Source organism: Yinghuangia seranimata (genome assembly GCF_029953285.1).
In the GTDB taxonomy this organism is placed as follows: domain Bacteria; phylum Actinomycetota; class Actinomycetes; order Streptomycetales; family Streptomycetaceae; genus Yinghuangia; species Yinghuangia seranimata.
In genome coordinates this window covers 55,966-113,636 of record NZ_JASAOI010000028.1, presented here as the reverse complement: position 1 = coordinate 113,636, position 57,671 = coordinate 55,966, and the positions used below count along the sequence as shown (strand labels likewise).

Annotated in this window: 56 protein-coding genes (1 of these 56 running past the window's edge); 16 read left to right on the top strand and 40 right to left on the bottom strand. The window is 70.4% G+C overall.

What is annotated here, in order from left to right; translation table 11 throughout:
- Positions 1–576 carry the end of a GH12 family glycosyl hydrolase domain-containing protein gene (locus QI554_RS18875; protein WP_281471230.1) on the top strand. The gene continues 621 nt to the left of window position 1, outside the view, so only the last 576 of its 1,197 coding nucleotides appear in the window; its start codon lies off the left edge, out of view; the stop codon is at positions 574–576.
- A gap of 73 nt (positions 577–649) precedes the next feature.
- Here the strand turns inward: QI554_RS18875 and QI554_RS18870 are convergent, their stop codons facing one another.
- Complete coding sequence (locus QI554_RS18870) at positions 650–1,246, bottom strand: TetR/AcrR family transcriptional regulator (protein ID WP_281471229.1); 597 nt, start codon at positions 1,244–1,246, stop codon at positions 650–652.
- Positions 1,247–1,373: 127 nt separating this feature from the next.
- Between QI554_RS18870 and QI554_RS18865 the strand changes: the two genes are divergently transcribed.
- Positions 1,374–2,894 (top strand): APC family permease, encoded by a 1,521-nt coding sequence (locus tag QI554_RS18865; protein ID WP_281471227.1) that lies wholly within the window; start codon positions 1,374–1,376, stop codon positions 2,892–2,894.
- Between the two features lie 8 nt (positions 2,895–2,902).
- Complete coding sequence (locus QI554_RS18860; protein WP_281471226.1) at positions 2,903–3,760, top strand: carbon-nitrogen hydrolase family protein; 858 nt, start codon at positions 2,903–2,905, stop codon at positions 3,758–3,760.
- On the opposite strand, the gene QI554_RS18855 is transcribed toward QI554_RS18860, so the two are convergent.
- From QI554_RS18855 to QI554_RS18800, 12 genes are all read right to left on the bottom strand, one after another.
- A complete protein-coding gene (locus QI554_RS18855) occupies positions 3,744–4,163 on the bottom strand; it encodes a hypothetical protein (protein WP_281471225.1) in 420 nt (139 codons plus the stop codon). The two genes, QI554_RS18860 and QI554_RS18855, sit on opposite strands and share 17 nt — an antisense overlap.
- Positions 4,164–4,487: 324 nt before the next feature.
- The gene (locus tag QI554_RS18850) at positions 4,488–5,141 is read right to left on the bottom strand and encodes a carbonic anhydrase (protein ID WP_281471224.1); all 654 of its coding nucleotides are present in this window, start codon (positions 5,139–5,141) and stop codon (positions 4,488–4,490) included.
- A 196-nt stretch (positions 5,142–5,337) separates the two neighbouring features.
- Positions 5,338–6,318: a serine/threonine dehydratase gene (locus QI554_RS18845; RefSeq protein WP_281471223.1), complete on the bottom strand. Its 981-nt coding sequence runs from the start codon at positions 6,316–6,318 to the stop codon at positions 5,338–5,340.
- A gap of 29 nt (positions 6,319–6,347) precedes the next feature.
- Positions 6,348–7,340 (bottom strand): hypothetical protein, encoded by a 993-nt coding sequence (locus QI554_RS18840; protein ID WP_281471222.1) that lies wholly within the window; start codon positions 7,338–7,340, stop codon positions 6,348–6,350.
- 51 nt (positions 7,341–7,391) lie between these two features.
- The gene (locus QI554_RS18835; protein WP_281471221.1) at positions 7,392–8,792 is read right to left on the bottom strand and encodes a hypothetical protein; all 1,401 of its coding nucleotides are present in this window, start codon (positions 8,790–8,792) and stop codon (positions 7,392–7,394) included.
- Positions 8,793–8,862: 70 nt separating this feature from the next.
- On the bottom strand, positions 8,863–9,408 hold the full coding sequence (locus QI554_RS18830; protein ID WP_281471220.1) for a hypothetical protein: 546 nt from the start codon (positions 9,406–9,408) through the stop codon (positions 8,863–8,865).
- Between the two features lie 6 nt (positions 9,409–9,414).
- Positions 9,415–9,825 carry a hypothetical protein gene (locus QI554_RS18825; protein ID WP_281471219.1) on the bottom strand — a complete coding sequence of 137 codons (411 nt, stop codon included), beginning with the start codon at positions 9,823–9,825 and terminating at the stop codon, positions 9,415–9,417.
- Positions 9,826–10,053: 228 nt separating this feature from the next.
- Positions 10,054–11,574, bottom strand: a complete 1,521-nt coding sequence (locus QI554_RS18820) for an aldehyde dehydrogenase family protein (protein WP_281471218.1) — start codon at positions 11,572–11,574, stop codon at positions 10,054–10,056.
- Positions 11,571–13,217, bottom strand: a complete 1,647-nt coding sequence (locus QI554_RS18815) for an acyl-CoA synthetase (protein WP_281471217.1) — start codon at positions 13,215–13,217, stop codon at positions 11,571–11,573. The genes QI554_RS18820 and QI554_RS18815 overlap by 4 nt, the downstream gene beginning before the upstream one ends.
- Positions 13,218–13,408: 191 nt before the next feature.
- Entirely contained in the window at positions 13,409–13,801 is a 393-nt protein-coding gene (locus QI554_RS18810) for an SCO5389 family protein (protein ID WP_281471216.1), read from the bottom strand.
- A 138-nt stretch (positions 13,802–13,939) separates the two neighbouring features.
- The gene (locus tag QI554_RS18805; protein WP_281471215.1) at positions 13,940–15,064 is read right to left on the bottom strand and encodes a hypothetical protein; all 1,125 of its coding nucleotides are present in this window, start codon (positions 15,062–15,064) and stop codon (positions 13,940–13,942) included.
- A complete protein-coding gene (locus tag QI554_RS18800; protein WP_281471214.1) occupies positions 15,061–16,269 on the bottom strand; it encodes a hypothetical protein in 1,209 nt (402 codons plus the stop codon). The genes QI554_RS18805 and QI554_RS18800 overlap by 4 nt, the downstream gene beginning before the upstream one ends.
- Before the next feature lie 191 nt (positions 16,270–16,460).
- Between QI554_RS18800 and QI554_RS18795 the strand changes: the two genes are divergently transcribed.
- From QI554_RS18795 to nucS, 4 genes are all read left to right on the top strand, one after another.
- Entirely contained in the window at positions 16,461–16,799 is a 339-nt protein-coding gene (locus tag QI554_RS18795) for a type VII secretion target (RefSeq protein ID WP_281471213.1), read from the top strand.
- A gap of 2 nt (positions 16,800–16,801) precedes the next feature.
- A complete protein-coding gene (locus QI554_RS18790; RefSeq protein ID WP_281471212.1) occupies positions 16,802–18,502 on the top strand; it encodes an alpha/beta hydrolase in 1,701 nt (566 codons plus the stop codon).
- Between the two features lie 119 nt (positions 18,503–18,621).
- Positions 18,622–19,071, top strand: a complete 450-nt coding sequence (locus QI554_RS18785) for a hypothetical protein (RefSeq protein WP_281471211.1) — start codon at positions 18,622–18,624, stop codon at positions 19,069–19,071.
- Positions 19,072–19,122: 51 nt separating this feature from the next.
- On the top strand, positions 19,123–19,782 hold the full coding sequence (nucS, locus tag QI554_RS18780; protein WP_281471210.1) for an endonuclease NucS: 660 nt from the start codon (positions 19,123–19,125) through the stop codon (positions 19,780–19,782).
- A 63-nt stretch (positions 19,783–19,845) separates the two neighbouring features.
- Here the strand turns inward: nucS and QI554_RS18775 are convergent, their stop codons facing one another.
- Genes QI554_RS18775 through QI554_RS18765 form a run of 3 tightly spaced genes read right to left on the bottom strand, consistent with a single transcriptional unit; the run spans position 19,846 to position 23,184 of the window.
- Positions 19,846–21,219: a S8 family serine peptidase gene (locus QI554_RS18775; RefSeq protein ID WP_281471209.1), complete on the bottom strand. Its 1,374-nt coding sequence runs from the start codon at positions 21,217–21,219 to the stop codon at positions 19,846–19,848.
- 11 nt (positions 21,220–21,230) lie between these two features.
- A complete protein-coding gene (locus QI554_RS18770) occupies positions 21,231–22,730 on the bottom strand; it encodes a WXG100 family type VII secretion target (RefSeq protein ID WP_281471208.1) in 1,500 nt (499 codons plus the stop codon).
- Between the two features lie 25 nt (positions 22,731–22,755).
- Entirely contained in the window at positions 22,756–23,184 is a 429-nt protein-coding gene (locus QI554_RS18765; RefSeq protein WP_281471207.1) for a hypothetical protein, read from the bottom strand.
- Between the two features lie 195 nt (positions 23,185–23,379).
- Between QI554_RS18765 and QI554_RS18760 the strand changes: the two genes are divergently transcribed.
- From QI554_RS18760 to QI554_RS18745, 4 genes are all read left to right on the top strand, one after another.
- Positions 23,380–23,982: a hypothetical protein gene (locus QI554_RS18760; protein WP_281471206.1), complete on the top strand. Its 603-nt coding sequence runs from the start codon at positions 23,380–23,382 to the stop codon at positions 23,980–23,982.
- A 357-nt stretch (positions 23,983–24,339) separates the two neighbouring features.
- On the top strand, positions 24,340–24,582 hold the full coding sequence (locus QI554_RS18755) for a hypothetical protein (protein WP_281471205.1): 243 nt from the start codon (positions 24,340–24,342) through the stop codon (positions 24,580–24,582).
- A complete protein-coding gene (locus QI554_RS18750) occupies positions 24,579–25,211 on the top strand; it encodes a hypothetical protein (RefSeq protein WP_281471204.1) in 633 nt (210 codons plus the stop codon). The genes QI554_RS18755 and QI554_RS18750 overlap by 4 nt, the downstream gene beginning before the upstream one ends.
- 56 nt (positions 25,212–25,267) lie before the next feature.
- Positions 25,268–25,822, top strand: a complete 555-nt coding sequence (locus tag QI554_RS18745; RefSeq protein WP_281471203.1) for a hypothetical protein — start codon at positions 25,268–25,270, stop codon at positions 25,820–25,822.
- A gap of 6 nt (positions 25,823–25,828) precedes the next feature.
- Here QI554_RS18745 and QI554_RS18740 read toward each other — a convergent pair whose 3' ends face one another.
- On the bottom strand, positions 25,829–28,342 hold the full coding sequence (locus QI554_RS18740) for a hypothetical protein (protein ID WP_281471202.1): 2,514 nt from the start codon (positions 28,340–28,342) through the stop codon (positions 25,829–25,831).
- 435 nt (positions 28,343–28,777) lie between these two features.
- Here QI554_RS18740 and QI554_RS18735 point away from each other — a divergent pair, with 435 nt between their 5' ends.
- Positions 28,778–31,870, top strand: coding sequence for a LamG-like jellyroll fold domain-containing protein (locus tag QI554_RS18735; RefSeq protein WP_281471201.1), 3,093 nt, complete (start codon positions 28,778–28,780; stop codon positions 31,868–31,870).
- An 81-nt stretch (positions 31,871–31,951) separates the two neighbouring features.
- Here the strand turns inward: QI554_RS18735 and QI554_RS18730 are convergent, their stop codons facing one another.
- The gene (locus QI554_RS18730; RefSeq protein WP_425528010.1) at positions 31,952–33,931 is read right to left on the bottom strand and encodes a protein meaA; all 1,980 of its coding nucleotides are present in this window, start codon (positions 33,929–33,931) and stop codon (positions 31,952–31,954) included.
- Positions 33,932–34,332: 401 nt separating this feature from the next.
- Between QI554_RS18730 and QI554_RS18725 the strand changes: the two genes are divergently transcribed.
- Positions 34,333–34,911 carry a SigE family RNA polymerase sigma factor gene (locus QI554_RS18725; RefSeq protein WP_281471199.1) on the top strand — a complete coding sequence of 193 codons (579 nt, stop codon included), beginning with the start codon at positions 34,333–34,335 and terminating at the stop codon, positions 34,909–34,911.
- Positions 34,908–35,888, top strand: coding sequence for a hypothetical protein (locus QI554_RS18720; RefSeq protein WP_281471198.1), 981 nt, complete (start codon positions 34,908–34,910; stop codon positions 35,886–35,888). Before QI554_RS18725 ends, QI554_RS18720 begins: the two co-directional genes overlap by 4 nt.
- Before the next feature lie 53 nt (positions 35,889–35,941).
- Here QI554_RS18720 and QI554_RS18715 read toward each other — a convergent pair whose 3' ends face one another.
- Together QI554_RS18715 and QI554_RS18710 are read right to left on the bottom strand one after the other, a co-directional pair.
- On the bottom strand, positions 35,942–36,247 hold the full coding sequence (locus QI554_RS18715) for an STAS domain-containing protein (protein ID WP_281471197.1): 306 nt from the start codon (positions 36,245–36,247) through the stop codon (positions 35,942–35,944).
- Positions 36,248–36,466: 219 nt separating this feature from the next.
- Positions 36,467–37,318, bottom strand: a complete 852-nt coding sequence (locus QI554_RS18710) for a 3-hydroxyacyl-CoA dehydrogenase family protein (protein WP_281471196.1) — start codon at positions 37,316–37,318, stop codon at positions 36,467–36,469.
- Positions 37,319–37,440: 122 nt separating this feature from the next.
- Here QI554_RS18710 and QI554_RS18705 point away from each other — a divergent pair, with 122 nt between their 5' ends.
- Positions 37,441–37,758, top strand: a complete 318-nt coding sequence (locus QI554_RS18705) for a hypothetical protein (RefSeq protein ID WP_281471195.1) — start codon at positions 37,441–37,443, stop codon at positions 37,756–37,758.
- Positions 37,759–37,816: 58 nt separating this feature from the next.
- On the opposite strand, the gene murA is transcribed toward QI554_RS18705, so the two are convergent.
- Complete coding sequence (murA, locus tag QI554_RS18700) at positions 37,817–39,091, bottom strand: UDP-N-acetylglucosamine 1-carboxyvinyltransferase (protein WP_281471194.1); 1,275 nt, start codon at positions 39,089–39,091, stop codon at positions 37,817–37,819.
- 136 nt (positions 39,092–39,227) lie between these two features.
- Here murA and QI554_RS18695 point away from each other — a divergent pair, with 136 nt between their 5' ends.
- On the top strand, positions 39,228–39,800 hold the full coding sequence (locus QI554_RS18695) for a cob(I)yrinic acid a,c-diamide adenosyltransferase (protein WP_281471193.1): 573 nt from the start codon (positions 39,228–39,230) through the stop codon (positions 39,798–39,800).
- 29 nt (positions 39,801–39,829) lie between these two features.
- Here QI554_RS18695 and QI554_RS18690 read toward each other — a convergent pair whose 3' ends face one another.
- From QI554_RS18690 to rho, 19 genes are all read right to left on the bottom strand, one after another.
- Positions 39,830–40,408, bottom strand: coding sequence for a DUF2550 domain-containing protein (locus QI554_RS18690; protein WP_281471191.1), 579 nt, complete (start codon positions 40,406–40,408; stop codon positions 39,830–39,832).
- A gap of 60 nt (positions 40,409–40,468) precedes the next feature.
- A complete protein-coding gene (locus QI554_RS18685) occupies positions 40,469–40,843 on the bottom strand; it encodes a F0F1 ATP synthase subunit epsilon (protein ID WP_281471190.1) in 375 nt (124 codons plus the stop codon).
- Between the two features lie 191 nt (positions 40,844–41,034).
- Entirely contained in the window at positions 41,035–42,477 is a 1,443-nt protein-coding gene (gene atpD / locus QI554_RS18680; protein ID WP_425528009.1) for a F0F1 ATP synthase subunit beta, read from the bottom strand.
- Positions 42,474–43,382 (bottom strand): F0F1 ATP synthase subunit gamma, encoded by a 909-nt coding sequence (locus tag QI554_RS18675; RefSeq protein WP_281471188.1) that lies wholly within the window; start codon positions 43,380–43,382, stop codon positions 42,474–42,476. The genes atpD and QI554_RS18675 overlap by 4 nt, the downstream gene beginning before the upstream one ends.
- A gap of 19 nt (positions 43,383–43,401) precedes the next feature.
- Complete coding sequence (gene atpA, locus QI554_RS18670; RefSeq protein WP_281471187.1) at positions 43,402–45,045, bottom strand: F0F1 ATP synthase subunit alpha; 1,644 nt, start codon at positions 45,043–45,045, stop codon at positions 43,402–43,404.
- Positions 45,046–45,153: 108 nt separating this feature from the next.
- Entirely contained in the window at positions 45,154–45,969 is an 816-nt protein-coding gene (locus QI554_RS18665) for a F0F1 ATP synthase subunit delta (protein WP_281471186.1), read from the bottom strand.
- Complete coding sequence (locus QI554_RS18660) at positions 45,969–46,520, bottom strand: F0F1 ATP synthase subunit B (RefSeq protein ID WP_281471185.1); 552 nt, start codon at positions 46,518–46,520, stop codon at positions 45,969–45,971. The genes QI554_RS18665 and QI554_RS18660 overlap by 1 nt, the downstream gene beginning before the upstream one ends.
- 29 nt (positions 46,521–46,549) lie before the next feature.
- Positions 46,550–46,774: an ATP synthase F0 subunit C gene (atpE, locus tag QI554_RS18655; protein WP_281471184.1), complete on the bottom strand. Its 225-nt coding sequence runs from the start codon at positions 46,772–46,774 to the stop codon at positions 46,550–46,552.
- 75 nt (positions 46,775–46,849) lie between these two features.
- On the bottom strand, positions 46,850–47,659 hold the full coding sequence (gene atpB / locus QI554_RS18650; protein WP_281471183.1) for a F0F1 ATP synthase subunit A: 810 nt from the start codon (positions 47,657–47,659) through the stop codon (positions 46,850–46,852).
- A gap of 87 nt (positions 47,660–47,746) precedes the next feature.
- A complete protein-coding gene (locus QI554_RS18645; protein ID WP_281471181.1) occupies positions 47,747–47,992 on the bottom strand; it encodes an AtpZ/AtpI family protein in 246 nt (81 codons plus the stop codon).
- A 97-nt stretch (positions 47,993–48,089) separates the two neighbouring features.
- Positions 48,090–48,494: a Cg1360 family ATP-synthase-associated protein gene (locus tag QI554_RS18640; protein WP_281471180.1), complete on the bottom strand. Its 405-nt coding sequence runs from the start codon at positions 48,492–48,494 to the stop codon at positions 48,090–48,092.
- A gap of 189 nt (positions 48,495–48,683) precedes the next feature.
- The gene (locus QI554_RS18635; RefSeq protein ID WP_281471179.1) at positions 48,684–49,982 is read right to left on the bottom strand and encodes an MraY family glycosyltransferase; all 1,299 of its coding nucleotides are present in this window, start codon (positions 49,980–49,982) and stop codon (positions 48,684–48,686) included.
- A 356-nt stretch (positions 49,983–50,338) separates the two neighbouring features.
- Complete coding sequence (locus QI554_RS18630) at positions 50,339–51,610, bottom strand: serine hydroxymethyltransferase (RefSeq protein WP_281471178.1); 1,272 nt, start codon at positions 51,608–51,610, stop codon at positions 50,339–50,341.
- A 69-nt stretch (positions 51,611–51,679) separates the two neighbouring features.
- On the bottom strand, positions 51,680–52,312 hold the full coding sequence (locus QI554_RS18625; RefSeq protein WP_281471177.1) for an arsenate reductase/protein-tyrosine-phosphatase family protein: 633 nt from the start codon (positions 52,310–52,312) through the stop codon (positions 51,680–51,682).
- A complete protein-coding gene (locus QI554_RS18620; protein ID WP_281471176.1) occupies positions 52,309–52,956 on the bottom strand; it encodes an L-threonylcarbamoyladenylate synthase in 648 nt (215 codons plus the stop codon). The genes QI554_RS18625 and QI554_RS18620 overlap by 4 nt, the downstream gene beginning before the upstream one ends.
- 48 nt (positions 52,957–53,004) lie before the next feature.
- Positions 53,005–53,850 (bottom strand): peptide chain release factor N(5)-glutamine methyltransferase, encoded by an 846-nt coding sequence (gene prmC, locus QI554_RS18615; RefSeq protein ID WP_281471175.1) that lies wholly within the window; start codon positions 53,848–53,850, stop codon positions 53,005–53,007.
- Between the two features lie 103 nt (positions 53,851–53,953).
- Positions 53,954–55,024, bottom strand: coding sequence for a peptide chain release factor 1 (gene prfA / locus QI554_RS18610; protein ID WP_281471174.1), 1,071 nt, complete (start codon positions 55,022–55,024; stop codon positions 53,954–53,956).
- Positions 55,025–55,183: 159 nt separating this feature from the next.
- On the bottom strand, positions 55,184–55,408 hold the full coding sequence (gene rpmE / locus QI554_RS18605; RefSeq protein ID WP_281471173.1) for a 50S ribosomal protein L31: 225 nt from the start codon (positions 55,406–55,408) through the stop codon (positions 55,184–55,186).
- A 171-nt stretch (positions 55,409–55,579) separates the two neighbouring features.
- On the bottom strand, positions 55,580–57,649 hold the full coding sequence (gene rho / locus QI554_RS18600) for a transcription termination factor Rho (protein ID WP_281471172.1): 2,070 nt from the start codon (positions 57,647–57,649) through the stop codon (positions 55,580–55,582).
- Positions 57,650–57,671 lie beyond the last annotated feature (22 nt).

Below are 57,671 nucleotides of genomic sequence, written 5' to 3'. Positions count from 1 at the left end.
CAGGACCCCGCGGCGAGCGTCACGAACCTCGACCTTCGCTCGTTCGTCCGCGACGCCGTCACGCGAGGCGCGGTCTCCCCGTCCTCGTACCTGATCGCGGTCGAGGCCGGGTTCGAGATCTGGAACGGCGGCCAGGGCCTGACCACGAACTCCTTCTCGTCCACGTCCGCGTCCGGGTATCCCGTCGGCCAGGTCCGGGCGGGTGCGCCTGGTGTGTGCGCGACCAACTCCAACGGCAACGCCCTCACTCCCGGGAACCCCGTCACCGTCGAAGCCTGCGGCTCCGCAGCCGCCCAGCGGTGGACGGCGTCGATCGACGGCACGATCCGGCACGGGGGCATGTGCGTGGGGACGTCCGGCGCGTCGGTCGTGCTCGACACCTGCAACGGCACGCCGTGGCAGGTGTGGCTCCCGTCCGGCAGCGGCGGTCTGTGGAACGCCGGCTCGGGGCTGTGCCTGCGCGACCCGTCCGAGGCCGGTGTGCCGGGGACCGGGCTGGACCTGGTCAACTGTGACGGGTCCCGGCAGTCGCAGGTCTGGACGCTGCCGTCGACGGTGTCCGCGAACCAGGCGTGAGCCCGGCGCGGCTTCGACCTGGCTCCGGCGCGGCCTTGACGCAGCCCCGTCGCGGCCCGGGCCCGCCCCCGCGTCAGGACAGCCGGTGCCCCGTCACCGCCGCCGCGAACGCCTGTACCGCCGCGATGACTTCGGCCCGGCTCCTCCGGCCCGCCAGGATCTCCATCTGGTAGCCGTCCTCCATCGCCACGAAGCTCGTCGCGAGCATCCGCGGCGGGTCGGTCAGCGTGAACACGCCCTGGGCCTGACCCAGGATCAGCACGCCGTAGTAGACCGACGCCTGGCGTTCCATCAGCGCGCTGTCGAGCGCCGCGGCCTTGGGGTCCCGGAGACTTCGCGGCCAGAACTCGTACAGCAGGCGCGGCAGCCGGTCGTCGGGCCCGGTGGCGATGCCTGAGTCGATGCAGATCCGGAGGCGTTCCGCGGCGTCGTCGACTCCGTCGACCGCGGCCTCCCGCGCGCTGCAGAACCGCTCGATGGCCTGCTGGAACGTCTCGTACATGAGCGTGTCGAGGTCGTCGTAGTAGTACAGGACCGCGGCCGGGGTGACGCCGGCCTCCTCGGCGACGTCCCGCAGCCGGAGGCCCTCCAGCCCGCGGTTGAGCAGCGCCCGCTGCGCGGCCTCGCCGAGCTGGGCCCGCCGCCCGTCCTGGTCCTTGCGCCGTGCCACCGCGTCCCCCGACCTCTCCCTCGACTGTCTGAACGAGACCTTAACGATACAACGGCAGCTCTTGACGCCTTCACGCGCAGTTTCTTAAATGCTCGTTTAACGAAACTGATCGACCTGAGGAGGCGCCGTGACCACCGGTTCGGTACGCACCGATCCCCCGCCCTCGCCGGACGGGCCCGCCGCCACGCCGTCCGACAAGGGCCTGCGCGGCGGATCCGTCGGCCTCGCGGCGTCCGTGGCGCTCGGGCTGTCGTCGGTCGCGCCGGCGTACAGCATCGCCGTCACGCTCGGCTTCGTGACCCTCGTCGCGGGCCACTTCGCGCCCGCCGCGCTGCTCCTCGGCTTCGTGCCGATCCTGCTGACGGCGTTCGCGTTCCGGGAGCTGAACCGGGACATGCCGGACTGCGGCACCACCTTCGTCTGGAACACGCGGGCGTTCGGACCGTTCACGGGGTGGCTGTCCGGCGGGTGGGTCGTGCAGTGCGCGACGGTCATCGCGATGACGGCGCTCGCACAGGTCGGCTCGGCGTACCTGCTCGACCTCGTCGGGCTCGGCGGCCTCGCGGACGACCGGGTCGCGGTCACCGTCACCGCCGTGCTGGTGCTGGCCGCCGTGACCGCCGTCGCGTACCGCGGGGTGCAGCTCGCCGCCGTCGTGCAGTACGTGCTGCTCGGCCTCCAGCTCGTCGCGCTCGTCGGCTTCGGCGTGGCCGCGTTCGCCAAGGACGGCGCCGCGAGCCCGTCGCTGTCCTGGCTGAACCCGTTCGGCTTCGACGGGCTCGGCGGCTTCGCCGAGGCGGTGCTGCTCTGCCTGTACATCTACTGGGGCTGGGACGCGCTGATCACGGTCAACGAGGAGACCACCGACCGCTCCCGCATCCCCGGGCAGGCCGCGGTCATCTCGACGCTCGTGCTGCTCGCGACCTACCTGTTCACCGCCTTCGCGGCGATCTCGTTCGCCGGCACCGGCACCGACGGGCTCGGCCTCGGCAGCGAGGACAACGCCGCCGACGTGCTCGCCGCGCTCGGGCCGCCGGTCGCGGGGGACGCGTTCGCCAAGCTCGTGCAGCTCGCGGTGTGCGTGTCGGCGGTCTCGGCGCTGCTGACCTGCGTCGTCGGCAGCTCGCGGGCCACCCTGTCGATGTCCGTGCACGGGGCGCTGCCGCGGCGGTTCTCGCGCGTCCACCCGCGGTTCCGGACGCCCACCTTCGGGACCGTGTTCTTCGGCGCCGCCGCGGCCGTCACGCTCGCCGCGCTGACCTTCCTGTCCGCGGACTTCCTCGGGGACGCCATCCTGTCGATCGGGCTGCTGATCGCGTTCTACTACGGCGTGACCGGGCTCGCGTGCGTGTGGCACTTCCGGCACGACCTGCGGCGGTCGGCACGGGACCTGCTGCTCAAGGGAGTTCTGCCGCTGCTGGGCGCGCTGATGATGCTGGGGGCGTTCGCCCGCAGCGCGTACGACATGCTCGACCCGGCGTACGGGCAGACGTCCGTCGGCGGCGTCGGCGGGGTGTTCCTGCTCGGCGTCGGGTCGATCCTCGCGGGCGCGGTCGCCATGGCCGCCGCACGTGCCCGCTTCCCCCGCTTCTTCCGCGACGGCCGTGCGTCGGTCGCCGCCGTCATCGTCACCGACCCGGAGAACTGAGCACCGCCATGCGTACTCTCGCCATCGCCGCGATCCAGACCACGCCCGTCGCGCACGACCTCGACGCGACGTGGGACCGGTTCGCCCGTCAGGTCCGTTCCGTACGAGCGACGTTCCCGCACGTTCAACTCGTCGTCGTACCCGAGCTGATGCTCGCCGCCGAGGCGCCGCTGCTCGACGCGCGCGCCGACTGGATGACGGAGGCGGCCGTCCCGATCCCGGGGCCGCTGACCGACCGCATCGGCGAACTCGCCCGCGAGACGGGGCTGTGGCTCGTGCCGGGCAGCCTGTACGAGCGCGCCGACGACGGCAACGTCTACAACACCGCCATCGCGGTCTCGCCCGACGGCGAGATAGCGGCGCGGTACCGCAAGGTGTTTCCCTGGCAGCCGTACGAAACCACCACGCCTGGCAGTGAGTTCGTGGTCTTCGACATCCCGGGCGTCGGGCGTGCCGGGCTGGCGATCTGCTACGACGGGTCGTTCCCCGAGACGGTCCGGCAACTCGCCTGGCTCGGCGCCGAGGTGGTGATCCAGCCGACGCTGACCACCACCCGCGACCGCGAGATGGAGCTGGTGTGCGCGCGGGCCAACGCGTGGACCAACCAGGTCTACGTGGTGAACCTCAACGCCGCCGACCCGGCCGGCGTCGGACAGAGCGCGATCGTCGACCCGGAAGGCATCGTCCGCCAGCAGGCGGGACCGGGCGAGGAGATCCTCGTGGACGTCCTCGACCTCGACACGGTCACCCGTGTCCGCGAGTTCGGCTCGGCGGGCATCAACCGGCCTTGGGCGCAGCTCGCTTCGTACGGCGCCGACATCAAGCTGCCCATGTACGGCGGCGGGGGATTCACCCCGCGACCTTGACGGGACGCCGCGCGGCGAACCGCGCCAGGACGAGCAGCGGCACGGACAGGAAGTAGATGAAGGCCCCGAGCAGGAACGCGAGGAAGCCGTACAGCGACAGGAAGATCGCGAGCGCCGTGGTGCCGTCGCGGAACTCGCCGAGGTCCTTGGTGACCAATGGGTGCACGAGGGCGCAGAGCGGCAGCGCGGTGGCCACGAGGAAGACGAGGTAGCCGGAACGGAAGTCGGAGGCGGTCCCCCAGGCGCACCACATGACCAGCGCACATGGAACGGCGAACGCCATCCAGGCCAGCAGCCGGGCGGGCCGGTTGACCTGGGACGGCGGCCCGGCGACGCGCGAGGACGCGGGGCGGAGGCTTGGGGTTGGTACGGATGCAGAGGTGTCGTCGGTAGGTGCAGGCATGGCTCTCCCCTTGAGCAGCTGCTTTGAGCAAACGCTTTGAGCAGTTGCTCAAATTGAAGCACACGCCGGCAGCGGCGCTGCGGGGGCGGCGTCTCGGGGCGGCGTCTCGGGGCGGCGTCTCGGGGCGGCGTCTCGGGGCGGCGTCTCGGGGCGGGTGCGGCCTGCCACCGTCGGAAACGAAAAGCCACCGCGCACCGCCGACTTGGCGGTCCTCGCGCGCGGCGGCTCCGCGACAGGGCCCCGGAACGGCGACGCCGCCCGCACCTTCCCCTTCCGGGGCGGTGCGGGCGGCGTCGTGGTGTCTGTGGTGGCGCCTTCGGGGCGTCAGACCGCCGGGCTCGCGGCCGGGGCCAGGGCGTCCTCCGGGAGGCCGCGCGAGGTGACGATGCGGGCGGTGCCCTCCGCCAGCTGGTACGACAGGCCGACGACCGCGGCGCGGCCCTCGTCGATCAGGTCGGCGAGGACCCGCGAGCGCTCGACCATGCGGTCGACGGTCAGGCGGACGTGCTCGTCGATGATGTCGCGGTCGGCATCGAGGCCGGCCGCACGGGCGGACAGGATGCTCGGCGTCACCCGCTCGACCACGTCGCGCACGTAGCCGGACGTCGGCAGGCCCTCGTCGACCGCCGTCTTGGCCGCCGCCACCGCGCCGCACGAGTCGTGGCCGAGCACGACCACCAGGCGGCAGCCCAGCACGCCCGCGCCGTACTCGACACTGCCGAGCACCTCGGGGCCGAGCACGTGGCCCGCCGTACGGACCACGAAGAGGTCGCCCAGGCCCTGGTCGAAGATGATCTCGGCGGCCAGGCGGGAGTCGGAGCAGCCCAGCAGCACCGCGAACGGCGTCTGCGCGGGCGCCTGCTCCGCACGGCGCGCCGCGTCCTGGTTGGGGTGCTCGGGCCCACCGGCGACAAAGCGCCGGTTGCCTTCGAGGAGCTTCGCGAAGGCTTTGGCCGGGGTGGGTGCGGTGTGCGGCATATATCGGAGGGTACGAGGGGGCGGATCATCGCGCACGGGCAGCCCTGTGTGGGATGGCCCACGCGTGAAGGGCACGGTGGGCTGAAATACACCGTTTCTGGCGATCTCAGGAGGCCGATCTTTCCCCCATACGCGCCTACGCGCCCACTCTCGCGTCCGTGCGCCCCTTTACACCCCTCTATGCCCCCTACGCCGCCTACGCGCCGTGCGCGAGATCACCGGGGTTCGTGTCGGCCCCGTCCACGAGATCACCGGGGTCCGTGTTGGCCCCGCACAGCACCACCGCGACCCGCTCCCCCGGCTCGGGCACATAGGCGCCCGTCTCCAGCGCGGCGAGGGCCGCCCCGGCGGCGTGCTCGACGGCCAGGCGCCGGTCGTCCCACAGCCGGCGCCGGGCCCGCACGATCGCCGCATCGTCCACCAGCACCGAGACGACATCACCACTCCGCGCCCACTCCAACGCGGCCTCACTCACCCGGCGCGCCCCCAGCGAGTCCGCGGCCACCGACTCAACCACCACGTCAACCACCCGGCCCGCCTCGACCGCGGCGTTGAGCGCCCGACACGACACCGGCTCGACGGCGACCGTCCGCACCCCGTACCGCCGCGCCGCAGCCGCCACACCAGCGAACAGTCCCCCGCCCCCGACCGCCACAACAACCGTGTCCAGATCCGGCACCGCGGCGGCGATCTCCTCCAGCAGAGTCCCGGCCCCGGCCGCGATCAGCGGGTTGTCGTACGCATGCGACTCGAGCGCCCCGGTCTCCCCCGCATACGCGTGCGCGGCCACCACGGCCTCGGCGTACTCCCGGCCCACCTGACGCACATCCGCACCCAGATCATGCAGCCGCGCCACCTTCACCCGCGGAGCGGTCTCCGGCAGAAACACCGTCGCCGGCACCCCATGCCGCTTCGCCGCCCACGCACACGCCAACCCGGCGTTCCCACCCGACGCGATCACGACCCCGGCCTCGGGCATCGTCCCGCGCTCAATATGCGCCGCCGTGAAATTCGCCGCCCCGCGCGCCTTGAACGACCCTGTGTACTGCAGGAATTCCAACGCCAGCCAAACCTCGCCGCCCCCGAACCCCCCACCCTCAACCCCCGCCACAGCCACCGGCCGCACAACCCCCACCACCCGCCGCGCGGCCTCGACCACATCCCCATGAGTCAACATGCCGCCGACCCTACGCCGGACCTTCGCGGTCACACGAGCGCGCAGCCCTCCCGCTCCGCGACGGCTTGGGCGTATGCCGCAAAGATCTGCTCCTCGGCACCCCAGAGCTCCCGACCTTCCACGGACAGGAACATTGGGACCCCTGAGCAGGAACCGAAGTAGAGACGACTCGATGAGGGAAAACGACTGGCCTTGTGCATGCCTTCGACCGTGACGCTCTCGCGGCGCCAGTCCGCTTCGAGCCGGGCCGGCTCCCCCTTGACCACCCAAAGCCGAAGGCGCGCCGTGTCATCCGGGTCCCCCGGCGATCGGATCAGGCACTCCTCCCACGCCGGATCACGGCCCGTCCATTGAAAGTCCGTCGGCACCGTCGGCTGGACGCCGGGACGCGACGCAGGCAATCCGCAGATTTCCCCGCTCGCCGGTGTCGGCGTCTTCCGCGCCTGGGCGCCGACAGTCGGTACGGGCAAAGGCGCCGCGGAGCATTTCGCCATGCGGTACACGCCGTTGGCCATGTCAACAAGCAGCGCGGCGACCCGCGCCCTGTTGTCCGGACGACCGGGGAAGTACTTGTAGAACTGGTCCGTTCCCTTGGCGGCGGGCTTCTGATCCCGGACGACCAACCGCGCGAACTTCTCCGGTCCTCCGACTGTGCACGCCGGCAGCCGCACCCAGGCGAACAGATCAGAGCCGATACCGACCAGACCGGCACCGAGCGGCTGCACCGGGCTCAGCTGAGCCTCAAGTCCCGCGGCGTCATCCGTCGCTTTGATGTCGGAGTAGCGTGTACGAACTTGGAATTCGAGCGTTGCATCGACCTGCCGGAGGTCAGGCAGCGAAATCTCACATGTGACCTCGGCCGCCGGGTCGCCGACGAGATCTGATTGTCGACCGTGTGGATAGTCGCCGGCAGGGACCATGCTCTTGAACCGCTCGTCCGGAACCAAGCCGCTGCAGTACGACTTCGCCTGCTCATCGCTCCCCCGCGTCCATACCAGCAATCCCGCGACGACGCCCAGCACGACAACCAGTGCGCCTGCCCATGCACCACGTCTACGTATCGCACCCACCGCCTACCGCTTTCGGATGATCGACGCATAGCCGTCACCGACGCTCGTGTTCGGTCCGCCGCCGTATTCCGGGTGGTACTCGCTCCAGACGTTGACCAGATCCTCCCCGCGGGCGATGCCTGTGGTGTAGATCCTGTCGACCTGGGCGTCGACGACGTCCTGGGAGTCCGGCTTGTTGACCTGCAGAACCTCGCTCACGAACCCGCTGACGCTGGTGCCGAACGCACCGATAGCCACACCCCCGATCGGATTACGCGAGACCACATATGCGGTAGCGGTGGACACGGCCGCATTGCCCCAACGCTCGTAGCGGGTGTACTTGTCGCCCTGGGTTTCGTCACGCTCCTTCGCCGCGTCGCGGACGTCCTGAGCGACCGACTCGTCCAGTACGCCGACGGCTTCGCCGAATTTGTGCGCGAAGGTATTCACCTGACTCATCACAACCGGATCCGCGGGGTTCTTAGGCTGCCCCACGGTGATGCGGTCGAGCGTGATCTTGGCGAACCCTTCTTCCGCCTCCTTCAGCAGTGCGATTCGCCCAGGGCTGTCTGCCAGGTCACCCAGGACACTCTTCAACTCGGATCTGGGGATGTTCGCCACAGTCCCCGGGTCGGGGAGCCCCAGGGTGTTCTTCTGGGCGGATTCCTGCGTCAACCCGAGATGCATCGACTCGACGTTGCCCGCCAGGATCTGCGTGACGCTGCCCTTCAGGACATCAGCAACACCCTTGTCCGCCAGCACCGACACGGTGTTCTCGAGGACGCTGACCGTGTGCTCGTCCGTACGGCCGACGCTACCGGCGACCAGCGCCTGGCCGAGCGCATCCATGTGGGACGAACTTCCCTGGCCGTGCGGGGGCTTGGGAAGGCGCCCGTCGACCAGGTACTCGATCCGGTCCTTGCCGGTGTCTCCCTCGAAGAAATGCGCTGCCGCGTCCGGGCTGTTCTTCAAGGCCACCATCAAGCCGGCGATGCCGTCCTTGGCGGGATTGTCACTACCCAGCGCGTTGGTGTGGGTAGTCCGGTCCAGGTCGATCATGTCGCCGCCGACATCGTTGAGGAACTTGGCGTCGTACTCGCCGTTCCGCAGCAGCTGGCTGAACGTTCCGTTTTGGCCACCGCGTCCGGCCTGTTTGAGATCGTTCATCCACCCTTGGTTGTTCGCAAGAGCCGGACTCGCCGATGCCAAGGTGCTTCCGAGGAGGTCGATGAGCGCCTGGTCACGTGGCTGTCGGCCGATCTGCAGACCGGGGATGCCTGTCTCGGGTTCGAGCTCCTTCGTGATCGAGAGGAGCTTCGTGGGGCAGATCGCCGTCATGACGCTCTCGGCGAAGAGGTCGTTGCCCTCGTTCGCCTTGAGCAGCGCTTCCAGTTCGGCGCGTTCGGCCGGGCTGAGGTTCGGCATCCGCTTCAGCAGGTCCGTCGTGCGCGGGGCGTCCTTGAACGGGTCCGCCGACGGAGTCGCGTTGAACCGTTCATCGCTGCCGCCGACGTCCCGGGTGAGCGCCTGAGCCGCGCTCTGATCCGCGGCCGCGGCACGTGTCCTGGGACAGACGTCTGGCCGTGGCTTCCCTGGTCTGCTGGGTGTGCTCCCACGCCGCGTCGTTCATCGCCTCGCCGGCGGGCGACGGCGGCCATGAGACGTTGATCCCGCCCTGCATCCACTGGCCGATGCTCGGCTCCTGTTCCCAGGTCATGCCCTCGGCCGAGACAGCGTTCAGAGCGTTCTGCAGGTCTCGCTGGGCCGCCGTGAAATCCGAGTGTGCGGTGCGCAGTTGACCCGCGATCGCGGCCGCCTCGACGGCTGCTGCCTCCAGTTGGGTCTGTGCCAGACCGAGACGCTCGTGCGCCTCCGTGCTGGCCTCTCCCTGCCAGAACGCCTGCAGTGCGTCAGTCACCGACGCGCGGAATTCATCCCGCATGACGACGAAGGACTGCGTCATCCTCTCGAAGGCCGCCGCGGTGGCATCGAGGTCCATCAGCTTTGCGTTGATCACGGCAGCGACAGACAGATCCGACATCGGCGATCAGCCTCCGGCCTGCTTGATCTGCTTCTTGACGCGCTCTTCGGCCTGCCTGTAGTTGCGGGCAACCTGCTCCAGGTTGGAGAAGCCCTGCATCAGCGCTTTGAAGAGGCTGTCGACCTGGTGCTCCCAGGTCTCTCCGAGGTATCCCAGCGCACGCGCCGTTTCCCAGCCGTCGATCCCTTTGGCCGCGGCGGTGATCTGGTCCCGGGAACCGTTCGTGTTCCGTTTCAGCGACTCGGCGGTCGAGTCAACCGCCTTGGCAGCGGTGTCCAGTTGATCCGGTGTCACCTTCACGGCGCCCGCGCCGCCCGGAGCCGTCGCGCTCAGCAATCGGGACGGCGACGCCTCCGCCGCACCGTTTGCGTACAACGACGGGTTGAGCGCGCGGTGAATACGTTCCATCTCGTCCATGAGCCCCCGCTCCCGCGCATCCCCCGATGCGCGGCTCCCACGCGCCGCGTGGGAGCCCGCACGCTAGTCGGTTGAGCGAGAAGACCGCAAGAAATCAGGACCATCGGAACAGACCATTCCGATACCGGTCATGATTGGCTCGGGCCTGCGGACGGCTGAGGGAGGCCTTGCGGCCGGGCTCCACCCCGGTTCGGGGCCGGACCCGGGAGTTCGGGCCCGGCCTGGGGGTTACTTGCGGCCGAACTTGGTGGCTACGTAGCGGTCGAGGAACTTCATGGTGGATTGGCTGCGGTTGAAGGTGGTGGGGTCGAGGGGGGCGTTGAAGCGTTTGCGGGTGACGGATTGGGCGCGGGTGAACTCCTTGAGGCCGTCGGCGCCGTGGGTGCGGCCGAAGCCGCTTTCGCCTACGCCGCCGAAGGGGAGGGCGGGGATGCCGGCGTAGGCGATGACGGCGTTGACGGAGACCATGCCGGTGCGGAGGCGGCGGGCGATGTCGATGCCTCGGCGGGCGCCGCCGGCGTAGACGGAGGCGGCGAGGCCGTAGGGGGTGGCGTTGGCGAGGGCGACGGCCTCGTCGACGTCGGCGACGGTGCGGACGGTCACGGTCGGGCCGAAGGTCTCCTCGCAGACGGCCGCGCTGTCCTCGGGGGCGTCGACGAGGACGATCGGGTCGATGAACGGCTCCTTGATGGAGTCGACGCCGCCGACGACCGCTGTGGCGCCCTTGGCGACGGCGTCCTCGACGTGGCGGCGGACGACGTCGACCTGGGACGGCATGGTCATCGGGCCGTAGACGCGGTCGGGGTGCGCGGAGCCGGTCTTCAGTTTGGCTGCTGCCGACTTCAGTTCGGTGAGGAAGGCGGTCTCGAGGCCTTTGACTACGTAGACGCGTTCGATGCCGACGCACGTCTGGCCCGAGTTGGCCATCGCGCCCCACAGCGTCCCGTCGACCGCCGCTTTGATGTCCGCGCCGTCGGCGACGATCAGGGCGTCCTTGCCGCCGCACTCCATCAGCACCGGCGTGAGGTTCTCAGCGCACGCCGCCATCACCTTGCGGCCGGTGCGGGCCGAGCCCGTGAAGGCGATCTTGTCGACGCCGGACGCGCACAGGGCCGCCCCCGTCGCGCCGAGGCCGGTGACGACCTCGAAGACGCCGGACGTGGCGTCCGGGTTGGCGCGGGCGAACGCGTCGGCGAGCCAGACCCCGACGCCCGGGGTGTACTCGCTGGGCTTGAACACGACGGCGTTGCCCGCCGCGAGCGCGTACCCGATCGAGCCCATCGGGGTGAACATCGGGTAGTTCCAAGGCCCGACGACGCCGACGACACCGAGCGGGACGTACTCGACGCTGGCCGCCTGGTTCGCCATCGCCATGCCGCTGGACACCCGGCGGCGGCGCAGCACCCGCCCCGCGTGCCCGGCCGCCCACGTCAACTGCTCGAGGGAGAGCAGGACTTCGAGAAACGCGTCGTCGCGCGGCTTGCCGTTCTCCTCGTGCATCAGCCGGCACAGCGCCTCGCGTTCGCGTGCGATGACGCCCGCCCACGCGCCGAGCCGCCGCTTGCGCTCGCCGGGCGACAGCGCCGACCACCACGCCGCGCCGACCCGGGCGCGCGCGACCGCCTCGCCGACCTCCTCGGCGGTGTGGACCGGGTAGCGGGCGATCTCCTCGCCGGTCGCCGGGTTGAGCGACGCGAACGTCTCGCGCGCCGTGCTGCCGGCCGCGGGGCTTTCGACGGATGCGGTCATGGGGTGCTCCCCTCCTTCGGGGCGGCATGGGCGTCTGACTGCGCGTCGGCGTCGGCGTCTGCGTCTGCGTCTGCGTCTGCGTCTGCGTCGGGGACGGGGGTGGTGTCGGCGGCGTCGCGTACGCGTTCGCGCAGGATGTTCTTGGCGACCTTCCCGGCCGCCGTGAGCGGGAGTTCGGTGACGAACTCGACCGAACGCGGGCACTTGTACCCCGCGATGAGCGTGTGTGCGTGGTCCCGGATCTGCTGCGCCGTCAGCTCGACGCCCTGGTGCGGCACGACGATGGCGTGGACCCGCTCGCCCCACTGCTCGTCGGGTACGCCGATCACCGCGCAGGTCGCGACGCCCGGGTGTGCGCCGACCGCGTTCTCCACCTCGGCCGAGTACACGTTCTCGGCACCGGTCACGATCATGTCCTTGAGCCGGTCGACGACGGTGACGAAGCCGTCGTCGTCCATGAACCCGAGGTCGCCCGTGTGCATGTAGCCGCCGCGCAGGGCCGCCGCGCTCTCCTCGGGCCGGTTCCAGTAGCCGAGCATCATGTTGTCGCCGCACGCGACGATCTCGCCGACGCCGCCGCGCGGCAGTTCGTTGTCGTCCGGCCCGACGATCCGCACGTGGGTGTGCGGCAGCGGACGCCCGGCCGAGCGCAGCCGCTCCGGGTGAGCGTGGTCCTCGGGCATCAACAGGGTTGCCAGCGGCGACAGTTCAGTCTGGCCGTACGCCTGGCACAGCTGCGTCCCGGGCAGCGCGGCGAGCGTGCGCTGCAACAGCGCGTCGCTGATCGGCGAGGCGCCGTAGGTGAGGAACCGCAGCGACGAGGTGTCGTACTTCTCGAAGTCCGGGTGGTCCAGCACCATCTGAATCATCGTCGGGACGAGGAACAGCTCCGTCGCCCGCTGCTCCTGCACCGCTTCCAGGACCGCCCTCGGCTCGAAGAACGGGAGAACGACGGAGCGGAGGCCCATCATCGTCGTCATCAGCCACGTGCCGAAGCCCGCGATGTGGAACATCGGCGCCGCGTACACCGCGCACGCGTCCTCGCCCTCTCGCAGCGAGCCGGTCGCGACCAGGCCGCCGAGCGCGGACGTGAGCAGGTTGGTGTGGCTGAGCATGACGCCCTTGGGGAAGCCCGTCGTGCCGCCGGTGTAGAAGATGCCGGCCAGGTCGGAGCCGGTGCGGCCCGCGTCGGGGACCGGCGCCGCGGCGGCGAGCAGGTCGTCGTACCCGAGCATGTCGCCGGGCGTCGGGCCGGCGCCGAAGTGCACGACGGTGAGCGGGTGTTCGCCGAGCTCGCGCAGTTTGGGCACCATCGCGGCGAACACATCGTCCACGAAAAGGATTTCGGTCTGCGAGTCGTCGAGCGAGTACGCGATCTCCTGCGGACTCCACCTGATGTTGACCGGGTTGACGACGCCGCCCGCCCAGATCGTGCCCGCGAGCACCTCCAGGTAGCGCACCGAGTTGAGCGACAGGACCGCGACGCGGGCGCCGTCACCGGCGCCGATCTCCCGGAGAGCGCCTGCCGCGTGGGCGGTCCGCTCGTAGAACTCCCCGTACGTGACCGTGATCGCGCCCTCGACGAGCGCGGTCCGGCCGGGGTCTTGCTGTGCCATGCGGTGCAGAGGCTGAGTGATACCCATGGGCTCCCCTGGAGAGGTGGAAGAGGTGCCGTACGCAGGTGCTCAGTGCAGGGGGCGCGGCCGCCGGCCACGCGGTTCTCTAACGCTCGCTCAGCACAGCAAACCGCAGGCCGGACCTGGTGGCAACAGGCCCGGCCCGGGTTGTTGAACGTGGTTCAGCGGGATGGCGCGGGGGTCGGCGTTCGCCCCGGTCAGCAGTCCCGCAGTACGGGCGACTGGTTCAGCAACTGCCCGCGCACCGACGTGAACGCCGCGTGCCGCGCCGACCCGCGCGCCCCCTTCGGGAACACCGCGACCCGATGGCAGTTCTGGAACGCCAGCGTCACCCCGTGGTGGCGCTCCAACGCCCCCCGGATCGCGTCACTGGCCAGCGCCCGCAGCAACTGCCCGCGCGCCTGCTCGTCCGGCGGCGGCACCTGGTTGTCCGCGAACTCCCCGCCGTCGACCTCCAGCCGCGCCACCAACTCGGCGACCAGCTCCCACGCGTAGGGCAGCGACGCGCGTATGCACTCGACGAATTCCGCTTCATCCACCTCGCCGGCCTCGGCCTGCGCAAGCAGCTCCGGCGGCACATCCAGCGACATGACGGACTCCTCTCCCAACTGGCTTGAGCAGTACGGGAACTGACTCACGGTATGCCAGCGTGTGCGGGAAGTACCAGGCCTGTGCCCGGACGCTGGAGATCCGCGGTCCAGAGATCTGCGGTCCCGGAGATCCTCGGTCTAGAGATCCGCGGTGCAGTGCTCGCGCGCGGTGTAGTCGGCGACGAAGGCGCGGAAGGCCCTCTCGGTCTCGGCGCTCCGGTCCGTGTAGGTGCGGAATCCGTTCTTGAGGGAGAAGAGCACCGGGGCACCGCCACAGGTCCCGGTGACCCACGCCGAGTCGCTCTGCAGGCGGCCGCTGTCCGGACCGGTGCCGAGCGGGCTGCCGTACGGGTCCTTCACGTAACGGACGAGATCGCCGCGCAGCACCGTAAATCGGGCGCTGTCGAGTGTGTTGGTGCCGCCGGCGTAGATGGTGCAGGTGTACAGCACGCCTCCGCCGGGGCCTTCCGCGTACGAGGTGGGCGGATCCCCGCCGGTCGACGGCAGCGCCTGCGCCGGGACACCGCAGACCGGGCCCGACGGCAGCGGCTTGCGGGTGTCCGCCCAGACCCGCCACGTAAACGTGAAGAGGTCCTCGCCGTTGCCGAGCGGCTGGCCACCCACCTGCGGAGCCGGTTTCGGTGCCGGCGGAACGACGGCGTCCGGAAGACGCGGACCGCCGCAGCCGGCTCGCTCTCCGATGACGCGCGCGGCGCGTACCAGCGCCTTCGCCAACAGCGTCCGCTGGAAGCCACCGCTGTTGTGCCCACTCCCGGGAGTCGCCTGAAGGGATACGAACAACGGTGCTCCATCCGCGATTTGCGGGCACGGCAACACGAGCCATGCGGCGCTCCGGGCCGTCACTCCCTGGATCCCGGGACCGACCGGCGCGGCGCCGACCCACATCGCCGACGTCACGTCGCGCACGACGCCCGCGGCCCTCGGCAGAACGTAGGCGGACAGCACCAACGCACCGACGCTGCACTCGACTTCGGGCGACCCCGGGCGCCGCTCACGCCGCATGAACGGATGAACGGTACGCGCGGATCCGACACCCTCTACGTCGTCGGTGCGGATCAAGCCGTCGCACACGGTGTCCGGCACGCTCGCCTCCGCGACGAGATCGCGCGTCCACAGGGCCGCGGCGGCGACCAGCGACAGCGTGCAGACGACGATGAGGAAGCGCGTCGCGGGGCCGTGGCGCAGCCAGACGCGGTTCAGGCCCCGGCGCCACCGCGTGGCCGTCGCGGGCTGCTCGGTCACGGGCGCTCACCCCCCTCGGACAGGACGACGCACCCGTTCCGGCGCACATTGAGGTCGATGAACGCGTCGAACTGGCGCCGCAGTTCGGCGCGGCGTTCGGCGACCTCGGGGCCGTTCGGTGCGCCGTTGTCAATGTTCGAGACGAGACCCGACAGCCAGGTGACCCGCTCAGTGCCGCACCGGGCTTCGGCGCGGAACTCCTGTATGCGGGTGGTCCCGTAGCTGTTGAGAGGCTGCGTCACGCCTGTGGACGATGCCCCCAAGCCGACCAGCGGGCCTCGATACGTGCTGATCACGTGCGAGCCCCAGCCCTTGCCGTACGTGAAGACCCTCCGGAGGCCGCATTGCTGCATGCCTGCCCCGGGCGGACCCCAGACCTTCCCGGCATCGGAGCCGGCGGCGGTGGCGGACACAGGAGGCAGCGCCGGGAGCACCTCTCCGCAGATCGCGTCCGGTGCGAGGCCCTTGCGTTCGAACGCGGGCGGCTCGGCGGGCACGACCGGGTCAGGAGCGCCGGCCGCGCTCGGACACCCCGCCCGCGCCGCGACGTTGCGGAGCGCGTGCGCGGCCAACCGGGCGAGCTCGACCCGCTCGTCGTCCTGGAAATCGCCCGCAAGCCGGTTGACCGGCGCCCCGTACCCGTCGACCAACGCCGCCCGAGCGAAGAGCCCCTGGTCACTTCCCAGTTCGGGACACGACACAGCAACCCACGCAGCGCTCTCCGCGGCAAGGCCGGCCTGGTAGCCGCCAGGCACTGTGCCGGGCGTCGGATCCGTATCCAACATCGTCGTCGCCGGATCGACGTCGGCGACGGGGCGCACCTCGACCCGGAGCAGATAGGCCCCGTCGATGTCGCACCGGAACCCGCGGTCGTCGGCACTGGGCAGATGCTCGGCTCGCACGACCACCTCCTTGGCGGCCCGCATGGCCACCAGGACGGACACGTCCGCAGGCTCCACGCCACCACCGCACAGCTGCTGCGGAACGCGCGCGGGAGAGACGGTGTCCACACGTATCCGCTCGTGATCGCGGTCATGCGTGGCGTCCCAGCTCCACCAGGGCAACGCCACGGCGGCGGCGAAGACGAGCAGCCAGAGCAGGCATCCGCCAAGTGACTCCTCGGCGGGAGCGGGCAACGGAGCGGCAGCAGGCGCGGCGGTGGACGCGGACCCGCCGTCGCCGTCCGTCGGCTCGAGACCTCCCAACCGGCACCTCCCCCGTGTCCGTGGCCGGGAAGCCTAGCGCACAACCGAACGGACGTATGGGTGTGCGGTGTTGCGGATTCACGCCCTCCAGATGTGAACAGTCCGAGAATGCCGAAACGCGCCATCCGAACGGATGTTATGTTCCGGTTGCATCGGGTTCGACGATCGCCGCTATTACGGGGGATAGCGTCATGGGGGAACCGAACATCCACGTCAACACACCCGTCTTGCGCGAGTCCGCCGGCAACGCCCATGCCGTGGCTGAGGCCCTTACCTATCCGACCGACAACATGGCTTCGGCAAGCCAGGAAGTCGGGGGCGCGCTCGCAGGGTTCGCCATCGCGGGTGCGCTGGCTGGCATCGCCGACCACTGGGCCAACCAGATCCGCTTCATCAGCACCGGCTACCGCGGCGCCGGAGACAATCTCGACGGCACCGCCAAGGCCCACGAGGACGCCGACGCGAGGGCACGGCAGTTGCTGGAAGACGCGAAGCCGGTCCCGTCAGGCGACGGGCGGGGCTGGTACTAGCGATGGTGAACGTCTACCAACTCCGGGACGCCAGACTGCTGGTGCTCGGCGACGCCGTCCACAAGTGGCACCTGCTGGTCACGGCACTGGACACCGCCGAGGCGGACGCCGCCAAGGGCGTTGCCGCCAAACTCCGGGCGTCGGCCTGGCTGGGGCAGGACGCCGACGCCGCGTACCGCAACCTCGACCGCCTCGACGACGACCTGCGCCTGGCCGCCGCCGAGGCCCGGCTGGTCTTCACCGCACTCGAACGGGCGTCCAGCACACTCGACCAGTGCCAACGAGACCTGCGACCGCTGCTGGACCAGGCCGCCGGGAAGTTCTTCGTGACGGAGAACGGCGACGTGTTGTTCGAGCAAATGCGTTCATCGCCAGGGGCGTTGCCGGAGGACGTCAACGCCGTCGTGGCCGAGAACCACGCTATGGCCGACGGGGCCGCGCGGTTGCAGGCGTCCATCAGCGCGATCATGAAGCGCGCCAACGACGCAGACAACAGCCTCGCGGGCGCACTCGCCAAACTCGACGTCGCGGCGCGAAACGACACGACCTTGGCGAGCTGGCAGGACCTGGCCGCGGACACGACGGCCGTCGCGGGTCCGGCAGGCGTCGATCTCGCCGCCATCCCGAAGAACAATCCGCAGGCGGCGGCCGCGTGGTGGAACGGGCTGACCGACACACAGAGGCAGCAGTACCTGGCCCTGGCGCCGCAGGAGATCGGACACACGAACGGCCTGCCCTCCGACGTTCGCGACCGCGCCAACAGGATCGCGCTGAAGGAGGCCAAGGTGCAGGCGCAGAAGGAACTAGACGACGCGCAGGCGAAATTCGACAAGTACAAGAGCTCCAAGACCTGGGAGAGGTGGGCGCACGAGCTTCAGGACGCCAAGCACCGGATGGAGGGCATCACGTCCTTGGAAAGCAAGCTCGACTCGCAAGAGGACATCAAGGGCCACGAAGGCACCTACATACCACCGGCATTCCTCCTCGACTTCAGCCCCGAGACGTACCACGAGGACGGCACGGCCGTGGTCGCCATCGGCAACCCCGACACGTCGCAGCACACCGCCGTCTACGTTCCCGGTACAGGCGTCAACCTGCCGAAAATCGACGAGAGCATCGACAGGACGCGTGACCTGTGGATGGACACTCAGAAGTTCGCGGGTCCCGATGCCGTCTCGACCGTCATGTGGCTCGGCCACGACATGCCCGACAACGTCGTACAGTCCGCACCTCGAGGCTCGGTGGACGGCGTCGCCCCACCACTGCGGCAGTTCGTCGACGGCGTCAACGCGTCGCACCAGGGCCCTCCCGCCCACACCACGGTCATCGGCCACAGCATCGGATCCACCGCCGTCGGCGTCGCCTCCCAGGGCCATCCGCTCCCGGTGCAGGACATCGTCGCGGTCGGCAGCCCGGGGATGCACGTGGACGACGCTTCCGGACTGGGCATGCCGCCAGGACACGTCTGGTCGGCACTCGCGGACGGCGACGACCTGGTGTCCAGCTTGGGTCGGATGACGCACGGCGGGCACGGCGCCGACCTCATTCCCTCCGACACGTCGTTCGGCGCCAACCGCTTCCGAACCGACGGCGCGCACGGGCATTTCGAGTACATGGACGAAAACGAATCCCGGATGAACATCGCCAAGATCGTCACGCAGCACTACTCCAGCGTCAGTCTCAAGTGGGGAACACCTCCGTGAGAGCGCGCTTCCGCGCGGTCGCGGCGATCACCGCAGCGGTGTGTCTCGCGGCACTCCTCACAGCCGGGTGCGACACGCGCCGGAGCGGCGGAACCCCGGACACCTGGAAAGGCAGGAAATTGGAGGTTCTCGGCTACGAGGAAGCGAGGAACCGGCTGGCCGGGTTGTCGGCAAGGCTGTTCGACGCGGCGCAGATGAACGGCGGCAAGGAAGGCTTCTGGGCGTTCGCCAAGAGCGACTGCGACGACAGCAACGGAGACGCGATCCCCGGGCTGTACAAACTGCGGCACATCTGGAACTGGGACGACGTCGCCCCCGACCGGCTCAATCCGGCCGTCGAACGCATCAGAGAGCTGCTCGGCGGCTGGCCCGGATGGGACGTCTCGAACTTCAGATACACGACGGACACCCACTCGGCCATACTCACCGCATACGGGCCCGACAACACGTTCTGGGTCGACGTCGAGGTGGTGCCGGACTACAAGCGCGTCACCTTCACCGTGGCGCTGCCCTGTGCCAGGTTCCCCGCAGAGGAGCTCAGGCCCAGCCCGGGAAGCACCGTCACGTGAGTCCCGGACGGTGGGGCAGGCGTTGTCAGTGGGGCGGTTAGGCTGGTCCCCATGCGTCTCGTCATCGCCCGCTGCACCGTCGACTACGCGGGACGGCTCTCCGCCCACCTGCCCTCCGCCCAGCGCCTGATCATGGTCAAGGCCGACGGAAGCGTGTCCATCCACGCCGACGACCGTGCGTACAAGCCGCTCAACTGGATGAGCCCGCCGTGCTCCCTCAAGGAGGAGGGCGACGTCTGGACGGTCGTCAACAAGGCCGGCGAGAAGCTGATCATCTCCATCGAGGAGACACTGCACGACTCGTCCCACGAGCTCGGCGTCGACCCCGGCCTGGTCAAGGACGGCGTCGAGGCGCACCTGCAGGAGCTGCTCGCCGACCGGATCACCACGCTCGGTGACGGCTGGACCCTCGTCCGACGCGAGTACCCGACGGCCATCGGCCCCGTCGACATCCTGTGCCGCGACTCCGACGGCGGCACCGTCGCCGTCGAGATCAAGCGGCGCGGCGAGATCGACGGCGTCGAACAGCTCACCCGCTACCTCGAGCTCCTCAACCGCGACCCGCTGCTGGCCCCGGTCAAGGGCATCTTCGCGGCGCAGGAGATCAAGCCGCAGGCGAAGGTGCTGGCGACCGACCGCGGCATCGGCTGCGTCGTCCTGGACTACGACGCGCTGCGGGGCGTCGAGGACGACAAGCTGAAGCTGTTCTAGACGAGACCGCGACCGCGCGAATCGACGACGCCGCCCCGGGAAGGGGGCGGCGTCGTCGTCGTTTCAGCGCCGGAACTGATCGGGGAACCCGGGCGGCGGAGGACCCTGCAGCGGCGGGACGGGGCCAGCACCGTTGGCGTACGGGGGCGGCTGGGGGGTGCCGTACGGCTGTTGCTGCGGGTACGGCCCCTGTGGCTGATACGGCGCGGCCGGGTACGCGGACGGCGGCCCCGACCCGGCCCCGGGCCCACTCGGCGGACCCTGCCGACGGCGCCGCGACCGGACGAACAGGCCTACGACGACAGCGAGTACGAGCACACCACCGACGGCGACGCCGATGATGAGGGTGGTGTTGGAGCCGTCGCCCTTCTTGTCAGCGGGGGCAGCGGCCGGCGGCGGGCTCCCCGCGGGTGCGGGCGCCGCCGACTGCTGCGGGGCGCCTGACGGCGCGGCGGCGGCCCTGGGCTGGTCACCGCGCTTGCCGACGAGCGGGTTCACGTCGGCGGGACCGGGGTCGCCGGTCCATTGGAGGGCCTTGCGGGGGGAGACGTTGCCGTAGCCGAGCGCGTTGTTCGGGACAGCACCTTGCGGTTTGTTCGCGGAGTCGATGAGGACTTTGATGACCTGGTTGGCGGTCCAGTCTCGATGCGCGGACCATACGAGGGCTGCGACGCCTGCGGTGAGGGAGGTCGCGTCGGACGTTCCCGAGCTCTTGCAGTAGCCGGTGGGACCGATGCAGGCTCCGACAATGTCGACGCCAGGGGCGGCCAGAGAGATCCAGTCCCCCTGAGTCTCCCCGGACCAGGCGTTACCCGCCTGGTCGTATGCACCCACACCAAGCACGCCGGGGTACGCCGCCGGGTAGCTGCGTGGGGAGACTTGCTCGCTGGCGTTGCCTGCCCCGGCGACGAGGAGCTTGCCGCGGCTCAGCGCATACTGCACCGCGGCCGCCTCGTCATCGTTGAACCCGCCAGCGAAGGACATGCTGATGATCTGCGCCGGAGAATCGGCCGCGACACGGATCGCGGCCGCGTCGTCCTTGGCCGTACTAGCCCCTGCACCGTTCTTCAGCGACAGGATCTTCGCGCTGGGCGCCACCCCGACAGCACCGGTGCCTCCATTGCCTCGGCCGGTGGCTGCGATGTTGCTGGCCATCCCGGTGCCGTGTCCATTTGTGTCGCCCTGTCCCGGCCCCGGAAGGACCTGACCTTCCAGATCCGGATGATCCGCTTTGACGCCTGAGTCGATCACGGCAACGGTGATGCCGTCGCCCTTGGAGAGCTGCCAAGCCTCCTCGATCTTCCAGGAGTTGAGGTGCCACTGCGCGGGACGGATAGGTTCCAGCAGCGCGTTGGCGGGCGTCGCGGCCACCGCCGTCACGACCGACAGCATCAGGCTGGCGAGGCCGCCTCCCAGCAATGCCCTCTTCCCGCGCACAAGCATCCCCTTCAGCCGATCACCGGCGGTACGGTGCCGGGGTTCCGGCCGCCCCAGGTCTCTTCGTCCTCTTCGAGGTAGTCGGCCCGCTCGCGGCTGCGCCGCCTGCGTTCCTCCTCCGGCTCGTTCGCGCCGGGACGAATCATGCCGACGCGGCTACCGCCAAGCCCCGCGCCGCCCGGTGAGAAGCCGTGGCCGACGCTGCTCCGCGGCGTTCCCCCGACGACGCCTCCGGCGACACTCGGCGTCCCGTGGTTCCCGGCGCCGCCGCGGCCGCGGGCCCCGCCGGAGCCCGCCGCTCCTGCGGCACCGCCCCCGCCGATCGCGCCCGGCGGACGCCCGCCCCCGGCAACGGCCCCGCCTTCGGCGGCCACTGCCCCGGTCCGGGGCCGACCGCCCTCGATGCCGCCGCCTCGGAGTCCGACTCCGCCCGCGGGCATACCCTCACGCGACGCGCCGGACGCCGGCTGAGCACCCTTGACCGAGCCCGAACCGCTGCTCACTGAGGTCGAACCGCCAACCTTGCCACCGCCGCGCCCCGGCAACACCCCGGTTTCACCGGGACCCGAACCACCGGTGCGGACGTTCCCTCCCGAAATCCCGGGCAGCGGCCCGGGTGTTCCGCTCACCGTCGCCGGGAGACCGCGATTCACGCCTTGCACAGGAGCGGTCGGGGCCGGAGCAGACGGATTGCCCGGTGCGTTGTACCCCAACAGGTTCCCGGCCGATCCGGACGCTCCGGGATGCGGGGTCGGGGCCACCACCGACGGGACACCGGCCGGTGCGGCAGGCGGCCAGGCGGGCGGAGGTGCCGCGCCCATGCCGGATACAGAGGCGACCCGCCCGCCGGCTCCGCCGTGGAGGCCGCCTTGGCCGGCCAGCGCTCCGACGGCTGCGGCACCGACAAGGCCGGCCGCGGCACCGTAGTTGTTCTCGTCCTCACGGATCTGCGGTCGGACGTCGTACATGTTCACCGGGTCCTTGAAGTCCGGTGCCCTCAGCCCCGCCATGTCCTGCGTCGTCGCGCTGTACGTCGCGGCCAGCGCCCGCATCTGCGCGGCCGCTTCCTGGTGCGGCCCGTTGACGCTGTCCAGCGCTTCCTGCATCGCCGACTTACCGGTCGTCGGGTTGATCTCCGCACCGGCCTTCGGGTCCTGCTGCAGCGCCGTCAAAGTCGCCTGCGCGCCCGCCGGGACCGGCGGCAAGTGTGTACTTGCGACCTTGTTCCCCACGACCTGCAACGCGTTACCTGACGCGTGGGCGTACTCGGCCAACTGCTGGGTGGACGCCACCAGCTGGTCGCTCCACGTCCGGAAGTCGTTGGCGGCCTGGCCGTCCCACTGCACGGTCTCGGTCTTGCTCTTCAGAGCCGCAGCGGCGTATCGGATCGCCTCGCTGACACGCACGATCCGCTGTCCGGCCTCGACGATGTTGGTGCCCTTCGCCGGCGCGAGCATGCCGACCATCTGCGCGTGGCTGTACTGCGTGAAGTCCGTCTGTTCCCCGGTCACTGTCGCTCCCCCGTCGCTCAGTCGTTTAGTCGGTGCCCGCGACGTCGGCGACGCCCGGCTGAGGCTTCGGCGCGTCGGCGGCCGGGCTCTTCGGCCGCATCCCCAGGTCCCCGAAGATCTGACTGAGCTTGATCTTGTTCGTCTCCTCGGCCTCCGCGGTCGTGGCCTGCGCGATCTGGATGGACAACGCCATCGCCTCGATCTGCTTGTGCAGGACCGTCGAGAGCCGCTTCAAGTTCTCGACGACGCCATAGGTTCCCCACCCGACGGCGGTGGCCTCGTTGAACCCGGTCCCGTAGTTCGTGAACTGCACCAGACCCTGAACCGGGTCGGTCGCTTTGCTATCGGTCAACTCGTCGAGGACCTTGAGGATGTCGGTCTCGAACTGTTTGAGCGACTCCAGGTCGACCTTCATCTGCCGTACCGCGGCCTGGTCCTCCGGCAGCAACGCCACTTCGTCCGCCTCCCCCGTGGAAGCCTTACCCGGCACGGTTCCGTGCCGTTCCGCGAGTCTAGCCAACCGAAAAGATCAAACACGTCTTCCACACCGCAACTTCGGGATAGATCACCACGTTTGCCCGTCCTGTCGTCTCCGCAGGTAGGTAGCCTTGATTCCGGTCGACGGGATGAGCTCCGAGGGGGATGGGTCGTGGCGGGTGACGCGCCTTCCGCGTGGGACTGGGTGCGCTCGCAGTTGCGCCGCAAACCGACCGGCGGCGGGGAGTCCGCGCCGGGTACCGGGGGCGGGCTGCGTCCGTCGTTCGGCATGGTCGTGGTGCTCGTGCTGTGCGTGGTGGTCGTGATCGTGGTGCTCACGTCCAGCAACGGCGGTACGCCGGCGAAGCACGCCGGCGCGTCCGGGAGCCCGTCCCCCTCCGGCACACCCTCGGGCGAGCCGGCCCCCGACGGTCAGGCGGACCGCGCGCCGGAGAGCCCCGACGCCGGCAAGTCCGGTGCGGCTCCCGCGACCGGCGGCAAGCACTCTCCCGTCGGCAAAACCGCGTACACCCGTCAGACGTACGGCCTCATCGTCCGCGACAAGCCCAGCCAGGAGGCCGGCGTCGTGGCGAAGCTCGGGTACGACAACGCGGTCACGCTGGTCTGCCACACCACCGGCCCCCAGGTGTACGGCCGCGGCATGCAGTCCAACCTCTGGGACAAGGTGACCACCCCCGGCGGCAACACCGGCTACGTCCCCGACGTCTGGGTCCTCACCGCAGCCGACGTGAAGACCCTCGTCGACCCCTGCTGACCTGAACGAATCCGTCCACTTCCCGGCGCATCCCTGGGCCGGGCCGCCCCCTGGTATCGTCCGGCAACGCATGCCAACGACACGGTTCGGGGGAACGGATGTCGGAACAGTTTCGTGTAAGCCTGGCCTGGCTCGATCAATTGGTCACTCGGCTGAACACTGCGGCGACAGCCGCAGACAGCGCGCTGCAGGCCCTCAAGGACACAGGCCCGATTCGCACCGGCCGCGGGGCCGCCGAGCAAGGCGTCATCGACGCGCCGCCGAAGCCTGCGGCGTCGGTCCCTGCCGTGCCGGTGAATCCCATACCCCAGGCCCTCGGCTGATGAGCGGCGACGAGGAATTCCCGGACACACCACGGTGGCCCGCGGCAACGGCGACTACATCGTCACCATCACCGCCGATCTGACGTTCAACGACATAGTCGACCCCAACCTCCTTTACCCCTCCGACTCGTGGGAGGCCAAGGTCGCCAAATTCGTCTCCGCCGGCCAGGCGGAAGGATACGATCTCCACATAACGTGGCCACGGGACGCACAGGTCGTCATCGATGCCGACGGCAAGACGATCAAGAGCGTGACAAGCGCCCCCGGAAAGCGATGAACAGCGACAGCACGGTGCGGTGTTCGGCTCTGTGGGCCGCGGCCTTCGTACTTACAGCATCAAGTATGGTCGGTTGCGCGGCGCCTCGCGGCACCGGCGATCCGGCGGATTCGCCGTCGTGGCCCACCGCGGCACACACGTCGTCCAGTGATCCGACCAGTCGAATCGACGACCACATCGGCGGAATGGCGTCTCCTGAGCGCTACGTCCGGTCACCGTTCGATCGTTTCGTCCTGACGGTCGACACGCGGCCCGACCCGGAGCATCCCCGGAACAAGCTCTGGCAGTTCGTCGTCCGGACGTATACGCCGCGTTCCGATAAGCAGGGGGCCATCGGCAAGGTCGTCCACCGTGACTCCCGCTGGTACGGCGACGATCTGGCCGGCGCAACATGGGACCGAGGCACCGACCAGGTGTGGATCCTCGTCCAGCACTCGCGCTACACGGGTGGCCGCAGCGAAATTCGTCGGCTCGCACCACAGCCTGATGCGAACTGGGCCGAACCGGTCTTCTCCCCGGCCGAGGACAACGAGCTTCCGTCGTGGATTCGTGAAGGGGCGACAGCTGACGCCTTCACCACGCGCCCCGGCTGGTCTGCCGCTCCGACGCACCTGACCGGCACGCCATGAGGCGCCTCAGCGAGCGGGATGCTTCTCGGTGTCGGCAACTGACCAGAAGCACGGCCGTGTTGGCTGCGGTTGCGACGACGTTCGGCGCCGTGTCTTGCTCGGGCGGCCAAGCCGAGCCGTCGCACGCGCCTTCGCCCAAGTGGCTGCAGAGCCGATCGCTGCCGGATCGGACGATCTTCCCCGGTACGACGTTGGCATCGGCGTCCGGACGGTTCGAGGCCTCAATCGGTCACCCCTGGCCTGGTGCCGCCCACTACCCGGAGCAGGGGTATTGGTGCGTGGAAGTGCGCACATATAAAGAGCCGACAACCTCCATCGGTCCCGCCGATCTCGCCTGGGTCAACGGGCTGTTCCACGACTTGCGGTGCTATGCGGAGTGGGCCGAGGAACCCACCGTGTTCTGGGATCTCACCCTGGACCGCATCTGGATCGTCGTCGAACGATCGCAGAGCGATCAAGGCGCGCCGACTGTCCGCTTGGTGGAACAAGGGCCTGGCGGCGTGTGGACGGCCCGGGACCTCGCGAAGGGCGAAGACACGGCATTGCCGCAGGATGTCCTGGCCGCCAAACCACCCGAGTTCTGGACACGTCGCGCTTCGAGTGCGGGGTAGACGGAGTTACGGGGTCGGTGGGCTTGCCGAGGACGAGCTCGGGGGGCTGCTCGACGGGGGGTGGCTGGTCGGTGGGGCGGGGCTGGTGGGCGGGGTGCTGACGGGGGGCGGGTCGCCGCCGCCTGCGGGGGGTGGGGGTGGGATTTCGCCCGGTGGGGGTGCGGGGGCTGTGGCTGGGCGGGTGGACGCGCCGGTGGCGGTCGGGGACTTCGTGCCGGCGGAGCTGCGTATGCTGCCGGTCGGCGTGGGGGTCGGGCCGGTGTGGTTGGCCGTTGGGGGGCCGGTCGGGGCGGGGGCTGAGGTGGCCGCGCCGGGGATGGCGCCGTTCGGGGCGCCGTTGAGGGTGGTGACCGAGACGCCGTCGCTCGGGCTGGGGCCGCCGCCGCCGCTGCCGGGTGCGCCGCTGCCCATCGCCACGACGACGGCCAGCGTGACGACCAGGACGGCCGCCGCCGCGAGCGTGATCGCGCCGCGCTTGCCGGAGACCGTGACGCGGCGCGGGGCCCGTACGACGCCCGGCTCCCCGCCGAACGCCCCCGGCCGCTCCCCCGCCATCACGAGGATCCGCCGGTCGGCCGCTATCCCCCGCTTGTCCGCGGCGTCGCGCAGCCGGGACGCCGCCACGGCCTCCTCGCGAGCCCGCGGAAGGTCCCCGGTGCACAGCGCGAGGACGGCGGACTCGTGGACGAACCAGGCCTGTTCGGTGCCCGCACCCGACGCCGCCGCGGCCGCGCCGCCGAGTTCCAGCGCGTCCCGCCACGCCTCGAAGCGCAGCGCCGCCGCGAACGCCGGGGCCGCCGCCCGTGCCAGGACGCGGACCGAGCTGGGCTTGCCGAGCCGTTCTACCTCGCGCAGGCAAGCAAGGATGACGTCAGCTTCGTCGGCGACCTCGTGCGCCGTCACGCTCGGATGCGAGACCCACCAGGTGAAGTGCTGCATCGCCGCGACCGCCCACGACGACGGCCCGCGCATCAGCCCGGCGGCCTCGTCGGCGACGCCGCCGGCCAGTCGGTAACGCCCGCCCTGCACGACCACCAGCCCGGCGGCGACGAGTTCGGACGCCGCACCGTTGGCGTCAACCGCCCCGGTGAGGGCCGGCAGGTGCGCCGGATCCGGCAGGACGCCCTCCAGCGCCGCCCCCAGCCGAAGCACCTGCTGCGCGGGCCTCGACAGCAGCGGCAGCAGCCTCGGTACGAACAGCTGGGGCTCACCGGGCGACGGGAGTTCGGGCAGCGGCCCGTCGATGTAGTCCCGTCCGGCACGTGACACCGCCGTGCCGAGCCGCGCCAGCAGCGCCCCGGCCTGCGCGAACCGGCCCGGGTGGCCGTCGACTTCGAACCACAGCGCGGCGGCCCAGGCCAGTTCCTCGTCGTCCAGCTCGCGGCCCGTAGCGCGGGCCAGCAGAGCGAACGCAGCCTCCTGCGGCAGCCCGCCGAGGGTGATCTCGTAGAACGGCGAGTCGGCACGCGCGGCCGCGCTCGGCTCCGGCCCGTCGCCGGGCGTGGAGGGCGAGGCCGCCAGGAACACACATTCGGGTGCGATGCGCAGCAGTTCGGCGAGTTCGTCGGCCGACAGGTCGAGGTCGTCGACGACGACCAACGCGGCGACCTCGCTCAGCATGTCCCGCAGCGCGTCGCGGGTGGGGCGGTGCGGCTCGCCGCCGAAGCAGGCGTCGTGGAACTGCTGGAGCAGGTCGTCGAGGCCGCGCCGATAGCCGTCCAGGACGACGACGCCGTCGGGCGCCCCGGCCGCGTCGCCGGACGCGACGTGGCGCAGGAGCGTGCTGCGGCCGATGCCGGCGGGGCCGCCGACGCGGACCGAAGTGCCGCGGGTCAACAGGCCGCGGATCTCCGCGAGTTCGAGCTGACGACCGAGCGGCGGATAGCCGATGGTCCGGGGCGCGACGGAACGGCGGCGCGGCAGCGGCCGCGCGTTCGCGGGCAGCGGGACGACCTCGCTGCCGTCGGGCCCGCCGAGCGTGAGCAGGTGGGCGCCGACCGCGAGTTGGGTGAGCGCGCCGGGGGCGTTGGGAGCGGCGGGCGCGGACGGGGGGACGGCACCGGAAGCGGGGCGTTGCGCGGGTCCGGACGCGCTGGAAGAGGCCGCGGATGAGGTCGTCGACGCGGTCCTCGGTTCGGTCCTCGGCGCGGTGCTGGACGAGTTCGAGGCACCGTTGGAGGCGGGCTTCGCGGCCCCGTTCGAGACCCCGTTCGCCGCGCCGTTCGAGACACCGTTGGACGTCCCGTTCGCGCCGCCCGAAGCAGAGCCCGAACCAGCGCCCGAAGTACCGCTCGGAGTCCCGCTCGACGCACCGCCCGAAGCCCCGCTCGGAGTCCCGTCCAGCCCCTCGCTCACGGCCCCGTCGGCGCCCGTGAACCCACGGCGCAGCCGCTCGGCGCGGGTCAGCCGCTCCCGCCCCTCGGAGCGCTTCCCCTCGGCCGGCTCGGTGCCGGTCGCGGTCCCGCCCCGGCCCTGCGGGGTCGGGTCTTCATCCCCGACTCCCCGCGGGGTTGTGTCCATGAACTCTCCTCAGTTCCCCGTCGACCCCGTGCAACCTGCCCCCCGACACACCGACCAACCAGCCGTACGTTTCAGTCCGGTCCGAATGTGGATCATCAGTGTGCCGCTCCGGCCCCCCACCCGCTACACCCATCCAGCGTGCCATCGGGTCACGTCTGTGACTCCAGGCGAGACAAAACCTTCTCCCTCTCTCCACAACGCGCGTAACCTTCACGAGGTCACCTGACCCACCGAAACACCCGTCAAACCGACAAACCGTCGAGTTCTCTAACGGACCATCAGGTTCCGTTGAGCAAAAGCGATACGGGAGAAAGATCCCGGTCCTAGGGTTCTGCCCTGTGTGCCGTTCGGCACCCGTGACTCGACAAGAACGAGGAACAGCGCAGCGCGTCTTCCATCAGTCGGTTCACCGTCGGTTCGTGTCCAGGGGGGCTCATGACCGGCACCACCCGATCACGCCTGCACATCCGATCACGCGCGAACACCCGTCTCCGGTTCCGGCACCGCGCCACACGTGCGCGACTGCTGGCGGCCGGCGCGGCGTTGCTCGCCACACTGACGCTCGCGACCGCGCCCACCACGGCCATCGCGGCCGGCGCGTCCAGCAGCGGCAACTCGAACGGCCGTTCCGGGCCCGAGGTCTTCGCGCCCAAACCGGCACAACAGGGCCTCCAGGCCCAGGACCAGACCGCCGCGGCGGCCGCCACCGTCCCCGCGTCCTTCGAGGACCAGACGGTGTTCTCCGGCCTCACCGAACCCGCCGACGTCGCGTTCGCGTCCGACGGCCGGGTGTTCGTCGCCGAGAAGTCCGGCCTCGTCAAGGTCTTCGCGTCCACCTCCGCGACCACCCCGACGACGTTCGTCGACCTGCGCACGCAGGTGCACAACTTCTGGGACCGCGGCCTGCTCGGCCTCGCGCTCGCGCCCAACTTCCCGACCGACCCGTCCGTGTACGTGCTGTACGCGTACGACGCGCCGCCGGGAAAGTCCGCCCCGTACTGGGGGACGGCCGGCGCGACCGGTGACGGCTGCCCGAGCCCGCCCGGCGCGCAGACGTACGGCTGCGTCATCACCGGCCGCCTGTCGAAGTTCACCGCCACCGGCAACACCGCGGGCCCCGAGCAGGTCCTGATCACCGACTGGTGCCAGCAGTTCCCGTCGCACTCGATCGGCTCGCTCGCGTTCGGCCCCGATGGTTACCTGTACGCGTCCGCCGGCGACGGCGCCAGCTTCGACTGGGCGGACTACGGCCAGACCGGTGCCAGCGGCCCGATCGCCGGCAAGGACCCGATCCCGGCCAACCCGTGCGGCGACGCGCCGTCCGCGGTCGGCACCGCGCTCACCGCTCCCACCGCCGAAGGCGGCGCGCTGCGCGCCCAGGACATGCGCACCACGGGCGACCCGGCCGCGCTCAACGGCTCGGTCATCCGTATCGACCCGAACACCGGTGCGGGCGCGCCCGGCAACCCGTTCGCGTCCAGCTCCGACGCCAACGCGCGCCGGATCCTCGCGTACGGCATGCGCAACCCGTTCCGCATAGGCTTCCGGCCCGGCACCTCCGAACTGTGGGTCGGCGACGTCGGCTGGGGCACGTGGGAGGAGGTCAACCGGATCACCACCACCTCCTCCGCGACCAACTTCGGCTGGCCCTGCTACGAGGGCAACGCGCGGCAGAGCGGCTACGAGTCCAACAACCTCAACCTGTGCGCCAACCTGTACGCGGCGGGCGCGGGCGCGGTGAAGGCCCCGCACTACACGTACAACCACGGGTCCGCGGTCGTCGCCGGCGACGGCTGCCCCACCGCGAACGGCTCGGCCATCAGCGGCATCGCGTTCGCGCCGACCACCAACTACCCGAGCCAGTACCAGAAGGCGCTGTTCTTCGCGGACCACAGCCGGCGCTGCGTCTGGTCGATGGGCGCCGACGCCAACGGCGTGCCCGACCCGACGAAGATCAGCGTCTTCGCGACCGGCGTCAACCCGGTCGCGCTCAAGACCGGGCCCGACGGGGACGTCTACTACGTCGACTACGAAGGCGGCCGCATCGCCCGGTTCCACTACACCGGCAACCGGCCCGTGGCGCGCGTCACCGCGAACCCGACCAACGGCACCGTGCCGCTGACCGTCGCGTTCGACGGCAGCACCTCCAGCGACCCCGACGCGGGCCAGACCCTCACCTACGCCTGGGACTTCGACCGCAACGGCACCGTCGACTCCACGGCCGCCGCGCCGAGCTTCACCTACACCACGCCCGGCACCTACCACCCGTCGTTGACCGTGACCGACCCGACGGGCCTCACCGGCACCGCCGAAGTCACCGTCGTGGCGGGCAACTCGCCGCCCACCGCGGTCGTCGACACCCCGGCCGCGTCTCTGACCTGGAAGGTCGGCGACCCGATCCCGTACAGCGGCCACGCCACCGACCTGCAGGACGGCAACCTGCCCGCGAGTGCGCTGCACTGGCAGTTCGTCATGCACCACTGCACGACGCCGTCCACGTGCCACGAGCACATCATCACCACGGTCGACGGCGTCGCGAGCGGCACCTTCACGGCGGTCGACCACGAGTATCCGTCGTGGCTCGAAGTGCGGCTCACCGCCCAGGACTCCGGCGGGTTGACCGGCACGGCGAGCGTGCGGCTGGACCCGAAAACCGCCGACCTCACTCTGACGAGCACGCCTGTTCCCGGCCTCACCCTCGGGCTCAACAGCGCCTCCGGCGCGGCGCCGTTGACCAAGACGCTCATCGTGAACGGGACGGCGTCCGTGGCCGCGCCCTCGCCGCAGACCGTCGGCGGGAAGACGTACGAGTTCGTGTCGTGGTCGGACGGCGGAGCGCAGTCCCACAACGTCACAATGCCGGCCGCCAACACGACCCTGACCGCCACCTACCGCGAAGTCGCCGCGCCGACCGGGCTGGTCGCGGCGTACGGCTTCAACGAGGGCGCGGGCGCGACCGCGAACGACGCGTCCGGCAAGGGCAACACCGGCACCGCGGCGAACACGGCGTGGACGGCCGGCAAGTACGGCCAGGCGCTCTCCTTCAACGGGACCAGCTCGTGGGTGACGGTCCCGAACAGCAGCACGCTGGCGATGACCAACAAGCTGACCCTGGAGGCCTGGGTCAGGCCCGCCACGGTCTCCGGCTGGCGCAACGTGATCCTGAAGCAGCGCGGCACCGACGGGCTGTCCTACGGCCTCTACGCGTCGGGCGACGACCGGGCCGCCGGCTACGTCCGCATCGGCGCCACCGACGAATCGATCGGCGCGACGGCCAACCTGCCGGTGAACACGTGGTCCCACATCGCCGTGACCTACGACGGCGCGACGCTCAGGTTCTACGTGAACGGCACCCAGGTCGCCTCCCGCGCCCAGACGGGCAACATCACGGGCGGCACCGACGTCCTCCGCATCGGCGGAAACTCGGTCTGGGGCGAATATTTCAGCGGCCTGATCGACGAAGTCCGCATCTACAACCGCACGCTGACCCAGGCGGAGGTGACGACGGACATGAACACGCCGCTGTGACCTGCGGATGACGGCAGCGTGAGCACGGAGGGCGCGGCGCCGGCGGAGTGCCGGTGCCGCGCCCTCTCAGCGTGTGAATCCTCAGACCGTCAGGTCGTTCGCCTTGCGGATCTCGTCGACGATGCGGCCCATGATGGTCGTGATGCCGAAGTCCTTCGGCGTGAACACCGCGGCCACGCCCTGCGCGAGCAGGGCCTCTTCGTCCGCGGCCGGGATGATGCCGCCGACGACGACCGGGACGTCGTCGAGGCCGGCGTCGCGCATGCGGGCCAGGACGTCCGGGATCAGTTCCAGGTGCGAGCCCGACAGGATCGACAGGCCGACGCAGTGGACGTCCTCCTCGACCGCGGCGGCGACGATCTGGGCCGGGGTGAGGCGGATGCCCTGGTAGACGACCTCGAAGCCGACGTCGCGGGCGCGGACGGCGATCTGCTCGGCACCGTTGGAGTGGCCGTCGAGGCCCGGCTTGCCGACGAGAAGCCGCAGGCGGCCGCCGAGTTCCTCGCCGGTCTCCCGCACGCGGGAACGCACGGCGGTCAGTTCCTCGCCGCCCTCCTGGACGCCGACGACGCCGGAGACGCCCGTCGGGGCCCGGTACTCGCCGAACTCCTCGCGCAGGGCGCCCGCCCACTCCCCCGTGGTCACGCCCGCGCGCACGCAGTCCAGCGTGGCCGGCATCAGGTTGACGGCGGCGTTGGTGCCGACCGCCTTCCAGGCCCGCGCGTCGACCCGCAGGCGGTCCAGCGACGCGTCGACCGCGGCCTGGTCGCGCCCCGCGCGCCAGTTCCGTACGGCGTCGGCGGCGGCGGACTCGACCGCGGCGTCCGGCACGAAGATCGCCGTGTCGAGGTCGGCGGTCAGCGGGTTCGGCTCGGTGGTCTCGAACTTGTTGACGCCGACGACGATCTCGTCGCCGCCCTCGATCCGCGCCCGGCGGGCCGCGTGCGAGGCGACCAGCTGGGACTTCATGTAGCCGGACTCGATCGCCGCGACCGCGCCGCCCATCGCCTGGACCCGGTCGATCTCCTCCTTGGCGCCCGCGATCAGCTCGGCGACCTTGCGCTCGACGACGACGGAGCCGGTGAAGACGTCGTCGTACTCCAGCAGGTCGGACTCGTAGGCGAGCACCTGCTGGATCCGCAGCGACCACTGCTGGTCCCACGGCCGCGGCAGGCCGAGGGCCTCGTTCCACGCCGGCAGCTGCACCGCGCGGGCGCGGGCGTCCTTCGACAGCGTCACCGCGAGCATCTCCAGCACGATGCGCTGCACGTTGTTCTCGGGCTGCGCCTCGGTGAGGCCGAGCGAGTTGACCTGCACGCCGTACCGGAACCGGCGCTGCTTGGCGTCGGTGACGCCGTAGCGCTCGCGGGTGAGTTCGTCCCACAGCTGGACGAAGGCCCGCATCTTGCACATCTCTTCGACGAACCGCACGCCGGCGTTGACGAAGAACGAGATCCGCTGGACGACCTCGCCCATCCGCTCGGGGGCGACCTGCCCGCTGTCGCGGACCGCGTCGAGGACGGCGATCGCGGTGCACATCGCGTACGCGATCTCCTGCACCGGCGTGGCCCCGGCCTCCTGCAGGTGGTAGCTGCAGATGTTTATCGGGTTCCACTTGGGGATGTTCGTCACCGTGTACGCGACGGTGTCGGTGATCAGCTTGAGGGAGGGCCCGGGCGGGAAGACGTAGGTCCCGCGCGACAGGTACTCCTTGATGATGTCGTTCTGCGTGGTCCCGGCGAGCTTGGAGACGTCGGCGCCCTGCTCCTCGGCCGCGACCTGGTACAGCGCGAGCATCCACAGCGCGACCGCGTTGATCGTCATCGACGTGTTCATCCCCTCCAGGGGGATGCCGTCGAAGAGCTGCCGCATGTCGCCGATGTGCGACACCGGGACGCCGACCTTGCCGACCTCGCCGCGGGCGAGCTCGTGGTCCGGGTCGTAGCCGGTCTGGGTCGGCAGGTCGAACGCGACGGACAGGCCGGTCTGGCCCTTGGCCAGGTTGCGGCGGTAGAGCGCGTTGGACTCCGCGGGCGACGAGTGCCCGGCGTACGTGCGCATGACCCAGGGCCGGTCGCGAGACGGCCGCTCGGGAGAGGGGGAAGGCTGAGCTGAGGGCGTCTGGCTCGCCACGGGAGACCTCCGGAGGGTTCCGGGCCCGCACGGCCACGACGACTGCCGTCCCGGAGCCCGGTCGAGGAGCTCGAAGGTACGGCGTACGCCGCACCAGGCGCGGCCCTGCTTACCTCCGGAGTGTACTGACGGGTAATGATCCTGGGCAGGGTGTGCCCCGCCACATCTGGACACGATTCCCTGACACTCTGTCAGCCCAACCGCGCCGCCGGACGCCGTGACCCGCGTCACATTCCGCAGTCGCGTGCAGCAAAGCCCCGGACGGCCCGGTCATATCCGCGACACCGAAAACACGGGGCCACGGGGACACGGCAACACGGGACGGGGATATGCGCATACTCGGCAGGCGGAAAGCGGGACCCGCGAACGCGTCACATGCCGATTTCGCGGAATTCGTCCGCGGCCGCTCGGCCGCCCTGGTGCGCACCGCCACTCTGCTGGTCGGCGACCTGCACACCGCCGAGGACCTCGTGCAGCACGCTCTCGAACGCGCCTACCGCAACTGGGACCGGGTCCGCGCCGCGGAATCACCCGAAGCGTACGTGCGTCGCATCGTCGCCAACCTGGCCAACGACCGCTGGCGCCGCCTCGGCAAGGCGCCCGCCGTGCCGCTGGCCGACGAGCACACGGCGCCCGAGGCCGGCTACGGCACCGTCGAACGCCGCGACGCGCTCATCCGCGCGCTGATGGAGCTGCCGATGGGCATGCGCACGGTCCTCGTCCTGCGCTACTTCGACGAACAGACCGACGACGAGATCGCCGCCGCACTGGACATCAGCACGAGCGCGGTCCGCTCGCAGGCCGCGCGCGGCCTCGCCAAACTTCGCGCCCGGTTCACGGTGTCGGCCGACGCGCCCGACGACGCGCCCGACAACGTCGTCTTCTTCCCGTTCGGAGAGGCCTCATGAGCACGCGTCAGTCGCCGCCGGGATCGGACGCCTTCGAAGAGGAACTGATCGCCGCGATGCGCTCTTTCACCGACGAACGGCAGCCGCGCGCATTCGACCCGGCCGAGATCACCGGCGGCGTCGGCAACCGCAGGCGGGCCGGATGGCTTGTGGCCGCGTCCGTCGCCGCGGTCGCGACCGTCGGCGGGGTGCTCGCCGCCACCCTCGCGGGCGGCGGAGGCAGCGCCGCGCCGGCGCAGAGCCCCTCGTCCGTGTCGGGCGCGCCGAGCAGGCCCGCGGCACCGCCGTCGACGACCGGCCGGGCACCGGAGAGCCCCAGTTCGTCCGCACCCGATCGGGACAGCGCGACGATGCAGGTCAGGCGGCTGTACCAAGCCATCACTGCCGGCCCGACGCCCCGGGCCGACCTCGTTCGCCCGTTGTTCGACAACGACGCGGCATACGCGACATACGGCTCACGGGCCCGCTGCGGCTTCCCCACGGTGAACGGCGCGCTGTTCGTGAACATCGGCGGTACGCCCGACCGGCCCGAGGCCACCGTAACCCTGTACCACGGGCGCCAGCGGCTCGGGAAGCAGGCCAAGGTGGTCCTCAGCGGCAAGGACCGCATCACGTCGATCACCTGCGTCGACCTCCCGGCGGGCGCGGCCACGGAGGCCGAAGGCATCGTGCAGGTCTACGGCCTGATCGCCTCGAAGGGGCCGCAGGTGTCGCTCGACGACCCGCAGGTGGCGGCCACGCTGCGGCAGTATCTCGGGTCGGAGCCGGTGACCGAGCAACGCCTCGCCTGCTCGCCGTCGCTGCCGCCCCACTGGGTCGCGGACAGCGCGGGAGCGGGAACGACCAGCGAGTCGTGGATCGTCACCACGGCCAGTCCGAACCTCGAGGCCCAGGTGACCCTCGACGGCGGCGCCGAGCCGCCGATGACGATCAGCTGCCTGCCCCCGCAGCAGGAGAAATACCGCCCCGGAGAGTAGCGGCGGTATCCGGCGGCCCGCCCGCATCCGGGCGGGCCACGACCGCACGGCCGTCACGCCGCCAGCGCGCCCTGCAGCACCAGGATCCGGTGCAGTCGGGTGATCACCAGGATGCGGTGCACCGGCGGGGTGACACCGCGGAGGATGAAGCGGCGCTCGGCGCGGCCCGCGCGGCGGTGTATGGCGACGAGGAGGCCGAGGCCGGTCGCGTCGAGGGTGTCGACGCCGGAGACGTCGAGGACGAAGTCACCGGTGCCCTGGGCGATCGCGGCGTGCAGGCGCTGGCGCACGTCGGCCGCGTTGTGGACGTCCAACGTCCCGCGCAGGAAGACTTCGCGGTCGTTGCCCCAGACATGCATGTCGCCTCCTCCGACCGGGGACCGTCTGGTCTGGATACTTCGTTCGACCCCTCATCAGACCACCGAGGTTGCCGATTGCCTGGATTCCTTGAGGAATTTCACTCCATCCAGCGACAAAGGCCGGTCCGGGATCATTCCCGGACCGGCCTTTTCGCTTTGTCGGCTAAATCTCACGGACAGAATGCGCGAATGCCTTCACATCGCGCGCACCCCCCGCGCCTACTCGTAGGTGTAGAAGCCCTTGCCGCTCTTCCGGCCGAGGTCGCCCGCCGTCACCATGCGGTTCAGGAGCTCCGGCGGCGCGAACTTCTCGTCCTTGGTCTCCTCGTAGATGTTGCTCGTGGCGTTCCGCATGATGTCGACGCCGGTGAGGTCGATCGTCGCCAGCGGGCCCATCGCGTGGCCGAAGCCCAGCTTGCACGCGATGTCGATGTCCTCGGCGGTCGCCACGCCCGCCTCGTACAGCCGCACGGCCTCCGTGGTGAGCGCCGTGATGAGGCGGGTGGTCACGAAGCCCGCGACGTCGCGGTTGACCACGATGCACGTCTTGCCGACGCCCTCGGCGAACGCTCGGGCGGTCGCCAGCGTCTCGTCGGACGTCTTGTAGCCGCGCACCAGCTCGCACAGCTGCATCAGCGGCACCGGCGAGAAGAAGTGCGTGCCGACGACGGCCTCGGGGCGGTTCGTGACGGCGGCGATCTGCGTGATCGGCAGCGCCGAGGTGTTGCTCGCGAGCACCGCGCCGTCCTTCGCGACGGCGTCGAGCTGGCGGAACACCTCCTGCTTGATCTCGATCTTCTCGAAGACCGCCTCGACGATCAGGTCGGCGTCCGCGACCGCGTCGAGCTCTGTGCTGACCGACAGGCGGCCGAGCGCGGCCTCCGCGTCCTCGGCGCTCATCCTGCCCTTGGCGACGAACTTCTCGTACGACGCGCGGATGCCGCTCTGCGCGCGCTCGAGCGCGGCGTCGGTGACGTCGCGCAGCACGACCTCGTACCCGGCCTGCGCGGACACCTGGGCGATGCCGGCTCCCATGAGCCCCGCACCGATGACGGCGATCTTCTTCGTCACGTCGAACCTCTCCAAACACGCTCGTACATGCGACTCCTCCTCGCGAGGGTAACGGCCACCCGATCAGGCGCCGCCGCTGGTCCCCGCCTCAGGGCGTGCGGCAGCATGGGAGGGGAGGCCGAATGAACGCGTCGTACCTGCTCACACCGCTGCTCGTCTTCGCGGTGGTGGGCGTGCTGGCAGTGCTCCTCCGCTGGGCGTTCGGACGCGGCCACTCGCTGGTTTCGCGTGTGCCCCGGCAGGGCGCCCCGACCGACTACGGCCTCCTGGTCGCCGTCGCGTCCCCCGCGGACCTCGGGCACGGCCGACTGCTGTGCCGCCGGCTGACCGCCGACGGCATCCGCTGCACCCTGGTCGACACCACCGAGGGGCTGCGCCTCATGGTGTGGCCGCCCGACGAGCAGGCCGCACGGCTCGCACTGGCCCGCGACGCCGAGTGATCCGACCGACCCGACCGACCCGAGTGTCCCGAGCGACGCCGGGCGGCCCGGCGACGGCTCAGAACGTCGACGGCGGCTCCGGCTCGCGCTCGATCGACCCGCCGAGCCCGCGGATCTGGTCGACCAGGTCGTCGTAACCGCGGTCGATGTGGTGGACGCCGCTCACCAGCGTCTCCCCGTCCGCCACCAGCCCGGCCAGCACCAGGCCCGCGCCGGCCCGCACGTCCGTCGCGAGCACCGGAGCGCCCGACAGGCGCTCGACGCCGCGCACGATGGCGTGGTGGCCGTCGGTGCGGATCGAGGCGCCGAGCCGCAGCAGCTCCTGCAGGAACACGAAGCGCGCCTCGAAGATGTTCTCGGTGATCATCGCGTGCCCGTCCGAGACCGCGTTGAGCACCGCGAACTGCGGCTGCATGTCGGTCGCGAAGCCCGGGTACGGCAGCGTCACCACGTCCACCGCGTGCGGCCGCCGGTCCATCACGACGCGGAAGCCGTCCTCGACGTTGGTGATCGCCGCACCCGCCGACGTCAGCTTGTCGAGCGCGATCTCCAGGTGCTCCGGGCGCGCGTTGCGCACCGTCACGTCGCCGTGCGATATCGCCGCGGCGACGGCGAACGTGCCCGCCACGATGCGGTCCGGCACGGTGCGGTGGGTGATCGGGCCGAGCCCCTCCACGCCGTGGATCTCGATCGTCGACGTCCCCGCGCCGTCGATCTTCGCGCCCATCGCGGTCAGCATCGTGCAGATGTCGACGATCTCCGGCTCCCGCGCGGCGTTGTCGATCACCGTGGTGCCCTTCGCGAGCACCGCCGCCATCAGGATGTTCTCGGTCGCACCGACGCTCGGGAAGTCCAGCCACACCGGCGTGCCGACCAGCCCCTTGGGGGCCTTCGCGATCAGGAAGCCGTGCTCGTTCTCGACGGTCGCGCCGAGCTTGACCAGCCCGTCTATGTGCATGTCCAGGCCGCGCGAGCCGATCGCGTCGCCGCCGGGGAACGCCACGTGCACCTCGCCACAGCGGGCCAGCAGCGGCCCCAGCACGCAGATCGACGCCCGCATGCTGCGCACCAGGTCATAGTCCGCCTCGTGGCCGGGCTCCGCGGGAACGTCGATGGTGAGCGTCCCGGTGGTCTCCCCGTCGACCACGCAGCCGAGCCGCCGCAGCAGCTCGCTCATGATCGACACGTCGAGGATCCGGGGCACTTCCTCGAGGACCGTGGTCCCCTCGGCGAGCAACGCCGCGGCCATAAGTTTGAGCGCGCTGTTCTTCGCGCCCGTGATACGCACATCGCCGGCGAGCCGCGCCCCGCCAGTCACCCGGAACCTGTCCATCACGGCATCGTATGGGCTCCCCCACGCCCCACCGAACACCTGTGGCGCCCCTGTCGAACACCGTCGCACAGCGGTGACACAGACACCCCTCCGGGCGGCCTCCGGAGGCCGCCCTACACCGCGTTAGATTGACGGCATGGTCAACCTGACACGCATCTACACGCGCACCGGCGACGACGGCACCACGGCCCTCGGCGACATGAGCCGCACCTCCAAGAACGACCCGCGGCTGGCCGCGTACGCCGACGTCGACGAGACCAACGCGGTCATCGGCGTCGCCCTCGCGCTGGGCGCGCTGGAGGAGGACGTCGTCGCGCTGCTGACGCGCATCCAGAACGACCTGTTCGACGTCGGCGCCGACCTGTGCACACCCGTCGTGGAGGACCCGAAGTACCCGCCGCTGCGGGTCGAGGAGTCGTACGTCGACGCCCTCGAGACGGCGTGCGACCGCTACAACGAGGACCTGCCCAAGCTCCGCAGCTTCATCCTGAACGGCGGCACCCCCGGCGCCGCGCTGCTGCACCAGGCCCGCACCGTCGCCCGCCGCGCCGAGCGCACCACGTGGGCGGCCCTGGAGGTGCACGGCGACAGCATGAACCCGCTCACCGCGAAGTACCTGAACCGGCTGTCGGACCTGCTGTTCATCCTGGCCCGGTACGCGAACCGCGAGGCCGGCGACGTCCTGTGGGTGCCCGGCGCGAACCGCTAGAACCGCTGGAACCGCTCACGGAGCAGGGGCTACGCGACGTTGACGCGCTGCCCGGGAGGGGCCGCTTCCAGCCAGGCCAGGAACCCGGTCAGTGCGTCCTCGCTCATCGCCATCTCGAGCAGCATGTCGCCGTGCCGGCACACCAGCACCACGGAGCCGGCGAGCAACGCCAGCTCCTCCTGCCCGACCGGCAGCCGCCGCTGGATCACCACGATGTCGTTGCGCTCCAGCACCCGGCGCGGCCGCGGCGCGTAGCTGAACACCCGGAACCACTCGATGCGGTCGCCGCTGTAGCGGGCGATGCCGAAGACCCAGCCCTTGCCGTGGTCGGCCCCGGGATGCGCGGGCGCCGCACCCGGCTCCGCGTCCGACCCGTCACCGGGTGCGGAATCGGCAACGGCGCCCTCCGGGATCCTGGTCCCGGACGGCGCCGTGGCGGGGTCCGCCTCCTGCGAGGAGGCGGACGGTACATCTGGAAGGCGGCGGAGCGAGCAGTCGAACGTGCCGCCCGGCCGCTGGATCAGCCGGCGCCGCAGCGCGAACACCCCGATCGCCAGCGCGGTCACCGCGACCACGGACAGGACGACGGTCAGCAGCACGAGGATCATCTCGTCGGACCTCCTCGTGTCGCTTGCGTCCGGACCAGGCCGACGCGTGGGGAGTATGCGTCAGTGCCCGATGCCCGCGGCACGCAGACGCGTCTCGGCACGGCGCTCGGCCGCCGAGTCCTGCGCCGCGCCGGCCCGCTCGAGCGCGCGCTCGGCACGGGCCACATCGATCTCGTCGGCGAGCTCGGCGATCTCCGCGAGCACCGACAGGTTGTTGTCCGCGAAGGACACGAACCCGCCGTGTACCGCCGCGACGATGGTGTTGCCGTCCGCCTGGCGGATCGTCACCGGACCCGACTCCAGGACACCGAGCACAGGGGTGTGCCCAGGCTGGATACCGACGTCGCCGTCGGTGGTGCGGGCGACAACGATCGTGGCCTCGCCCGACCACACCTTGCGGTCGGCCGCGACCAGCTCGACGTGCAGCTCAGCCAACGTGGGCTCCTCAGGTCGTACGACCCGGCGCGCGCGGCGCCAGGGCGTGTCCCGCGCTGCCGGAGTCTCCGGCGCGGAACGCTGTCAGAATATCGGTCCCGCGGACCCCGATTCCAACCGGGCGCCCGGGGCCCGCGTGGGCGAGGGACGGCCCGCAGCGGACCGCCCCTCGCACCTCGCGTCGTATCGCGTCAGCCCTTGGCGAGCTCGGCGATCTTCTTCTCGAGGTCGTCGAGACCACCGAGCATGAAGAACGCCTGCTCCGGGGCGTGGTCGTACTTGCCGTCCGCGATCGCGTTGAACGCCTCGATCGTCTCCGACAGCGGAACGTCCGATCCGTCCAGACCGGTGAACTGCTTGGCGACGTGGGTGTTCTGCGACAGGAACCGCTGGATACGCCGCGCACGGTGCACGACGAGCTTGTCCTCTTCCGAGAGCTCGTCGATACCGAGGATCGCGATGATGTCCTGGAGGTCCTTGTACTTCTGCAGGATGTTCTTGACGCGCGTGGCGCAGTCGTAGTGCTCCTGCGAGATGTACCGCGGGTCGAGGATGCGGGACGAGGAGTCCAGCGGGTCCACGGCCGGGTAGATGCCGAGCTCCGAGATCGGACGCGAGAGCACCGTCGTGGCGTCGAGGTGCGCGAACGTCGTGGCCGGGGCCGGGTCGGTCAGGTCGTCCGCGGGGACGTAGATCGCCTGCATCGAGGTGATCGAGTGACCGCGGGTCGAGGTGATGCGCTCCTGGAGGAGGCCCATCTCGTCGGCCAGCGTGGGCTGGTAACCCACCGCGGACGGCATGCGGCCGAGGAGCGTGGACACCTCGGAGCCGGCCTGGGTGAAGCGGAAGATGTTGTCGATGAAGAGCAGCACGTCCTGCTTCTGCACGTCGCGGAAGTACTCCGCCATCGTCAGACCGGACAGCGCGACGCGGAGACGGGTGCCCGGGGGCTCGTCCATCTGGCCGAAGACCAGCGCGGTCTTGTCCAGAACGTCGGATTCCTTCATCTCCTCGATGAGGTCGTTGCCCTCACGAGTGCGCTCGCCGACGCCCGCGAACACCGACACACCGTCGTGGTTGCGCGCGACACGGACGATCATCTCCTGGATGAGGACCGTCTTGCCGACGCCCGCACCACCGAAGAGGCCGATCTTGCCGCCCTTGACGTACGGGGTCAGCAGGTCGATGACCTTGACGCCGGTCTCGAACATCTCGGTCTTCGAGTCGAGCTGGTCGAAGGCCGGGGCCTTGCGGTGGATCGGCCAGCGCTCGGTGACCTTGAACTCCGACTTCGGCACGTTCAGCGGCTCACCGAGCGCGTTGAACACGACACCCTTGGTGGCGTCGCCGACCGGCACGGAGATGGCCTCACCGGTGTTGGTGACGATCGCGCCGCGGACCAGGCCGTCGGTCGGCTGCATCGAGATCGCGCGGACGATGCCGTCCGCGAGGTGCTGCGAGACCTCGAGCGTGAGGACCTTCTGGCCCTCGCCCTCGAGGCTCACCTCGACGTGCAGGGCGTTGAACATCTCCGGCATCGCGTCGACGGGGAACTCCACGTCGACGACCGGGCCGATGACCCGGGCGACACGGCCCGTGGCCAGGGCCGGCGTTGCAGTGGCAGTCATAGTCATTCACTCCCCGCGGTCGCGTCGGCCAGGGCGTCCGCGCCGCCGACGATCTCGCTGATTTCGTTGGTGATCTCCGCCTGGCGAGCGTTGTTCGCAAGGCGCGTCAGGGTCCGGATGAGCTCCTCGGCGTTCTCGGTCGCCGACTTCATCGCCTTGCGCCGGGCCGCGTGCTCGGAGGCGGCGGACTGGAGCAGGGCGTTGTAGATGCGGCTCTCGACGTACCGCGGCAGCAGCGCGTCGAGCACCCCCTCCGCGGAGGGCTCGAACTCGTAGAGCGGGAAGGCGCCGCCGACCGGCTCCTCCGCCGACTCCTCGACCACGAGCGGCAGGATCCGCTTCGCGACCGCGTTCTGGGTGAGCATCGACTCGAACTCGGTGCTGACGATGTGGATCTCGTCCACACCGCCCTCGTCGGTCGGCGTCACGAACGCGTCGATCAGCGTGCCGGCCACCTTCTTCGCGTCGCTGTACTCCGGGTTGTCGGAGAAGCCGCTCCACTCGCCCGCGAGCGCGCGCTCCCTGAACCGGTTGTACCCGATGCCCTTGGCACCAATGACGTAGCGCCGGATCTCCTTGCCCTCGCCGCGGAGCAGCTCGATGAGCTGCTCCGCCGCCTTGATGGCGCTGGAGTTGTAGGCGCCCGCGAAACCGCGGTCACTGGTGACCAGCAGAACCGCGGCGCGGGTCGCGCCCGGCTTCGCCTCGGTCAGCGGGTGCTGCGCGTTGGAGAAGGTGGCGACCGCGGAGACCGCGCGCGTCAGCTCGTCGGCGTACGGCTTGGCCGCCGCGACGCGCTGCTGCGCCTTGACGATCCGCGACGCCGCGATGAGCTCCTGGGCGCGCGTGATCTTCTTGGTCGCCGACACGGAACGGATCCGACGCCGGTAGACCCGAAGTTGGGCTCCCATGTGTCAGGTCTCTCCGTTCTCAGTTGCCGGACTTGACGTGGCGCTTGATGGTCTCCTGGCCGACCTCGTCCTTGCCCAGCGCCTCGACCGGCACGTCGGTGACGAGCGGCGAGCCGTCGGCCTTGGTGAAGATCTGCTTGAACGACGCGAGCGCCTCGCCCATGGCGTCGATCGTGGAGTCCTCGAGCTTGCCGGTCTCCGCGATCGTGGTCAGGATCTCCTTGCGCGAGGTGCGCAGGTTGTCCAGGAACTCACGCTCGAAGCGGCGGATGTCCTCGACCGGGACGTCGTCCAGGCGGCCCGTGGTGCCGGCCCAGATGGAGACGACCTGCTCCTCCATCGGGAACGGCGAGTACTGGCCCTGCTTGAGCAGCTCGACCATGCGCGCGCCGCGCTCGAGGGAGGACTTGGAGGCGGCGTCCAGGTCGGAGCCGAAGGCGGCGAACGCCTCGAGCTCGCGGTACTGGGCGAGCGACAGACGCAGCTGGCCGGAAACCGACTTCATCGCCTTCGTCTGCGCCGAGCCACCGACGCGGGAGACCGAGATACCGACGTTGACCGCCGGACGGACGCCCTGGTTGAACAGGTCCGACTCCAGGAAGCACTGGCCGTCGGTGATGGAGATGACGTTCGTCGGGATGTACGCCGAGACGTCGTTCGCCTTGGTCTCGATGATCGGCAGACCGGTCATCGAACCCGCGCCCAGCTCGTCCGAGAGCTTCGCGCAGCGCTCGAGCAGACGGGAGTGCAGGTAGAAGACGTCGCCGGGGTACGCCTCGCGGCCCGGCGGGCGGCGGAGCAGCAGCGACACGGCGCGGTAGGCCTCGGCCTGCTTGGTCAGGTCGTCGAAGACGATCAGGACGTGCTTGCCCTGGTACATCCAGTGCTGGCCGATGGCCGAGCCGGTGTACGGGGCCAGGTACTTGAAGCCGGCCGGGTCGGACGCGGGGGCCGCGACGATGGTCGTGTACTCCATCGCGCCGGCCTCTTCGAGCGAGCGGCGAACGCCCGCGATCGTCGAGCCCTTCTGGCCGATGGCGACGTAGATGCAGCGGACCTGCTTCTTCGGGTCGCCCGACTTCCAGTTCTCACGCTGGTTGATGATCGTGTCGACGCAGACCGCGGTCTTGCCGGTCTGGCGGTCGCCGATGATCAGCTGGCGCTGGCCGCGGCCGATCGGGGTCATCGAGTCGATCGCCTTGATGCCGGTCTGCATCGGCTCGTGGACCGACTTGCGCATCATGACGCCGGGGGCCTGGAGCTCGAGGGCGCGGCGGCCCTCGCTCTCGATCTCGCCCTTGCCGTCGATCGGGTTGCCCAGCGGGTCGACGACGCGGCCGAGGTAGCCCTCGCCGACCGGGACCGACAGGACCTCGCCCGTGCGGCGGACCGTCTGGCCCTCTTCGATCGCGCTGAAGTCACCGAGGATGACGACACCGATCTCGCGGACGTCGAGGTTCAGCGCGAGGCCGAGGGTGCCGTCCTCGAACTTCAGGAGTTCGTTGGCCATGACCGAGGGCAGGCCCTCGACCTTGGCGATGCCGTCCATGCACTCGCTGACCGTGCCGACTTCCTCGCGCGAGGCCGTGTCCGGCTCGTACGAGTCGACGAAGCGCTCCAGCGCGTCCCGGATCTCCTCCGGCCGGATCGTGAGCTCCGCCATCTGGTGTCCCTGCTCTCCTAGGTGGTGGGGTTACGGTCCGCCGTCGGTGACGGCGATCTCGGAACCGCGATGCTGCTGTCTTGGATGTTCAGCTCGTCGACCCTGGGGTCAACGGACCAGTCGTCGCCCGGCCTCGTCGAGGCGGGTGGCCACGGTGCCGTCGATGACGTCGTCACCGATCTGCACCCGGACGCCCCCGAGGACCTCGTCGTCGATCTCGACGTTGAGGTGGACCGGCCGCCCGTAGAGGCGACCGAGGGCTGCGGCCAGGCGGGTGTTCTGCTCCTCGGTGAGGGGCAGAGCCACCGTGACCAGTGCGACCATGCGGCGGCGGCGCTCGGCTGCGAGCCGTGCGTACGCGTCGAGCCCGGCTTCCAGGCTACGGCTCCGCGGGTGCGCGACCAGGCGGGTGACCAGGCGGCGGGTGACGGGACGGACCCGGCCCTCCAGCAGCCCGGCGACCAGCTCGGCCTTGCGACTGTCCGTGACGGACGGGTCGGTGAGCGTGGACCGCAGCTCGCGCTGTCCGGCCACGATGCGACCGAAGCGGAACAGTTCGTCCTCGACGTCGTCGAGGGAACCGTCGCGCTCCGCCGCGATCAGTTCGGCGTCGATCGACAGTTCGTCGATCGCGTCGACCAGGTCACGCGGCTGCGACCAGCGCGCGCGGACCAGGCCGCCGAGCAGATCGGCGGACTCGCCGCTGATCTGGCCGTCGAGGAGCTGGGCCAGGAACGCGGCCCGCGACTCCCCGGACCGCGCCGGGTCCGTCAGGACCCGACGCAGCACCACCGTGCGGTCGAGCAACAGCACGACGGAGTGGAGGTCGCCCGCGAGCGACTCCATGTCGGTGCCCGTCGACTGGGCGAGCGCGTCGAGGCGTTCCCGAGCCGCGCCGATCGAACTCCGGCTGGCGCCCTGCATCAGCGCACCTGCTCAGGGGTCTGCGCGGCCGCCTTCGCCTCGAGCTCCTCCAGGAAGCGGTCGACGATGCGGCGCTGACGCGCCTCGTCCTCGAGCGACTCCCCGACGATGCGGCTCGCGAGGTCGACGGCGAGCTTGCCGACGTCCCGACGGAGCACGGAAGACGCCTGCTTGCGGTCGTCCTCGATCTGAGCGTGGCCGGAGGCCACGATCTCGTCCTTGATGCGGGCACCTTCGGCGCGCATCTCGGCGATCGCCGCGGCACCCTGCTCCCGGGCGTCCTCGGTCAGGCGGCCGGCTTCACGACGGGCGTCGATCAGCTGCGCGCGGTACCGCTCAAGCTCGGCCTGGGCCTCGGCCTGAGCGTCTTCGGCACGCTTGAGGCCGCCTTCGATGGCGTCCGTACGGTCCGCCAGCGTCTTCTGGATCTTCGGAAGGAGGACCTTGCCGAGGAAGAAGAAGACGATGAGGAACGCCACGCCACCGATGATGATTTCGTCAAGCGGCGGGAGCAGCGGGTTCTGCTCCGTCTCGCTGGCGAGGTAGATCACGGTGGGCTCCTTCGTGGGGAAGTGAAAGGTCACTTACCGAAGACGAACGGCATGACGACGCCGATGAGGGCGAGCGCCTCGGCGAGCGCGAAGCCGAGCAGCATGTTCTGGCGGATGAGGCCGGTCGCCTCGGGCTGGCGGGCCATCGCCTGAACACCGTTACCGAAGATCAGACCGATGCCGACGCCGGGGCCGATCGCCGCGAGGCCGTAACCGATGGAACCGAGGCTGCCGGAAACTTCAGCGAGAAGCATTGGGGCTTTTCCTTTATTCGAGGCCGGTGGACGGTCCACCGGACGACGGTTGAGGAGGGGTTGGTCTGGTGTCTCTCAGTGCTCGGCTTCGAGCGAGCTGGAGATGTACGAGGCGGTCAGCAGCGTGATGATGTACGCCTGCAGCGCCTGGATCATCAGCTCGAAGGCGACCATGATCACGACCATCAGGAAGGACGTCGCCGAGTAGAGCGCGCCGATGGACGGACCGAGCATGTACCAGGCCGCGACGCTGAAGGTCACGATCAGCATGTGGCCGGCGAACATGTTGGCGAAGAGCCGGACGGCCAGCGTGAAGGGCCGCACGATGATGTTCGAGATGAACTCGATCGGCGCGAGGAGGACGTAGATCCACTTCGGCAGGCCGGGCGGGAACATCATGTTCTTGAAGTAGCCGACGAAGCCCTGGTTCTTGATGCCCAGGTACAGGTACGTGAGCCACACCATGCCGACGATGGAGGCCGGGTAGGCGATCCGCGAGGTCACCGGGAACTGGGCCAACGGGATGATCGACATCACGTTCATGACCCAGACGAAGAAGAAGATCGAGACCAGGAAGGGGACGTACTTGTCGCCCTTCTTGCCGATCGTCTCGCGGGAGATCTGGTCGCGCACGAACAGGTAGCCGAGCTCGCCGATGTTCTGCACGCCGCGCGGCACCATCTTCGGCTTGCCGAACGCGCTCCAGAAGAACGTGATCACGATGAGCATCGCGATCAGGCACAGCAGCATCGGCTTGGTGAAGTCGAAGCTGCCGATCGAGAAGATCGGCTTGAACTCGAACGTGTTCAGCCCCGGGGACGGGAAGCCGCAGCCGTCGTCAAACAGGTGACAGCTGCTGGCGAGCTGGACGTCAGCAGCCACCATCGACTCCTTCGTCGTGAAGCATCTTTGCGGCAACCTCAGTGTGTCGGCGCGGTCGTCGACCGCGGAGCGGCACGCAGCAGGGTCCGGTCAGGACCTGCCGTGGCGGACATAGACAAGAACCAGGGACAGAGCGACTCCGACGATCAGTCCGATCGGCAGGAACAGCGTGGAGTGTCCCGTCCACCGGTCGACCAGCCAGCCCAGGCCCCCGTAGACGGCCATGCCGCCCAGGATGTAGCTGATGCTCGACCATGTGGCGTCGGCCAGGCTCGAGTCCTTGGGGATTTCCTTGCGGGAACCGTCGGGACTGTTGCGGCGTCCACTCTCGCTCATGACGCACCGGACGATAGCAGGAGCGTGGGGCGGTGTTCGCACCCGGCCCGTCGAACACTGTGAAGACGGTGAACGTGCACGGACCAGGCCTCATGCTTCATCGCTTCCCGTCCGGTTCGACGTAGGCGATCTTCAGCTTGCTGAACACGCGGACCTGCGCGGCGATCCACACGACGGTGGCGCAGAGGATCACGATCGCGAACACCTTGGTGTCGAACCAGGTCGCGTCGGCGAAGGCGAACAGGAGGATGGCAATGCCGCCGACCTGTGCGAGGTACGTGAGCATCGCCATGTTCATGATCAGCATCGGATTGCCGTTCGTGATCTTTCCGATCGCGATCTGTCCGAGCGAGAAGAAGACGAGGACGACGACGGACGCGAAGGCCGCGCCGATCAGTCCCTTGCCTCCGGCGACGACCGCGCCCACGACCATCGCGACGATCGCGACGGCGGCCGTGGGGATGGCCGATCCGCGCAGAAGCCGTGCGTCATTGGCCTGCATGTCGGTGTCTCCGGCAAGAGTCGGGGGGTGCGGGGGCAACCAGGATGGCGCTGGGGTCGAGGGTCCCCCGGACTGCGAAGATCGGGAACCGGTAGTCGGTTTCCCTAGGGTCCATCGGCCCTTACTCCTGGTTCGTGAACGGTATCACAAACTATTTGAGCAGAGCTTTACCCGTAGCTGTGCCCAAGCTCACAGCCTACGACCCTGGGATCGCGACCCGCTTCCCGCTACCGGACGCGTGCCCGATTCCCCTGCGGGCCAAGGCTGTTCGACCGATTCGCGCGCTATGTCCGCAGGCACGTCGCCCGCCCGGCGGCGGCCCCGGCCGCGATAGCGCGGGGGGACGAACACGTACAGCCATCGGGGAACGCGCGGTCGGAACCACGGCAGCAGCAGGACGATCAGGCCGAGCGCCATGAACCCGAGCCCCGCGTAGACGATCGGACGGCGGGCCGGCCGCACCGAGATGAGCACGGTGAACGACGCGATGAGGCCGGACCAGAAGTACATGATCAACACGGCCCGGCTGTGCGAGTGCCCGATCTCCAGGAGCCGGTGGTGCAGATGCCCCTTGTCCGCGGCGAACGGCGAACGCCCCGCCCAGCCGCGCCGTGTGACGGCCATCACCAGGTCGATCAGCGGAACAATCAGCACCGCGAACGGCAGGATCAGCGGGATGTAGACCGGAACGAGCTTGTGCGTGGCGAACGTCTGCGAACCGCTCTGCGCCGCGACCACCCCGGGGTCGATGCGGCCGGTCAGCGTGATCGCGGCCGCGGCGAGCATCAGGCCGATCAGCATCGAGCCCGAGTCGCCCATGAAGATCCGCGCCGGATGCAGGTTGTGCGGCAGGAAGCCGACGCACATGCCGACCAGCAGCGCGGTGAACATGGTGGGGGCGGCGGCCCCTTCGATGCCGTAGCCGAACCACAGCCGGTACGCGTACGCGAAGAACGCGAGGCCGGCGATGCACACCATGCCGGCCGCGAGGCCGTCCAGGCCGTCGACGAAGTTGACCGCGTTGATCGTGATCACCACGATCGCGATGGTGAGGATGGTGCCCTGAGTCGGCGTCAGGCTCACCGGCCCCTCACCCGGGATCGGCAGCCACAGGATCACGATGCCCTGCCACACCATCACGCCCGCGGCGAGCGCCTGTCCGAGCAGCTTGATGATGGCGTCGACGCCCCACTTGTCGTCGATCACACCGAGCAGGCAGATGAGCGCACAACCCGACAGCAGCGCCTGCACGTCCGTCGAGTCGGTGAACACCACTTCCATGCCCGGCAGATGACGGGCGATCAGCAGCCCGGCGCACAGACCGCCGAACATCGCCATGCCGCCCAGGCGCGGGGTCGGCTCCTTGTGCACGTCGCGCGCGCGGATCTCGGGCATCGCGCCGGCGGCGATCGCGAACCTGCGGACGGCGCCGGTGAGCAGGTACGTCACGGCCGCGGAGACGAACAGCGTCAGCAGGTACTCGCGCAAGACTCAGCCACCGTCCCCGGACTCTGCAGATCGCCGCACCACACGCAGCACATTAAGGGTCATCGTCTTCCCGGCGGGAAACGATCGCACAGAGGACACCCCGCGGGCCACCGGCCTCGCCCGTCACACGGGGCACTTCCGCCTCTGTGCGCTCTCCACGCCACGATAGAACCACCGGTCCGGCGTGCGCCCGTCAGGGGACACGCTGCTCCATCAGGGTCATCCACGGTTGAAGACGTCCTGGCGGCCGGGTCCGGTTGGCACGGCCACCCACCGATTATGCGCGTCGTCCGCGGAGCGCCGTCCGGCCGCGCGTTCCGACCCGGCCGGCGGCCGGGCCGGAAGGGGCAGGCGGGTCAGTAGGGGTACGCGGGGTGCGTCGCCACGAGGTCGGCCACCGCCGCGGCGATCTCCCGTGCCGCGCTGCCGTCGGTGTCCCGCACCGCACGCCCGACCAGCGTCGCGATCTCCTTCATGTCGCCTTCGGTCATGCCCTGCGTGGTCACCGCGGGGGTGCCCACCCGGATGCCCGAGGCGATCATGGGCTTCGCCGGGTCGAACGGAATCGCGTTCTTGTTGAGCGTGATGCCCGCACGCTCGCAGCGCAGTTCCGCGTCCCGCCCGGACACCCCCATGCCGCGCAGGTCGAGCAGCGCGAGATGGGTGTCGGTCCCGCCGGACACCGCGCGCATGCCCTCCGCCTCCAGGCCGGTCGCCAGCGCCTGCGCGTTCGCGACCACCTGCCGCGCGTACGCCGCGAAGGACGGCAGCGCCGCCTCGTGCAGCGCGACCGCCTTCGCCGCGACCGCGTGCATGAGCGGGCCGCCCTGGCAGAACGGGAACACCGCCTTGTCCACCCGCTCGGCGAGCTCCTCGCGGCACAGGATCATGCCTCCGCGGGGGCCGCGCAGCACCTTGTGCGTCGTGCAGGTGACGATGTCCGCGTACGGCACCGGCGAGGGCACCGCGCCGCCGGCCACCAGGCCGATGAAGTGCGCCGCGTCGACCACCAGGTAGGCGTCGACCTCGTCGGCGACTTCTCGAAACAGCGCGAAGTCGACAAGTCGGGGATATGCCGTGGCGCCGCAGATGATCATCTTCGGCCGGTGCCGCAGCGCCAGGTCCCTGACCTGGTCGTAGTCGATCGTCTCGTCCCGCTCGCGCACGCCGTACGCCACGGTGCTGAACCACCGGCCGGAGAAGTTCACCCTCGACCCGTGGGTGAGGTGCCCGCCGTGCGGCAGCGACATCGCCAGCACCGTGTCGCCCGGCACCAGCAGCGCCGCGTACGCCGCCAGGTTCGCCGACGCGCCCGAGTGCGGCTGGAGGTTCGCGTGCTCGGCGCCGAACAGCGCCCGGGCCCGCGCGATGCCGATCTCCTCGGCGCGGTCGACCTCGGCGCAGCCGCCGTAGTAGCGGCGCCCCGGATAGCCCTCCGCGTACTTGTTGGAGAGCGTGCTGCCGAGCACCGCCAGCACCGCGGAGGAGGTGAAGTTCTCACTGGCGATCAGCTGCAGGCACTCGCGCTGCCGGGTCAGTTCGGACATCACGACATCGGCGAGGTCCGGATCGGTGCGCTGCAGGAGGGGGAAATCGGGGCCCCAGAACGGGACGTCGGTCGAGCCCATGGCTGAACTCCTGAGGACTCCTGAGAGGTGGAGGGAGGCACCCTCCACTGTAGGTCGACGAGACCTACATCACATCCCCGTACGCGCCGTCAGCGCGGTCAACATGGGGTCGATCGCCGTGTTGATCTCCGACGCGCACGCCCGGAAGACGTTCAGCGGCGACCCGTACGGATCCGCCACCTCGTCCCACTCCGGACCCGGCGCCGCCATCCGCCCGCGCAGCGCCGCCGCGGCGCGCACCAGGAAGCGGCCGCGCTCCACCAGGTCGCCGTCGGGCACCGCGGAATGCTCCAGCACACCGACCAGACGGGTGAACTCCTTGAGCGTGAAGGTGCGTAGCCCGGACGCGTGGCCCATCGACACCACGTGCGCCCGGTGGTCGAGCGTCGCGGTCAGCACCAGGTCGGCCTCCGCGACGTGCTCGTCCTGCAGCTCACGCCCCTTGAAGTCACCCGGGTCGGCGCCCAGCTCGCGCACCACCTCGGCCGCGAACGGCTCCATCGCGGCACCCTCGTGGCCCCACGTGCCGGCGCTCGCGACCTCGATGCGGTCGAACTCGTACGACGGCAGCCGGCGCGAGAGGCCGAGCCGGGCCAGGCTCTCCGCGATCGGCGACCGGCAGATGCTGCCGGTGCACACGAAGAGGATGCGGAAGGGACCGGCCCCGGCGAACGCGGGGCCGGCGAATGGAGGCGGCGTCAATTGACGCCCTCCAAGTCGGGCACGACCTCACGCAGCTTCTCCAGCGAGAGCGTGCCCTCGCGCAGCAGCCGCGGACGTCCGGCGGTCAGGTCGACGATCGACGACGCCAGCGTCGTGGGGCAGGTGCCGCCGTCCAGGTAGACCGACACCGACTCGCCCAGCTGGTCGACCGCCTCGTCGACCGTGGTGGCCGCCGGGTTGCCGCTCCGGTTCGCGCTGCTGACCGCCATCGGACCGGTCTCGTTGAGGAGTTCGATCGCGACCGGGTGCAGCGGCATGCGCACCGCGACGGTGCCGCGGGTCTCCCCCAGGTCCCACTGCAGGGACGGCTGGTGGAACGCCACGATGGTCAGCCCGCCCGGCCAGAACGCGTCGACCAGCTCCCAGCCGATCTCCGGGAAGCCGGTGACCAGGCCGTGCAGCGTCGTCGGCGAGCCGACCAGGACGGGCGAGGGCATGTTGCGGCCGCGGCCCTTGGCGTCGAGCAGGGCCTTCACGGCGTGCGGCGAGAAGGCGTCGCCGCCGAGGCCGTACACGGTGTCCGTGGGCAGCACGACGATCTCGCCGCGGCGGACGGCGCTGGCCGCCTCACGCAGGCCGTGCGCGCGGTCCAGGGCGTCGGAGCAGTCGTAACGTCGGCTCATCGGGACCGTCCCTCCGGGGAAAACGCATGCGGGTGACAGGGCATGTGACTACGCGCCTTCTTTGCGCGCGGTCGTGAACCGCGGTCTGTTGTTCAAGTCGCGGTGGTCGGCCGCGTCGACCCAGCCCGACTCCTCGTTGAAGATCCAGGGCACGGTGCCGCCCTGCGTGTCCGCGTGCTCGACGACCACGAGGCCGCCCGGGCGCAGCAGCCGGTACGCGGTGCGGGACAGCCCGCGGATCACGTCCAGGCCGTCGGGACCGGAGAACAGCGCCATCTCGGGGTCGTGGTCGCGGGCCTCGGGCGCGACGTTCTCCCACTCCTCAAGCGGGATGTACGGCGGGTTGCTGATGACCAGGTCCACCGTGCCGTTGAGGTGCGGCAGCGCGGCCAGCGCGTCGCCCTGGTGCAGTTGGACGCGGGAGCCCGAGGCGTTGCGCTCCGCGAACCGGAACGCGCGCTCGTCCAGCTCGACCGCGTGCACCACCGAGCGGGGCACCTCCTGCGCGACGGCCAGCGCGATCGCGCCGGACCCGGTGCACAGGTCGACCACCAGCGGCTCGGCGACGTCCATCGCGCGCAGCGCCTCTATCGCCCACCCGACCACCACCTCGGTCTCCGGGCGCGGCACGAACACCCCGGGGCCGACCTCCAGTTCGAGGTAGCGGAAGAACGCCCGGCCGGTGATGTGCTGCAGCGGCTCGCGGGCCTCGCGGCGCGCCACCGCCTCCCAGAACCGCGCGTCGAAGTCCCCGTCGGCGACCGTGTGCAGCTCGCCCCGCTTGACGCCGTGCACGTACGCGGCGAGCTCCTCGGCGTCGAAGCGCGGCGAGGGCACGCCCGCGTCGGCCAGTCGCAGGGTGGCCTGGGCCACCTCGGCGAGCAGCAGGTTCATCTTTCTCCGTCCGCAGTCCCGCGGCCGAGGCCGCGGTGATGCCGTGAGGGCAGGGGTGCCGGTCCGCCGCCGCCCGGCGCCGGGCGGCACCCGGCGTGCCGGGTCAGCCCGCGTGGGCCAGTCTGGCGGCCGTGTCGGCGTCGACGCACGCCTGGACCACCGCGTCCAGGTCGCCGTCCAGCACCTGGTCCAGGTTGTACGCCTTGTAGCCCACCCGGTGGTCGGAAATCCGGTTCTCCGGGAAGTTGTACGTGCGGATGCGCTCCGACCGGTCCACCGTGCGCACCTGGCTGCGGCGCTGGTCCGCGGCCTCCTTGTCGGCCTCCTCCTGGGCGGCGGCGAGCAGCCGCGACCGCAGGATACGCATCGCCTGCTCCTTGTTCTGCAGCTGGCTCTTCTCGTTCTGGCACGAGGCGACCACGCCGGTGGGCAGGTGGGTGATGCGGACTGCCGAGTCGGTGGTGTTGACCGACTGGCCGCCGGGGCCCGAGGACCGGTACACGTCGATGCGCAGGTCGTTCGGGTTGATCTCGACGTCGACGTCCTCGGCCTCGGGGAGCACCAGCACGCCGGCCGCGGAGGTGTGGATGCGGCCCTGCGACTCGGTCGCCGGGACGCGCTGCACGCGGTGCACGCCGCCCTCGAACTTCAGGCGGGCGAAGACGCCCTCGCCGGGCGCCGGGGTGCCCTTGGCCTTCACCGCGACGGAGACGTCCTTGTAGCCGCCGAGGTCGGACTCGTTGGCGTCGATGACCTCGGTCTTCCAGCCGACCCGCTCGGCGAAGCGCAGGTACATGCGCAGCAGGTCGCCCGCGAACAGCGCGGACTCCTCGCCGCCCTCGCCGGCCTTGATCTCGAGGATCACGTCCTTGTCGTCCGCCGGGTCGCGCGGCACCAGCAGGTGGCGCAGCTTCTCGGCGAGCTCGTCGCGGCGGCTCTCCTGCTCGACCGCCTCGGCGGCGAAGTCCGGGTCCTCGGCGGCGAGTTCGCGGGCGGTCTCGATGTCGTCGCCGGCCTGCGACCAGGCGCGGTACGTCTCGACGATCGGGCTCAGCTCGGCGTAGCGGCGCCCGAGGGTGCGGGCCCGCGCCTGGTCGGCGTGGACCTGCGGGTCGGCGAGCTGGCGCTCGAGCTCGGCGTGCTCGGCGAGCAGGTCGTCCATCGCCTCGAACACGGAGTGCTCCTGTCAGAAAGGGCCGCTACCGGAAGACGACACGGGCGCGGGCTGCGGCTGGGGGCGGAGGAAGGCCACAAGTGCGGACAAACGAACGACGCCGGAGGGGCGGGCAGGGCTCGTACGAGCCCCCCGGTTCCCCTCCGGCGTCGAAGGTCGCTACTTGTTGCCCGCGACCGGGCCCTTGCCGAAGCGCTTCTCGAAGCGGGCCACGCGGCCGCCGGTGTCGAGGATCTTCTGCTTGCCCGTGTAGAACGGGTGGCACTGCGAGCACACGTCGGCGCTGATCTTGCCGCTGGTGGCGGTGCTGTGGGTGGTGAACGTGGCACCGCAGGTGCAAGAGACGACGGTCTCCACGTACTCCGGGTGGATCTCGGGCTTCACAGGAGTCTCCTTGACGAATCGGGAGGGCACCGGGTCGCCACCGTTTGGAATGAGGGGCTGACGTGAACCGGGGCCGACGTACCAGTCTGCCAGGACCGCGCTGTACGACCAAACCGGGGCCCCGGGCACGCGTTCCGCGCGCCACGGGGCCCCGGTTCGGAACGTCCGACGTCAGTCGTTCGGCATCGGCGTGGTCTTCTGGATCTGCATGAGGAACTCGGCGTTCGACTTGGTCTTCTTCATCTTGTCCTGAAGAAGTTCGATCGCCTGCTGCTGCTCCAGCGCGTGCAGCACGCGGCGCAGCTTCCACACGATCGCGAGCTCCTCCGGCGCCATGAGGATCTCCTCCTTGCGGGTGCCGGACGCGTCGACGTCCACCGCGGGGAAGATCCGCTTGTCGGCGAGCTTGCGGTCGAGCTTGAGCTCCATGTTGCCGGTGCCCTTGAACTCCTCGAAGATCACCTCGTCCATGCGCGAGCCGGTCTCGACCAGCGCGGTCGCGAGGATGGTCAGCGAGCCGCCGTTCTCGATGTTGCGCGCGGCGCCGAAGAAGCGCTTCGGCGGGTACAGCGCGGTCGAGTCGACACCACCGGACAGGATGCGGCCGGAGGCCGGCGCCGCGAGGTTGTACGCACGGCCCAGGCGGGTGATCGAGTCGAGCAGCACGACGACGTCGTGGCCCAGCTCGACGAGCCGCTTGGCCCGCTCGATCGCCAGCTCGGCGACGATCGTGTGGTCCTCGGCGGGACGGTCGAAGGTCGAGGAGATGACCTCGCCCTTCACCGACCGCTGCATGTCGGTGACCTCTTCCGGACGCTCGTCGACGAGGACGACCATCAGGTGGCACTCGGGGTTGTTGTGCGTGATCGCGTTGGCGATCGACTGCAGCACCATCGTCTTGCCTGCCTTCGGCGGCGAGACGATGAGGCCGCGCTGGCCCTTGCCGATCGGGGCGACCAGGTCGATGATCCGGGTCGTCAGGATGTTCGGCTCGGTCTCCAGGCGCAGCCGCTCCTGCGGGTACAGCGGCGTCAGCTTGGTGAAGTCCGGGCGCTGGCGGGACTCCTCCGGCGCGGCGCCGTTGACGGTGTCCAGGCGGACGAGCGCGTTGAACTTCTCGCGGCGCTCGCCGTCGCGCGGCTGGCGCACGGCACCGACGATCGCGTCACCCTTGCGCAGGCCGTTCTTGCGGACCTGGGCGAGCGAGACGTACACGTCGTTCGGGCCCGGCAGGTAGCCGGAGGTCCGCACGAACGCGTAGTTGTCGAGGATGTCGAGGATGCCGCCGACCGGGATCAGCACGTCGTCGTCGGCGACCACGGGCTCGTTCGTCTCGAAGCCGTCGCGGCCACGGCGCCGGTTGCGGTCGCGGTAACGGCCACGGCGACGGCGGCCGCCGCCCTCGAAGTCGTCGTCGTCCGCGGGGACGTTGTCGCCGCCGCGGTCGCCGCGCTCGGCGCGCTCCTGGCCGCCGCGGTCGCCGCGCTCGGCGCGCTCCTGGCCGCCGCGGTCCTGGTTGCGGTCGCGGTTGCGGTCGGCGCGGTCGGTACGGCCGGCCCGCTCGCCGCGCTCGCCGCGCTGCTGCTGCTCCTTGCCGCCGTCCTTGCCGTCGCCGGCCTCGGCGCGCTCACGGCGCTGGCCGCGGTCGCGACGGTCCCGACGGGACTCGCGCTCGCCGCCCTCGCCGCGGCCGCCCTGCTGGGCGTCCTCGGCGGCGGGCTGCTCGGCCTGCTCCTTGTCCGCGGCGCGGCGGCCCTTGGGGGCCTCGCCCTCGGCGGCCTCGGTGCGCCGCGTGCGGGCCGGGGTGCCCTCGTTCGCGGTCTGCTCGGGGATCTCGATCGGCTGCTGCGCGACGTCGGTCACGCCGCGGCGCGCGGCACGGCGCGGCCGGGCGGCCGGCTCGGCCTCGGCGGCGGGGGCCTCCTGCACGGGGGCCTCGGCGGCCGGCTCGGCGGCCTTGGCGGTCTTCGCGGCCTTCGGCGCGGCGGGCGCGCTGTCGGCGGCGGGCGCGGCCGCGCCGCCCTGCTTGGCCTCGATGGCCTCAATGAGCTGGCTCTTGCGCATACGGCCGGTTCCGCTGATCCCGAGACCGGCGGCGACCTGCTGCAACTCCGCCAGCACCATGCCGTTCAGGCCGCTGCCGGCGGCCCGACGACGCCGCGGCGCGGCGGCGGTGGCGTCACTGGCGGCGGACCCGGCCTGGTCGGCGGCCTGGTCCATGAGATCGGTGGTGTCGCTCACGAAGGGTCCTTCCCTGGAGCGG

Coding starts and splice junctions, on each gene's coding strand:
- QI554_RS18665 (WP_281471186.1), bottom strand. CDS start 45,969: ATGCAGGGCGCCAGCCGGAGTTCGATCGGCGCGGCTCGGGAACGCCTC.
- QI554_RS18735 (WP_281471201.1), top strand. CDS start 28,778: ATGACCGGCACCACCCGATCACGCCTGCACATCCGATCACGCGCGAAC.
- QI554_RS18725 (WP_281471199.1), top strand. CDS start 34,333: ATGCGCATACTCGGCAGGCGGAAAGCGGGACCCGCGAACGCGTCACAT.
- atpE (WP_281471184.1), bottom strand. CDS start 46,774: ATGCTTCTCGCTGAAGTTTCCGGCAGCCTCGGTTCCATCGGTTACGGC.
- atpA (WP_281471187.1), bottom strand. CDS start 45,045: ATGGCGGAGCTCACGATCCGGCCGGAGGAGATCCGGGACGCGCTGGAG.
- QI554_RS18790 (WP_281471212.1), top strand. CDS start 16,802: ATGGTGAACGTCTACCAACTCCGGGACGCCAGACTGCTGGTGCTCGGC.
- QI554_RS18795 (WP_281471213.1), top strand. CDS start 16,461: ATGGGGGAACCGAACATCCACGTCAACACACCCGTCTTGCGCGAGTCC.
- QI554_RS18715 (WP_281471197.1), bottom strand. CDS start 36,247: ATGCATGTCTGGGGCAACGACCGCGAAGTCTTCCTGCGCGGGACGTTG.
- QI554_RS18705 (WP_281471195.1), top strand. CDS start 37,441: ATGAACGCGTCGTACCTGCTCACACCGCTGCTCGTCTTCGCGGTGGTG.
- QI554_RS18815 (WP_281471217.1), bottom strand. CDS start 13,217: ATGGGTATCACTCAGCCTCTGCACCGCATGGCACAGCAAGACCCCGGC.
- QI554_RS18845 (WP_281471223.1), bottom strand. CDS start 6,318: ATGTTGACTCATGGGGATGTGGTCGAGGCCGCGCGGCGGGTGGTGGGG.
- QI554_RS18690 (WP_281471191.1), bottom strand. CDS start 40,408: ATGATCCTCGTGCTGCTGACCGTCGTCCTGTCCGTGGTCGCGGTGACC.
- QI554_RS18720 (WP_281471198.1), top strand. CDS start 34,908: ATGAGCACGCGTCAGTCGCCGCCGGGATCGGACGCCTTCGAAGAGGAA.
- nucS (WP_281471210.1), top strand. CDS start 19,123: ATGCGTCTCGTCATCGCCCGCTGCACCGTCGACTACGCGGGACGGCTC.
- atpD (WP_425528009.1), bottom strand. CDS start 42,477: ATGACTATGACTGCCACTGCAACGCCGGCCCTGGCCACGGGCCGTGTC.
- prmC (WP_281471175.1), bottom strand. CDS start 53,850: ATGAACCTGCTGCTCGCCGAGGTGGCCCAGGCCACCCTGCGACTGGCC.
- QI554_RS18835 (WP_281471221.1), bottom strand. CDS start 8,792: ATGCCGAACCTCAGCCCGGCCGAACGCGCCGAACTGGAAGCGCTGCTC.
- QI554_RS18730 (WP_425528010.1), bottom strand. CDS start 33,931: ATGCGCACGTACGCCGGGCACTCGTCGCCCGCGGAGTCCAACGCGCTC.
- QI554_RS18675 (WP_281471188.1), bottom strand. CDS start 43,382: ATGGGAGCCCAACTTCGGGTCTACCGGCGTCGGATCCGTTCCGTGTCG.
- QI554_RS18640 (WP_281471180.1), bottom strand. CDS start 48,494: ATGCAGGCCAATGACGCACGGCTTCTGCGCGGATCGGCCATCCCCACG.
- QI554_RS18740 (WP_281471202.1), bottom strand. CDS start 28,342: ATGGACACAACCCCGCGGGGAGTCGGGGATGAAGACCCGACCCCGCAG.
- QI554_RS18820 (WP_281471218.1), bottom strand. CDS start 11,574: ATGACCGCATCCGTCGAAAGCCCCGCGGCCGGCAGCACGGCGCGCGAG.
- QI554_RS18810 (WP_281471216.1), bottom strand. CDS start 13,801: ATGTCGCTGGATGTGCCGCCGGAGCTGCTTGCGCAGGCCGAGGCCGGC.
- QI554_RS18695 (WP_281471193.1), top strand. CDS start 39,228: ATGGTCAACCTGACACGCATCTACACGCGCACCGGCGACGACGGCACC.
- atpB (WP_281471183.1), bottom strand. CDS start 47,659: ATGGTGGCTGCTGACGTCCAGCTCGCCAGCAGCTGTCACCTGTTTGAC.
- QI554_RS18830 (WP_281471220.1), bottom strand. CDS start 9,408: ATGTCGGATCTGTCTGTCGCTGCCGTGATCAACGCAAAGCTGATGGAC.
- QI554_RS18750 (WP_281471204.1), top strand. CDS start 24,579: ATGAACAGCGACAGCACGGTGCGGTGTTCGGCTCTGTGGGCCGCGGCC.
- QI554_RS18620 (WP_281471176.1), bottom strand. CDS start 52,956: ATGAGCCGACGTTACGACTGCTCCGACGCCCTGGACCGCGCGCACGGC.
- QI554_RS18855 (WP_281471225.1), bottom strand. CDS start 4,163: ATGCCTGCACCTACCGACGACACCTCTGCATCCGTACCAACCCCAAGC.
- QI554_RS18850 (WP_281471224.1), bottom strand. CDS start 5,141: ATGCCGCACACCGCACCCACCCCGGCCAAAGCCTTCGCGAAGCTCCTC.
- QI554_RS18645 (WP_281471181.1), bottom strand. CDS start 47,992: ATGAGCGAGAGTGGACGCCGCAACAGTCCCGACGGTTCCCGCAAGGAA.
- QI554_RS18630 (WP_281471178.1), bottom strand. CDS start 51,610: ATGGGCTCGACCGACGTCCCGTTCTGGGGCCCCGATTTCCCCCTCCTG.
- QI554_RS18860 (WP_281471226.1), top strand. CDS start 2,903: ATGCGTACTCTCGCCATCGCCGCGATCCAGACCACGCCCGTCGCGCAC.
- QI554_RS18825 (WP_281471219.1), bottom strand. CDS start 9,825: ATGGACGAGATGGAACGTATTCACCGCGCGCTCAACCCGTCGTTGTAC.
- murA (WP_281471194.1), bottom strand. CDS start 39,091: ATGGACAGGTTCCGGGTGACTGGCGGGGCGCGGCTCGCCGGCGATGTG.